Genomic DNA, 55,410 nt, shown 5'->3' with positions numbered 1-55,410 from the left:
GTGGCCTGCGCGAGCGCGGTCAACCGCTCCTCGGCGAATCGGCTCACCCGGGTCGCCAGGTGCGCCCTGACCGTGGCCGATCGCAGCAGCGCGACGTAGGACTCGAGCACGTAGCGCTGCACGGTCTCATGGCTGAAGGTCCCCGAGAACCGTGCGCTGAGCTCATCGGCGAGCCCCTGCAGATACCGCTTCGGATAGGCCAGGCCGGGCAGCCCTCGACGCTCGGAGAGGTCGAGCACGCCGTCGAGCCCGTTCATCGTCAGACCGCCGGGAGGATCTCGGCGAGCAGCTTCTCGACCCGGGCCTTGATCTCGTCGCGCACGCGGCGCACGACGACGATGTCTTTGCCGGCCGGGTCTTCGAGCTCCCAGTCCTCGTAGCGCTTGCCGGGGAAGACCGGGCAGGTGTCGCCGCATCCCATCGTGATGACGACATCCGAATCCTTGACGGCCTCGGTCGTCAGGATCTTGGGTACGTTGCCGGCGATGTCGATGCCCTCCTCGGCCATCGCCTGGATCGCGATCGGGTTGATCTGGTCTTTCGGCTCGGACCCCGCCGAGAGCACCTCGACCCGGCCGTGGGCGAGCTGCTGCAGGAATCCGGCGGCCATCTGGGAACGCCCGGCGTTGTGCACGCAGACGAACAGGACGGTGGGCTGGTCGGTCATGCTCAAAGCATAGACCCAGATCTATGGGTTGGGGGAGGTCGACCCGGGTTCGGTCACCCGATGTTCACCTCGAGCGTGGCGAGCAGTCCGCGCACCTGCGCCTCGATCTCGTCGCGGATCTCGCGCACCCGCGGCAGGGGCAGTCCGACCGGGTCGTCGAGCGCCCAGTCGAGGTAGCGGCGGCCCGGGTAGATCGGGCAGGCGTCGCCGCATCCCATCGTCACGACGACATCGGCGGCCCGGACCACCTCGTCGGTGAGGGGCTTGGGGTACTCGGCACCGAGCGGCACGCCGATCTCGTCGAGGGCGCTGATCACGACCGAGCGGACGGCGCTCGCGGGCGCCGACCCGGCGGTGCGAACCCGAACCCGGTCTCCGGCCAGCTGGCGCAGGATCGCGGCGGCGATCTGGGAGCGCCCGGCGTTCTGCACGCAGACGAACAGCACCTCGGGAACCCCGTCGCGCTCCCCCGTCGCGCGCGAGAGGGCCGTGAGCCGCTCGGTTGCGAAGCGCGCCGTGAGCGAGGGCAGGTAGCGCGAGATGCGGGCCCGCTCGGCGAGCAGGCGGTAGCTCTCGTGCACGTAGCGGTCGACGGTCGGCCGGTTGAAGGTGCCCGCGAACCGCACGGACAGATCCGTCACGATGCGCTCGAGCACCCCCTGGGCGAGGTCCGGCTCGCCGGCCGGACGCAGCAGCTCCGAGACCTCGTCGACGCGATCGGGGGCGAGCGAATACCAGACCCGACGGCCGGCCGGTTCGCGGCGCAGCAGCCCCTCGTCGAGCAGCACCTTGGCGTGATGCGACACGGTGGGCTGACGCAGTTCGAGCAGCTCGGCGAGCCGGGTGACCGTCGTGCGACCCTCGTCGCTGTCGAGGATGAGCGTGGCGATCCGCGCGCGGGTCGGATCGGCGAGCGCCTTGAGGTCGCCGAGCGAGGTCGAGCCCGCGACGGGCTCGGACCGATCGACGGCTTTCATAGATGAGAGTCTATGCGACCCCGGATTCTGGCTAGGCTGAGCGCATGCCGGAAGTCGCGCCGTGATCGCATCCCCCGGGCGCCGCATCCTCGCCGAGTTCCTGGGCGGTGCGCTGCTCACCGCGGTCGTGGTCGGCTCCGGGATCGCCGCCCAGCACCTCTCCCCCGCCGACATCGGCCTGCAGCTGCTCGAGAACGCGCTCGCCACCGCCCTCGGGCTCGTCGTGCTGATCCTCGTCTTCGGGCCGGTGAGCGGGGCGCACCTCAACCCCGTCGTGTCGCTCGTCGACGCCCTGCTCGGGCACCGTCCCTGGGGCGACCTGATCGGCTACCTCCCCGCCCAGATCGTCGGATGCAGCGCGGGCGCCGTGCTCGCCAATCTCATGTTCGGCGAGCCGGCCGTGGGGTTGAGCACGACGGACCGCGCCAGCTGGCCGCACCTGCTCGCCGAGGTCGTCGCGACCGCGGGACTCGTGCTGGTGATCTTCGGTCTGGCGCGCACAGGGCGTGGGGCGCTGGCCGCGCCCGCGGTCGGCGCCTACATCGGCGCCGCGTACTTCTTCACCAGCTCGACCAGTTTCGCCAACCCGGCGATCGCGATCGGCCGCATGTTCAGCGACACCTTCGCCGGGATCGCGCCATCGTCGGTCGCGCCCTACATCGCCGCCGAACTCGTCGGGGGCGCGCTCGGCTGGCTCGTCGTGCGCGTGCTGTTCCCGGTGACCGCGGGACCAAAGCCCTGATCCGCGGCCCCGCGCCTGCACTTTGCTGGTGGGGGAGGTCATCCATGTCCGAATCCGCGCCCGCCGCCCGGGCATCCCGAGCACCCTGGCTCTTCCCCGTCGTCTTGATCGTCACCGGGGCGATCGGCTGGTTCGCGTCGTTCCGGCTGACGCTCGACAAGATCCAGCTGCTCGAGCACCCGGCCCAGCAGGTCGACTGCAACTTCAGCGTGCTCGTGCAGTGCGAACGCAACATCGAGTCGTGGCAGGGCGCCGTGTTCGGCTTCCCGAACCCCCTGATCGGGCTCAGCGCCTTCATCGCCCCGATCGCGGTCGGGGTCGCGCTGCTCGCCGGCGCGCGGTTCGCCCGCTGGTTCTGGATCGCCTTCAACGCGGGCGTCGCCGGGGCCATGGCCTTCGTCATCTGGTTGATGGCGCAGAGCATCTTCGTGCTCGGCACACTGTGCCCGTACTGCATGCTGACCTGGTCGATCGTCATCCCGATGTTCTTCGCCGTGACGACCCGCAACGCCCGCGAGGGGGTGTTCGGCACCGGCCTCATGCGCCCCGGAGCCCGGTTCACGCGCTGGCTCATCACGGCGGATGTCGTCTGCTACGTCATCGTCGGCACGATCGCGCAGCTGCGCCTGAGCTGGATCCAGTCCGTCTTCTCGTGACGACGGGCCCGGCTCAACCGGCCGCGGGCTCCGGCACGACGCAGACCGGCGTCGTCGAGTTGCGCAGCAGCTCCTGAGCCGTCGACCCCAGGAGGAATCCGATCACGACGCCGTGCCGATGCGTGCCGAGCACGACGAGGTCGGCGTCGCCGGCGCGGGCGGCCAATGCCGCCGAGGGCAGGCCCTCGCGGACGAGTCCGGCGATGTGCCTGGTCGGGTGCGCCGCCTTCGCGCGCTCGACCACCGCGTCCAGCTGCTCCTGGTTGTCGACGCGAAGGGCGTGCTCGGTGTCGGCGATCCAGACCAGCGGGTCGAAGGCGGGCAGGGGCGCCGTCCACGCGCGCACGAGCTCGAGCCGGGCTCCCGTCGCCTCGGCCTCGCGCGCCGCGAGCTCGACCGCTCCGTCGCTCGAGTCGTCGTCGACGCCGACCAGGATCAGGCCCTTCGGTGCGGGCGACCACGCCTCGGGGACGATGACGGTCGCGCACCGCGACTGCCCCGCGAGCCGAAGGGCCGTTGCTCCGGTGAGGCTCGCCAGGTGCTCCCGGCGACGGGAGCCGATGACGAGCAGCTCGGCCTCGCGCGTCGCCTCGGCGATCGCGTCGGCCGCCGGGGCGTCGACCGAGCCGAGGTGCACGATCGACTCCGGCGATGCGGCACGGATCGTGCGGCCCACCCGTTCCAACGCGCGGTCGACCTCGTTCCAGTCCGTGACATCCCAGTCGAACGCCGACACCAGGGTCACCTCGGCGGGCCGGGTGCGCAGCCGATCGACCACCCACTCGACGGCCGTCTCGCTCGCGGTGTCGCTGACGCCGACGACGAGTTTCTGCAGGGGGCGATCGTTGCGCATGGCTCCACGATCGCCCCGCGAGCACGCGCCCGGCAGGGTCGGAGGTCCCGCCGGGGGACGTTCGGCCCTGGTCGGCGTGGCGTCGGCATCCGATGCTCGATCTCATGGACCGCACCGATATCGAAGAACTCGACGCCGCAGAATGCTGGCGTCTGCTCGCGACCGCCACCATGGGGCGGCTGGCGACCGCCACCGATCGCGGTGTGCGGATCTGGCCCGTCAACTACCGGGTCCGCGAGCAGACCCTGATCTTCCGCAGCGATCCAGGCAGCAAGGTCTGGGACATCGCGGCGCACCCGCAGGTCTCGTTCGAGATCGACGGCCTCGAGGAGGGCCGGCATTGGAGCGTCGTGGTCGTCGGCCGCGCCGAGGTGATCGACGAAGACGAGCCGGGTCCGCGGTCGCCGCACGAGGAGCTCGTTCTGGTCAATCCGGGCCCGAAGCGGTTGCTGCTGCGCATCACCCCCGAGCAGGTCACCGGGCGGCGGTTCGTCTCGGCGGTCGAGCGCAGCCCGCTCTGGAACGCGCGGCCGATGGGGTGGCGCGTTCCGAGCTAAGCTCGACCGCGCCGGGCCGCGCGGAATAGACTCACGTCATCTCGTGTCGTCTCGTCTGGGAGGAGCGCGACATGGCGACGTCGGATCCGATCGCGTTCCCCGATGCCGCGCGCTCGGAGTTCGAGACCACCATCGAGCAACTCGTCACGCAGGCGCAGCGGGTGCTGCAGACGCAGGGACGGCTGCGCGCGCTGCTGCGGGCGAACCGACTCGTCGTCGAGGAGCTCGAGCTCAAAGAAGTCCTGCGGCGGATCGTCGAGGCGGCGCTCGACCTCGTCGATGCCCGCTACGGGGCGCTCGGGGTCATCGGGCCGGACGGACGCCTCGAGCAGTTCATCCACGTGGGCATCTCGCCGGACGACGCCGAGGCGATCGGGCACCTGCCCCACGGCGACGGCCTGCTCGGCGCCGTGATCGACGAGGCGACGGCGATCCGGCTCGAGAACATCCACTCCGACCCCCGGTCGGTGGGATTCCCCGAGCACCATCCGCCGATGGAGGCCTTCCTCGGGGTGCCCATCCGCGTGCGCGACGAGGTCTACGGCAACCTCTATCTGACCAACCCGGTGTCGGGCTCGTTCAGCGCAGAAGACGAGGAGCTGGTCGGCGTGCTCGCGGCGACCGCGGGGATCGCGATCGAGAACGCCCGCCTGTTCGACTCGGCGCGGCGCCGCGAGCGCTGGAGCTCGGCGCTGGCCGACGTGAGCGCGGCCCTCCTCTCGGGCGACTCGGATGCGCTCGCCGTCGTCGTCGAACACGTGGCGGCCCTCATCGAAGCCGACCTCGTCCAGGTCGTCATCGAGGGCGAGGCACCCGGAACCGTCGAGGTCGCGGCCGCCCGCGGGGAGGGCTCGGACGCGCTCAAGGGGGCGAGCTACCCCGCCGAGGGCACGCTCGCCGGGCGCGTGCTCGCCTCCGGCGAAGCCGCTCTCTTCGACGAGGTGAAGTCGGTCGACGGAGTGGGAGTGGGAGAAGGGTTCGGCCCCACCTTCGTCGTCCCGCTCGAGGCCTTCGGGCACTCGATCGGCGTCCTCTCGGTGTCGCGGCTCCCCGACGCACCGCGGTTCTCGACGAGCGACCTGGCCATGGCGACCGAGTTCGGGGCCCAGGCGAGCGTCGCCCTCGAGCTGGCGCGTGGCCGGCTCGATCGCGAGCAGCTGGAACTGCTCGACGACCGCTCGCGGATCGCCCGCGACCTGCACGACCACGTCATCCAGCGCCTGTTCGGGGCGGGGCTGTCGCTGCAGAGCCTCGCCGCGCGCGCCTCGGGAGGCGTACGAGACGGGATCCTGGGGCAGGTCGACGCCATCGACGCGGCGATCTCCGAGATCCGCACCGTCATCTTCGCCCTGTCGACGCCGACGCGCGGAGCCGAGGATTCGGTGCGGCACCGGCTTCTCGATCTCGTCACCGAGGCCGGCGAGGTGCTGGATGCCACTCCGCGGATCTCGTTCTCGGGTCCGGTCGATCTGCTGATCCGCGACGTCCTCGCCGAAGACGTGACCGCCGTCGTGCGCGAGGCCCTGAGCAATGTCGCCCGGCACGCCCAGGCGTCCCAGGTGGAGGTCGACGTCTCGGTCGACGGCGCGGAGCTGCGCGTGCGCATCGACGACGACGGGGTGGGGTTCGAGCCGAACGGCAGGGCCAGCGGCACCCACAACCTCGCCGTGCGGGCCCGGCAGCTCGGGGGCGACTGCACGATCGCGACGCGGGCCGAGGGCGGCACGCGGGTACTCTGGCGGGTACCGGTCACCGAGAATGGAGTCGCATGATCCGAGTGTTCCTGGTCGACGATCACGAGATCGTGCGTCGCGGCATCGCGGAGCTGATCGACGCCGAGCGGGACCTCGAGGTGGTGGGCGAGTCGTCGACCGTTGCGCGCACGCTCGGCCGCATCCAGGCGACGGCGCCCGATGTCGTCGTGCTCGACGTGCGGCTTCCCGATGGCAACGGCATCGACCTCTGCCGCGAGGTGCGCTCGGCCAACCCCGAGGTGCGCTGCATCATCCTGACCGCGTACGACGACGACGAGGCCAGTCGCGCCGCCGTCTTAGCCGGGGCGAGCGGGTACGTGCTCAAGGACATCCGCGGGCAGAAGCTGATCGAGTCGATCCGCCGCATCGGCGCGGGCGAGACCCTGCTGCGGCAGGACGTCACGCGGCAGGTCGTGGCGGAACTGACCCAGGTGAACGCCCCCGCGGTCCCCGAGCTGTCGTTGCGCGAGCGTCAGGTGCTCGACCTGATCGCCGACGGCCTCACCAACCGGCAGATCGGCGAGCGGCTCGACCTGGCCGAGAAGACCGTGAAGAACTACGTGTCGGGGTTGCTCGCCAAGCTCGGCATGGAGCGCCGCACCCAGGCCGCCGTGTTCGGGGCCTCGGTCAAGCCGTCCAAGCCCTGAGCCGACCCGCCCAGGCGCACGACGCGGTCGCCGTCTCGACGGTCGTCCGCCCGGTGCGACACGAGCACCACGAGCCGGTCGCCGGTGGCCGAGCGGATGTCGTCCATCATCGCGCGCGCCGTCGGCCCGTCGAGGTGCGCGGTCGGCTCGTCGAGCAGCAGCACCTCGGCCTCGCCGAGCAGCGCGCGTGCCACCGCGAGTCGTTGCCGCTCGCCGCCTGACAGGGCGCGCCCGCCGCCGCCCACCCGCGCACCGAGACCGTCCGGCAGCTCGTCGAGCAGCGGGCCGAGACCGACCCGGCGCAGGACGTGGAGCATCTCAGCGTCGTCGATCGGGTCCGTGCGCGGTCGGGCGATCAGCAGGTTCCCGCGGATGCTCGAGTCGAACACGTGCGCCTCCTGCGGGCACCAGGCGATGCGGCGCCGCCAGGCCACGGGGTCCATGTCGGCCAGGTCGCCGCCGTCCAGCAGAATGCGGCCTTCGCTGACGTCGATCGCTCCCATGAGGGCCGTCAGCAGGGTGGTCTTGCCGGAGCCGGAGGGGCCCTCGATCACGAGCCAGTCCGGTCGCGTCGCGCGAGAGTTCAGGTGCGAGAACACCGGCGCGGGCTCGCCGGGCCAGACGATGCCGACGTCGTCGAAGCGGACGCTGCGGATGGCCGCAGGCACGGCGCCCGTCCCGGCGACTCGGCGCGGCGTCGACGAGAACAGCTCGTCGAGGGGAGCGATGACCCAGAGCAGCCCGGGCAGTCGCTGGGCGGCACTCGCGGCCCCCGCGATCGCCTCGAGGGCGGCCAGGGCGAGCAGCGCGACGACGGCGACCGTTTCGGCAGAGGCGTGCGCCAGGCCGTCGGTCAGCGCCGGCGCGGTCACGGCCAGCAGGCCGGTTCCCGCCGACGCGATCGCGAGGGCGAGCCCCGCGGTCCAGGCCGAGCGTCGTTCGGCCGCGGCGCGGCGCTGCCCGCTTCGCGCGATCCGGGCGGCGGCGCGGTCGGCGACACCGTTGGCGCGGAGCTCGTCGGCGCTGCGCACGAGGGCGGTGACGTCGCGGGTCAGGGCGGATCCTTCGTCGACCCGGTCCCGTTCGGCACGACGCCCGGCGAGCAGCGCCGCGCCCGCGGCGGCCAGCAGGGTGAGCAGCAGGATCGCGCCGACGACGGTCGCGGCGGGCGGCGCGATCAGGGCGACGGTGACCGTGATGCCGACGACCGTGAGAGCGCCGACGGAGAGGGGGGTGATGATCCGGGGCAGTGCGTCACGCAGCTCGGCGGTGGCCGTCACGAGCAGGTCGAGGGCGGTGCCACCGTCTTGGAGGCGCCGGGATCCGGCGGCCCGGGCCGCGATCGCCGCCCACAGACGCAGCCGGAGCGCGTCGATCGAGTTCAGCACGGCGTCGTGGCTGACCAGCCGCTCGGCATAGCGCGCCACGGCGCGTCCGATGCCGAAGAACCGCACGCCGACGATCGCGACGAGCAGGTACATGATCTCGGGCTGCTCCGAGGCGCGCACGATGAGCCAGCCGGACACGGCGGTGAGGGCGAGGGCCATGCCGGCGGCGAGGGTTCCGAGGGCGGTCGCCCCGATCCACCGGCCGGCTCCGGGGCGCAGCAGCTCGAGGAGCCGGCGCGCGGCGCGGCGTTCCGAATGCGGCGGCGTCGGGCGGGCGTGGTCGTGGATGTCCTCTTCGCGGGGGGCGGATCCGGGCTCCCCGAGCGTGTGCGAGTCAGCCGCGATGGCGGCGAGAGGGGCAGCCGCGCGCGCGTCGGCCGGAGCTGACTCCGGGCGGCTCCGGCCGACCGGAAGCAGGTGGTCGGCGAGGGCGAGGGTCGCGGGCTCGTGGCTGGCCAGCAGAACGACGACGGCCTTGCGGCGGCGGCGGACGGCGGCGCGAACGAGTTCGGCGCTGCCCTCGTCGAGGTGTGCGGTCGGTTCGTCGAGCAGCAGCACGCGGGCTCCGGCGTCCACCCGGGCGAGGGCGCGGGCGACGGCCAGGCGTCGCGCCTCCCCAGGACTCAACTGGGCCGGCGAGGCGTCGGCGAGGCCCGAGATGCCCAGCTCGGCGAGCAGACGCTCGACGTCGTCCCGGCCGGCGTAGAGAGCCAGCTCTGCACGGACCGAGTCGGCGACGAAGCTGGGCGCCTGCGGCGCGTAGCCGATCAGGCCGGGGGCGATCCCGACGATCGTGCCGTGCAGTTCGGTGCCGGGCGGCAGGACGCCGGCCAGGGCGGCGAGAAGCGTGGACTTGCCCGCGCCGCTGGCTCCCGTGACCGCGACGATCTCTCCCGGGAGCAGGTGCGCGTCGACCGGGGCGAGCGCGGGCGTCGCGCGATCCGGGTACCGCACGTCGACGCCGTCGATCGTCACGGTGCCGTCGATGCTCCGGGTGTCGTGGCGGGGGACGCGGGCACCGGTCAGCCGGGTGCGGATCCGGCCGAGGGCACCCAGCCCGTCCTGCGCCGAATGGTACGCGCCGCCGACCTCTCGCAGAGCGCCGAAGCACTCGGGGGCAAGCAGGAGCACGGCGATCGCGACCGCGAGCGGCACCCCGCCCGACAGCAGGCGGATGCCGAGCGTCACTGCGACGACCGCGACCGACAGCGTGGCGATGAGCTCGAGTGCGAGGGCCGAGAGCAGGGCGACCCGCAGGGTGCGCCGGACCCGCACCCGGTACTCGCGCTGCACGGCGTCCAGGGCGGCGGACTGCTCGTCGACGCGCCCGAGTCCGACGAGCACCGGGAGGCCGCGGGCGAGCTCGACCAGGTGGTCGGCGAGGCGGGCGAGGGCGCCGGCCGCGGCATCCGCCTTCTGCCGGGTGTGCAGGCCGATCAGGACCATGAAGACCGGGATGAGCGGCAGGGTCACGCCGACGATGACCGCGCTCAACCAGTCGAGCGAGAGGATCCGCAAGCCCAGCACGAGGGGGATGACGACGGCTGAGACGGCGGCCGGCAGCACCGTCGCGTAGTAGGCGTCGAGGTCGTCGAGCCCGCGGGTGGCCAGGACCGCCGTGTCGCCGTCGCCCCCGTCGTCGTCGCCCTCGAGCACCCGGGCGGTCAGCAGTCCGCGCCACTGCAGCTTGGCCGCGGCCGAAGCCCGGGCCGACACCACGGCCGTCGTCCACGCGCCCGCCGCGCGCAGCAGCACCCCGACGACGCCGAGCAGAAGGGACGGGAGCAGATCGGTGCCGCCGGAGGCGACGACCCCGATCCCGTCGGCGATCGACCCGGCGATGAGCACGAGGCCCACCGCCTTGACTCCCGCGAGCAGAGTCAGCGCCGCCAGATTCTGCGCCCCGCGCGGACCCAGTCCCGCTTCGGTGAACGGACCGCGCCTCACGAGCGCACGGCGGCGACGACGTCGTGCTGCTCGGGCACGTGGTGCGGGGCGATCCGGCGGCGGAACACCCAGTAGCTCCAGGCCTGGTAGGCGAGCACGACGGGGAGCGCGCAGGCGGTCACGATCGACATGACGCCCAGCGTGTAGTCGCCGCTCGCGGCGTTGCTGACCGTGAGGTCGTAGGCGTGATTGATCGTCGACGGCAGCACGACCGGGAAGACCGCTTCGAAGATCGAGCCCGCGCCGAACACCAGGAAGGCCCCGAAGCCCAGGAAGGCCCAGCCCTCGCGCCGTCCGCGCGCGGCGATCCAGCCGAAGACGACCGCGATGACCGCGAGCACGACGAGCACCCACGACGCCAGGTCACCCGATTGGAACTGCACGAGCAGCACCCAGCCGACGATCGGCAGCAGGGCGATCGGGGCGAAGCGCACGGTGTCGCGGCCGGCGCGCTCGCGCACCGGACCGTCCGTCTTGAGCGCCAGGAAGTTGGCCCCGTGCACGAGGCAGAAGCCCACGACCGCGAGGCCGCCGAGCACGGCGACCGGCGTGATCCAGATGAACGGTCCTCCCACCCGGTCGCCGTTCGCGTCGATCGGCAGGCCGGTCGTGGTGAGCGCGAGGCCCGCGCCGAGCCCGAAGGCCGAGAGGAACGAGCCGAGGCCGATCGCCCAGTCCCAGGCGCGCGTCCACCGAACGGTCTTGCCCTTGCCGCGGTACTCGATCGCGACGGCCCGGAAGATCAGGCCGAGCAGCACGAGCACGAGCGGCAGGTAGAGGGTCGAGAACAACGAGGCGTACCAGAGCGGGAAGGCGGCGAAGGTCGCGGCGCCGGCGGTCAGCAGCCACACTTCGTTGCCGTCCCAGACCGGGCCGATGCTGTTGAGCATGACGCGGCGGTCGTTCTCGCTGCGGGCGCGCACCAGCATGTGCATGCCGACGCCGAGGTCGAAGCCCTCGAGCAGGAGATAGCCGATCCAGAGGATCGCGATCGCGATGAACCAGACGATTTGCAGGGTAGTCATGATGATCTCTCCGGTCGGATCTCAGTAGGCGAACGCGAGCACGTCGTCGCGGGTTCCGGGCTCGTCAGGCTTCTCGGGAGCACCGAGCTCGGGCATCGCACCCGCCACTCCGGCGCGCACGTAGCGCACGAGCAACCCGACCTCGACGACGAGCAGGGCACCGTAGACCAGCCCGAGGCTGATCAGCGAGAACAGCAACTCGCCGCTCGTGACCCCCGGTGAGACGGCGGCCGCGGTGAACATGTACACCCCGTCGATACCTCCGGGCGTGGGGTTGGGGGCGACCACGAAGGGCTGACGCCCCAGCTCGGTGAACACCCAGCCGGCCGCGCTCGCCGCGAAGGGCGACAGGATGCCGAGGAGCGCCAGCCGCGCCAGCCACTTCGACCGCGGAACCGTGCCCTTGCGGGTCAGCCAGAGCGCGACGAGGGCCGCGAAGGCCGCGAGGGCGCCGAACAGGATCATGAGGCGGAACGACCAGTAGGTGACGGCCATGATCGGCACGTACTGGATGGTCTTGCCGGCCTGGGACCCGTAGATCGGGTCGTTCGGGATCGTCGTGCCGTACTTCTCCTGATACTGCGGCAGCAGGTCGTCGACGCCGGTGACGGTCGTGGTGAAGTCGCCCTTGGCGAGGAACGAGAGCAGCCCGGGGATCTCGATGACGCCCACAACGTCTTTGCAGCTCTTCGCCCCGACGTCGCCGATCGACAGCACCGAGAAGCTCGTGCCGGTCTGGCAGGCGGCCTCGGCGGCGGCCATCTTCATGGGCTGCTGCTGGAACATCAGCTTGCCCTGCAGGTCGCCGGTGATGGCGACCCCGACGAAGCCGATGACCGCGACCACCGCGCCGATCCGCAGCGAGGTGAGCCAGACCTTGTGGTCGGTCTTGTCGCGTCCGCGCAGTTCCGGGGCCTCACCGACGACGACCCGGCCCGAGGCGTCGACCGTGTCGATGCCGTCGTGACGCCGGCGCCACAGGTGGTACCAGGCGATTCCGAGCAGGAACGCGCCGCCGACCGCGAGCGAGCCGGTGAGGGTGTGGCTGTAGGCCGCGAGGGCGGTGTTGTTGGTCAGCACGGCCCAGATGTCGACGAGGCGCGGGCGGCCGTGGACCAGCTGGACGCCGACCGGATGCTGCATCCACGAGTTCGCGACGATGATGAAGAAGGCCGAGAGCCACGATCCGATGACCGCGAGCCACAGGGTCGCGAGGTGCACCCTCTTGGGGAGGCGGCCCCAGCCGAAGATCCACAGCCCGAGGAAGGTCGACTCGACGAAGAAGGCGAGCAGGCCCTCCATGGCCAGCGGAGCGCCGAAGACGTCGCCGACGAAGCGCGAGTAGGAGCTCCAGGCCATGCCGAACTGGAACTCCTGCACGATGCCGGTCGCGACCCCGAGGATGAAGTTGACCAGGAAGAGCTTGCCCCAGAACTTGGTCATGCGCAGATAGCGCTCGTTGCCGGTGCGCACGTACATCGTGTGGAACACGACGACGACGGGACCGAGTCCCAGGGTCAGCGGAACCAGCAGGAAGTGGTAAACGGTCGTGATGCCGAACTGCCACCGTGCGATATCGAGGGGGTCCACTGCGGGCGTCCTAACTCTTGTGCGAATGCATCGAACTTGTCGAGCAGTTGCCAGGTTTCCGGGTGCGGGGCGTGGGGCACAGGGTCCAAGGTCCCGCCGCGGGCTTCGCGACTTCTACTTAGTGTAGAAGTGCTTCTACGTCTCGTACAAGAACTTCGACGAGGCGTAGAATCGGATCGCGGAAGGAGCGGCGATGGCGGGACTCGGGCATCTCGAACGTGCGGTCATGGAGTTGCTCTGGGCCGAGACCCGGCCGCAGACCGCGTACGAGCTGCGCGACCGGCTCGCCGCCGCATCCGGAGACCGGGAGCTCGCCGCGACCACCGTGCTGACCGTGCTGTCGCGCCTCGAGAAGAAGGCCTTCGTGCGGGCGGATCGGGGATCTCGGCCGCACCGCTACACGGCCGTCGCCAGCCGGGCCGATCACATCGCCGAACTCATGCACGAGGCCCTGGGCGACGCCGGCGATCGCCGCGCCGTGCTCGAGCGCTTCGTCGGAGGGGTCAGCTCGAGCGACGCCGCGGTGCTGCGCCAGCTGCTGGACGGCCCGAGATGATCGACGGCGCCCGATGATCGCGACGGCGGGGGTGCTCGCCCTCCTCGCCCTGGCGCTCGCCGGGCCCGTGCCGATCCTGCTCGCCCGGGCCGGCTGGACACGGCGCTCGCCGGCCAGCGCGCTGTTGCTCTGGCAGTCCGTCGCCGTCGCCGGCGGGCTGTCGATGATCGGGGCGCCGCTCGCTCTCGGGCTCGCGCCCTTCGGCACCGACTTCGGCAGTGCGAGCCGGGGCGCGGTCGCGGCTCTGGCCCGCGAGGGGGTCGGCGCGCTGTCGGCGTGGTCGTGGGCCGGGATCGTCACGGCCGGTGCCCTGGCGGCGTACCTGCTGGCGCATCTGGCCCTGACCGTCGTGCAGGTGCAGCGCCATCGCCGGCGTCACCTGGCCCTGCTCGAGCTGCTCAGCGGTCCCGCCCCGCAGGCCGGAGCTCGACTGCTCGAGGACGCCGCCCCCGTCGCCTACTGCCTGCCGCGCGCGCGTCGCCCGCTGACCGTGGTGTCACGCGGACTGCTCGAGCTGCTCGACGAGCGCGAGCTCGATGCGGAGATCGCGCACGAGCGCGCCCACGCCGAGCAGCGGCACGACGTGCTGCTCGTGGCATTCCGCGCCTGGCGATCGGCGCTGCCCGGATTCCCGTCGGCGGCCCTCGCCGAGCGGCAGGTCGCGCAACTCGTCGAGATGCTCGCCGACGACCGCGCCCGCCGGGCGACCGACGAACGGGTGCTGGCGCGGGCGATCGTGCTGGCGGCGCCGCACCCGGGCGCCCGGCTCGCCGGCCCGGTCACCGGCACCCTCGCCGGCTCGGCCGCCGACGGCGCGCGGGTCGGCCGGCTGCTCGACGGCACGCTGCCCCTGCCGATCCCGATGCGGTTCGGGGCGGTGGCGCTCGCGGTGGCGCTCGTCGGCGTCCCGACCCTGTGGCTCCTACTCGACGCGGTGCTGCTGTGAACCCGACGGACCTTCGGCCCCCGCTCACCCGGCCGATCCGCGTAGCGTGATCGCGTGGCATCGACGATCTATGTGACCTCCGCCGAGGGCGGATCCGGCAAGTCGACCATCGCCGTCGGGATGCTCGAAGCGCTCAAGGGGACCGTCGAGCGCGTCGGCGTCTTCCGGCCGGTCGCGCGCTCGCAGCACGAGCCCGACTACGTGCTCGAGCTGTTGATCGAGCACTCGACCGCGGGGCTCCCTGCCGGGGACTGCACCGGCACCGACTACGCCGAGCTGCACACCGCCCCCGATGCCGCCTTCGCCCGCATCGTCGACCGCTTCGGTCAGATGGAGCGCAGCTGCGACGCCGTGCTGATCCTCGGCTCCGACTACACCGACGTCGGGTCGCCGACCGAGTTCGCGACCAACGCCCGCATCGCCGCCGACCTCGCGGCGCCCGTGCTGCTCGTTCTCAGCGGCAGGACCCCGGCCGGCGACGCCCCGCGCGACGCCGCAGAGGTCTCGGCCGTTGCGCGCCTTGCGATCGCCGAACTGCACGCCGAGCATGCGGATGCCGTCGCCATCGTCGTGAACCGCGTCGATTCCTCCGCCTCGGCCGCGATCGTCGAGGCGGTGCGTCGCGACACGGGGCTTCCCACCTGGGCGATCCCCGAGGACGCCGACCTCACGGCGCCCCTGCTCCGCTCGGTGCTGGCGTCGGTCGGGGCCGAGCTGCTGTTCGGCGACCCCGCCCTGCTCGACCGACCGGTGCGCGGGACCGTCGTGGCGGCCATGACCCTCGAGAACGTGCTTCCCAGACTGCTCGAGGGCAGCGTCGTCGTGGTGCCGGGCGACCGCAGCGACGTGCTGGTCGGCACGGTGGTCGCGCACCTCTCGCAGACCTTCCCCGCTCTGGCGGGCGTCGTGCTGAACGGCGGATTCCCGGTCGCGCCCGCGATCACGCGCGTTCTCGAGGGGCTGGGGGCCACGCTGCCGATCGCGCGCTGCGAGACGGGGACCTTCGACACGGCGGTGCGGATCATGGCCACGCGCAGCAGGCTGGCCGCCGACTCGCCGCAGAAGTACGCGACCGCCCTCGGCCTGTTCGAGCGCAGCGTCGATGCGGGCGAGCTGATCCGCCTGCTGCAGCTCAACCCCAGCACCGTCATGACGCCCGTGCGGTTCGAGCACGTGCTCGTCGAGCGCGCCCGGGCCCAGCCGAAACGGATCGTGCTGCCGGAGAGCGAGGACGACCGCATCCTGCAGGCGGCCGGCGCCGTACTGCAGCGAGGGATCGCCGAACTGACGATCCTCGGCGAGGAGCACGTGGTGCGGGCGCGCGCATCGGAACTGGGGCTCGACCTGGCGCGGGCGCAGGTGATCTCGCCGCGCGATCCCGTGCTGCACGAGCGCTTCGCCGACGAGTACTTCCGTCTACGCGAGCACAAGGGCATGACGCGCGAGGTCGCGGCCGAGCGCGTCGCGGATGTCGCGTACTTCGGCACGATGCTCGTGCACGACGGCCTGGCCGACGGCATGGTGTCGGGAGCCGCGCACACCACGGCGCACACGATCCGGCCGGCGTTCGAGATCGTCAAGACCGCGCCCGGCTTCTCGGTGGTGTCGAGCGTGTTCCTGATGGCCCTGTCCGATCGCGTGCTCGTCTATGGCGACTGCGCCGTCATCCCCGACCCGACGAGCGAGCAGCTCGCCGACATCGCGATCGCCTCGGCGGCGACGGCGCGGCAGTTCGGCATCGAGCCGCGCGTCGCCATGCTGAGCTACTCGACGGGCGAGTCGGGCACCGGGTCGGACGTCGACAAGGTACGCGCCGCGACCGAGCTGGTGCGCTCGCGCGCCCCCGAGCTGCCGATCGCCGGCCCGATCCAGTACGACGCGGCCGCCGACCCCGCCGTGGGCGCCTCGAAGATGCCGGGTTCGGAGGTCGCCGGCCACGCGACGGTCTTCGTCTTCCCCGATCTCAACACGGGCAACAACACCTACAAGGCCGTGCAGCGCAGTGCCGGGGCCGTCGCGATCGGCCCGGTGCTGCAGGGTCTCGCCAAACCCATCAACGACCTGTCGCGCGGGGCGCTGGTGCGCGACATCGTCAACACGATTGCGATCACGGCGATTCAGGCGCAGGCGAACTCGTGAGCGACATCCGCTCGGTGTTCGTGTTGAACACCGGCTCGTCGTCGGTCAAGTACCGGGTCGTCGACGTCGAGACGGCCGAGGTCGCCGCCACGGGCGTGATCGACCGGATCGGCGAACCCGGATCCGAGGCGCGTGACCACCGCAGCGCCATCGCGCAGATCCTGAACCGGTTCGCCGGGCTGCGCATCGACGCCGTCGGCCATCGGATCGTGCACGGCGGCGAGCGATTCGTGACCGCGACCGTCATCGACGACGAGGTCGAGCGCGGCATCGAGGCCCTCGCGCCGCTGGCCCCGCTGCACAACCCGCCGGGGTTGCTCGGCATCCGCGCGGCTCGTGCCGCCCTCCCGGAACTTGCGCAGGTCGCCGTGTTCGACACCGCGTTCCACGCCGCACTGCCCGAAGCGGCCCGCCGCTACGCGATCGACACGGAGCTCGCCGACCGGCACGGCATCCGCCGCTACGGCTTCCACGGCACCTCGTACCGCATCGTCTCGGAGCGCGCCGCGGCCTTCCTGGATCGGCCCCTCGGCGAGCTCAGGATGATCGTGCTGCACCTCGGCAACGGGGCGTCGGCGGCCGCGATCGCCGGCGGTCGCTCGATCGACACCTCGATGGGGATGACGCCCCTCGAGGGTCTCGTGATGGGCACCCGATCGGGCGACATCGATCCGGCCGTGCTGCTCTACCTGCAGCGCAACGCCGGACTCGACACCGACCAGCTCGACGTGCTGCTCAACCGGCACAGCGGCATCCTGGGGCTCTCGGGTCACATCGACATGCGCGGCCTGACCGACGCGATCGACGCGGGTGAGGAGTCGGCGCGGCGAGCCCTCGACATCTACCTGCACCGCCTGCGCCACTACATCGGCGCCTACGCGGCGGTGCTCGGCGGTCTCGACGCGCTGGTCTTCACGGCGGGTGTCGGCGAGAACAGCCGCGAGGTGCGCAGCGGGGCGGTCGAGGGCCTCGAGTTCCTGGGGCTGCGCATCGACGAGACGGCGAACGCCGAGCGGAGCGGGGTCGCCCGCCGCATCTCGGCGAGCGACGCGCCGGTCGCGATCCTGGTGGTGCCCACCGACGAGGAGTTGCAGATCGCGCGCGAGACGGCGGCGGTGCTCGCGGCCCGATAGGACCTTCGGCACTCAACGTGCGGGGCGCGTCGCGCGAGGCTGAAAGCATCCCGCCGCACAAGGAGCAGCCGCATGTCGATCCAGACCGTGACCGAACCGACCCAGCTCGACGGCTCGGGCACCGAGCGCATCCTGATCGCGAGCGACGGCGGCGCGGCGGGCCTTGCCGCGCTGCGGTGGGCGATCGCGCACGCCGGAGCGCGCGCCGTCGACATCGAGTTGGTGCACGTCGTGTCGCCGCGCAGCTCGTCGGAGGAACAGGAGGCGGCGCGCGAGGCCTTGCACCGGGCCGAGGCCGTCCTGCGTCTCGTGCTGCCGGCGGCCGAGGTGACCGTGGCGACGCAGTCCGGCGACCCCGCCGAGGTGCTCGCGCGGGCCTCGGCGTTCAACGACGTGCTCGTGATCGGAACCCACCATGGACACCGGGGCAGCAGGCTGTTCCGCGGGCTCCCGCAGCGCTTGGCGGCGATCGCGCACTGCACCGTCGTCGTCGTGCCCTCGGAGTGGATCGCGGCGCCCGGGCCGGTCGTGCTCGGCGTCGCCGCCGACCCGGTCGCGGGGGCGGCCCTCGGCTTCGCCCAGCGGGAGGCGGAGCGCACCGGCCGACCGCTGACGCTCGCCCACGCCTGGGATCTCCCCGGCGTCGGCGCCGTGCCGGCGGACGAGGATCCCGAGGTCGAATCGATCCCCGACCGGCAGCGGCGTGCACTCGATCGGCTCGACGCCCTCGTGCGCCGTCGTGCGCCCGGGCTTCAGATCGGCACCGAGCTGCGCGTGGGCGCGGCCGTGCCGACTCTGCTGGCGGCGGCGCGGAACGCCTCGCTGCTCGTGGTCGGGCGCCCCGCGCGCTCCTCGGTCTCGCGGGCCCTGCTCGGGTCGGTCGGCCGCGGAGTGCTCGCGGCCCCGCCCTGCCCGGTGGCCGTCATCCCCTGAGCCGCGTCGGCCCCTCAGGCGAGGACGCTCCCTCAGTCGAGGAGGTTCCTGTTCCTCAGGCGACGACGTTCACATCGGCCGAGGCGCGCGCCACCACGACGGGTGCGTTGACGTTGAGCAGTACGTCGTGCAGCACCGAGCCGATCGGCGAGCGCTCCGGCTTGTTCGAGCCCGGCCCGAGCACGAGCAGGGCCTTGTCGCGGGCCGAGTCCAGAAGCGCCTCGGCGGGCGGACGGGTCGAGATGCGCGAGCGGATGACGAGGCCCGGCTGCGCGTCGCGTGCCGCGACCATCGCGACCGCGAGCGGCGCCCGGTCCTGCACGGGAGCCCCCGCGGGAACGGCTTGAACCAGCGTCAGCTCGTCGCCGCGCGCGGCCGCCTCGGCCGCGGCGGTGCGGGCGACGGCATCCGCGGTCTCGGCGCGGTCGATGCCGGCGACGACCCCGCTGCGGAACCGCAGGTCGGTCTCGGGCACGACCGCCACGTTGCAGCGGGCGACCGCGGCGATCTGCACGCTCCGCGAGCCGAGCACCCGGCCATGCAGGAACCCGGTCTTGTGCGTTCCCACCACCAGCAGGTCGTGCGGGGCGACCGTGCGGGCCAGCTCCCAGGGCACGCTGCCCTCGAGGGCGAGACCCTCGACATCGAGATCGGGGTCCGAGTGCCGCAGCGCGTCGATCCGACGGGACAGCAGCGCCGCGCCTTCGCGCATGTCGGCGTCTTCGAAAGCGCGACCCATGGCGCCCGAGTCGCCTTCGGCGACGTGGACGAGCACGATGGGACCGGGCTCGTGCCGGACGCGCCGGATCACCCAGGCCAGGGCGGCCTCGCTCGGGCTCGAGCCATCGAAGCCGATGATGTAACGGACGGACATGGTGCACTCCCCTGCTGCTCGAATCCAGGCTGAGGGAACCGGCCCGATCGAGGCAGAGTCGAAGGTCCCGCTGGAGGCGGAGGACCTTCGACCCGCGCCGGTCGGGCCGGATGCGGGCAGGATGATTCGGAGGACCCCGAAGGAGACCCATGACGCCCACTGCGCCCCCGGCGACCACCTGGCCGCTCGGCCGCACCGAGACGCTCGGCGCCGACGAGATCGACCGCATCGACGCCTGGTGGCGGGCGGCGAACTACCTCAGCATCGGCCAGATCTACCTGCTCGACAACCCGCTTCTGCGCGAGCCGCTGCGGGTCGAGCACGTCAAGCAGCGGTTGCTCGGCCACTGGGGCACGACGCCGGGTCTCAACTTCCTTTACGCGCACCTGAATCGCACCATCCGCGAGCGTGACCTCGACACCCTGTTCATCACCGGGCCGGGGCACGGCGGCCCGGGGATGGTCGCCAACGGCTTCCTCGACGGGACGTACTCCGAGATCTACTCCGAGATCGACCAGAGCGACGACGGCATCCGGCGCATGTTCCGTCGGTTCTCGTTCCCGGGCGGCATCCCGAGCCACGCCTCGCCCGATACCCCCGGGTCGATCCACGAAGGCGGGGAGCTCGGCTACTCCCTCAGTCACGCCTACGGGGCCGCCTTCGACAATCCCGGCCTGTTGGTGGCCTGCGTGATCGGGGACGGCGAGGCCGAGACCGGCCCGCTGGCGACCAGCTGGCACTCGAACAAGTTCGTCAATCCGGTGCAGGACGGAGTGGTGCTGCCCATCCTGCATCTCAACGGCTACAAGATCGCGAACCCGACGGTGCTCGCGCGCATCCCCGAGCACGAGCTGCTCGAGCTGATGCGCGGGTACGGGCACGAGCCGTACCTCGTCTCGGGCGGCTTCGACGGCGAGGACCCGCGCGAGGTGCACGAGCGATTCGCCGCCGTGCTCGACGTCGTGCTCGACCGCATCGCGACGATCAAGGCGGATGCCGCGGCGGGAACCCTGAGCGAGCGGCCGCGCTGGCCCATGATCATCCTGCGCACGCCGAAGGGCTGGACCTGCCCGAAGATCATCGACGGCCTCGAGGTCGAGGGCACCTTCCGCGCTCACCAGGTGCCGCTCGCGAACGCGCGCGACACCCCGGAGCATCTGCGCATCCTCGAGGACTGGATGCGCTCCTACCGTCCCGACGAGCTGTTCGATGCGTCGGGAGCGCCGCGGGCCGAGATCCGGGCCCTCGCCCCCGAGGGCGACCGCCGGATGAGCGCCAACCCGGTCGCGAACGGCGGCCTGCTGCGCACCCCGCTGCGGCTGCCCGACTTCCGCGACTACGCGGTCGAGGTCCCGGCGCCGGGAGCCGTCGACGGCCAGGCCACGGCGGTGCTCGGCCACTGGCTGGCCGACGTCATCCGGATGAACCCGCACAACTTCCGCATCTTCGGTCCGGACGAGACCGCCTCGAACCGACTCGCCCCCGCCGTCTACGCGGCGACCGCCAAGCAGTGGAACGGCGAGTACCACGACAACGACGTCGACCTCGCGCGCGCGGGCCGCGTGATGGAGATGCTCAGCGAGCATCAGTGCGAGGGCTGGCTCGAGGGCTACCTGCTGACCGGCCGTCACGGCCTGTTCGACTGCTACGAGGCCTTCCTGCACATCGTCGACTCGATGTTCAACCAGCACGCCAAGTGGCTCGAAGCCGCCAAGGGCATCCCGTGGCGGGCACCCGTCGCGAGCCTCAACTACCTGCTGTCGAGCCACGTCTGGCGGCAGGATCACAACGGCTTCAGCCATCAGGACCCCGGCTTTCTCGACGTCGCGGTCAACAAGAGCGCCGAGGTCGTACGGGTCTACCTGCCCTTCGACGCCAACACGCTGCTCAGCACCTACGACCACTGTCTGCGCTCGGTCGACTACGTCAACGTCGTCGTCGCGGGCAAGCAGCCGGCGCCGCAGTGGCTGACCATGGAGGAAGCGGTCGAGCACTGCACGCGCGGGCTCGGCATCCTGCCGTGGGCGGGCACCGAACGCGATGGCGAGGAGCCGGATGTCGTGCTCGCCGCCGCCGGCGACGTGCCGACCCTCGAGGTGCTCGCCGCGGCCTCGATCCTGCGGGAGCGGATGCCCGAGCTCGCCGTGCGCGTCGTCAACGTCGTCGATCTCATGCGGCTGCAATCGGCGGGGGAGCATCCGCACGGACTGCCGGACGCCGACTTCGACGCGATCTTCACGACCGACAAGCCGGTGATCTTCGCGTACCACGGCTACCCCTGGATGATCCACCGGCTCACCTACCGGCGGCACGGGCACCACAACATCCACGCTCGCGGTTTCAAGGAGCGCGGCACGACGACGACCCCGTTCGACATGGTCATGCTGAACGATCTCGACCGCTACCGCCTGGTGATGGATGTGATCGACCGCGTTCCCGGGTTGGCGGCCAAGCACGCCGGGCTCCGACAGGAGCTGGAGGACGCGCGGCTGCGAGCCCGCGACTACACCCGGGAGGTCGGCGACGACCTGCCCGAGGTGCGCGACTGGCGCTGGCCGGACTGATCCGGCGGCCGGGAGGCGTCATGGAACACGTCATGGTGGCCATCCGGCCGGGGCAGGGTCCCGGGGCGCTCGCCTGGGCGCTCGACTACGCGCGCGCAACGCCCTCCGCCCTCGAGGTGATCGCCTCGGGGCTGGAGTCGAGGGATCCGCGGGCGCTCCTGCTCGTCGCGGGAGAGCAGCTGCGCGCCGCCCACGCCGCGGTTCCCTGCGCGATGCGTCCCGTCAGCTCCTCGCTCGCGCAGGCGCTCGCGGAGTCGCGATCGATCGACCTGTTCGTGGTCGGCTCGAGCGGTGCGGCGGCGAAGGGCGGCCGCCTCCCCCGGGCCGAGGCGTTCGCGCTGCTGCGCGCCGCGGCCGCGGCCCCGTGCCCCACCGTCATCGTGCCCGGGTCGTGGACCCCGGCTGACGATCGTGCGCATGTCGTGCCCTGGACGCCCGGGGAACGAGGCGAGACACGGGAGCTGCTCGACGAGGTGCGCCGCGGAGCTCACCCGATCCGCGTCGTGCCGACCTCGTTCGCTCCGCCCGCGCTCAGGGGACTTTCGGCCCTGGGCGCGCGCAATGGACGCCGCGACGATGGGCCCATGACCGCACACGAAGACCGGGCTCTCGAGCTCCGTATCCGCAGCGCCCTCGACGAGTCCGTGGATCTCGACGCCCTGGCCGTCGAAGTCGAGGCCTCCGACGGTTCGATCCGCCTCAGCGGCGAGGTCGGCAGCTTCGCGGAGCGGCTCGAAGCGGTCGAGCTCGCCGCGGGCGTGGTCGGCCCCGACCAGATCAAGAACGACATCACGGTGCGCGCGACGGGCGAGGGGTGGCGGATCCCCGATCACGAGGTCGCCGAAAAGGTCCGCAACGCGGTCGCCTCGGCGATCGGCGACGACGGCGAGGTGGAGGTGGAGGTGGAGGGGCACGTCGTCCGCCTCCACGGTCATGTGCCGTCCCCCACCGTCCGCGCCCAGGCCCGGCACGCCGCCGCCTCGGTCGCGGGTGTGGATTTCGTCGAGATCGACGTCAACATCGGCGACGTGGCGACGTGACCGTCTCCGAGGATGGCGCGGTCGAACTCGCCCCGAGCGAGTGCCGCACACTGATCGCGGGCGGCGACTTCGGGCGCCTCGCCATACGCAGCTCCGACGGGGTCGACATCTTCCCGGTCAACTTCGTGATGCACGACGACGCGTTGTACTTCCGGAGCGGCCCCGGATCGAAGATGGTCGACCTGACCAGTGATCCGCGGGTGGCGTTCGAGGTCGACGAGCGATCCGACACGAGCGCCTGGAGCGTCGTCGTGCACGGACACGCGATGCGTCTGAACTCGGATGCCGATATCGAGGCCTCGACGGTCCTCGCGCTGCGCGCCTGGGATCCCAGCGACAAGTTCAACTACGTGCGCCTCGAGATCGACACGATCACGGGTCGCCGCGTCCGGCTGCCGGAGCGGAAGGTCGATCGTGTCAGCTGACGAGCGCACCCGACCGGGCCTTGCCCCCCTCAGCGACGAGCAGGCCCACCGGTTGTTGCGCAGCCACGAGCTCGGCCGACTGGCGGTCCGGTCGGAATCCGGGGTGGACGTCTTCCCCGTCAACTACCTGATGCACGGCAACGCGCTCTACTTCCGCACGACGCCGGGCTCCAAGCTCGAGAGCATCACCCGGCATCCGGAGGTCGCCTTCGAGATCGACGGCGGCTGGGGCCGCCGCGTCTGGAGTGTCGTCGTGCGGGGGGAGGCGGCGCGCGTGTTCGACGACGACGAGGTGGTGCGCTCGGGGATCGCCTGGTTCCGTCCCCGGCTGCAGGGGGAGCGCTACGAGTTCGTGCGCATCACCCCGCACAGCCTGAGCGGTCGGCGGTCGGTCGCGATCCCCCGGGTCTGGACTACCGGGTCGATCCTGCTCGCCGGGCTGCTCGTGGCCGTCGCGGTCGGGGTCACGGCCCTGGTCTTCGAGCTCTGGCACTGAGGCCGGCGCCCCGCGCTCAGCGGGCGAACGGTCCGATCGCCCGGCGGAGTCTGCCCAACCGCGGATGCGGCGGCTTGCGGCGGCCTTCCTCCCGGAAGAACAGGAACTTGGCGAGGTCGGCGATCACCAGGTAGGCGACGACCACGCCGGCGATGGCCAGCAGCAGTCCGGCATCCGGGGTCTCGAACCCGAGAACGGGGCCGAGCGGCGAGTACGGCAAGGCGATCGCGATCGCGACGACCGCGAGCAGGGCGGCGAGCAGGGCGATGCCCGGGCGGCTGCGGACGAAGGGGTAGCGCCGAGTGCGGATGACGAGCACCACGAGGGTCTGGCTCACGAGCGACTCGATGAACCATCCGGTGCGGAACTGGGTCGCGCCGGCGTGGAACGCCCCGGTCAGCAGCGCGAAGGTCGCGAGGTCGAAGATCGAGCTGAGCGGGCCGAAGACCAGCATGAAGCGTCCGATCGCGCCGATGTCCCAATGGGCGGGCGCCCGCACCGCCGTCGAGTCGACGCGGTCGGACGAGATGGTGAGCTGGCTCGCGTCGTAGAGCAGATTGCCGAGCAGGATCTGACCCGGCAGCATCGGCAGGAAGGGCAGGAACGCCGAGGCCACCGCGGCACTGATCATGTTGCCGAAGTTGCCGGAGGCAGCCATGAACACGTACTTGAGCGTGTTGGCGAAGATCCGGCGGCCCTCGGCGACGCCGTCGGCGATCACGTCGAGGCTCTTCTCGAGCAGCACGATGTCGGCGGCATCCTTGGCCACGTCCGTCGCGGTGTCGACCGAGATGCCGACGTCGGCACTGTGCAGGGCGAGGCTGTCGTTGACGCCGTCCCCCAGGAAGCCGGTGGTCTGACCGGCCGCCCGCAGCACGCTCACGACGCGCTCCTTCTGCTCGGGGCTGACCCGGGCCACGATGCTGCTGTCGTCCAGGGCGGCGGCGAGCTGCCGGTCATCCAGCGCGTCGATCTGCTCCCCCGTGAGGGGTGTGCCGACCTCCATCCCGAGCGAGCGGGCGACCTCGGACGCGACGGCGGGGTGGTCGCCGGTGGCGATCACGAGCCGGATGCCGAGTTCCGACAGCCGCTGCAACGATGCCCGGGCCTCGGCGCGCGGCGGGTCGTTGAACACGAGGAAGCCGCGCAGCCGCAGGCCGGACTCGTCGCCCGACTCGAGCGCCGTCGCGCCTGGCATCGCCTTGCTCGCCACCGCGATGAGTCGCCCCCCGCGGTCGAGCTCGCGCTGGGCGACCGCGGCCGCCGCCGACGGGACGTCGACGCAGCGTGCGAGCACGCTCTCGGGGGCGCCCTTGGTGATCAGCGTGGGGCCGTCCGACAGCGCGACGAGGGCGCTTGCCATCCGGCGCTCGTGATCGAAGGGCAGATCGGCGAGCACCGAGCTGGGCGTGCCGGGCGCGGCGCCGGTCACTGGGCCGGCCGCCGCCACGAGCGCCGCGTCGAGCGCGTCGGTGGTGCCGCTTCCCGCGCCGGCATCCGTCACGGTCCGGGCGGCGAGACCCACCAGCTCGGGGGCATCGGCTCCCGCCGGGTCGAGGCCGTGCTCGAACGTCATCGAGCCGATCGTGAGCGTGCCGGTCTTGTCGGTGATGAGCACCTGGATGTTGCCGAGGTCTTCGATGCAGACCAGGCGCTTCACGAGCACCTTGTGCTTGGCGAGCCGGCGCGCGCCCGCCGCCAGCGAGGTGTTGACGACCGCCGGCAGCAGCTGCGGCGTCACGCCGACGGCGATCGCCAGCGCGAAGAGCACCGACTCGATGAACGGGCGCCCGAGCAGCACCCCCGTGAACAGCACGATCGCGACGAGGGCGACCGCGACCCAGACCAGCAGCAGCGAGAACCGCCGCAGCCCGAGCTGGAACGAGGTCTCGGGCATCCGGCGGTCGAGGCCGGCGGCGAGCCGCCCGATCTCCGTGGCTTCGCCGGTCGCGACGGCGACTCCGGTGGCCGACCCGGCGCGCACGATCGTGCCCATGAAGGCCATGCTGTCCAGGTCCGACACGGCGGTGCCGGTGACCGGGGCGATGGACTTGTCGCTCGGCAGCGACTCCCCGCTCAGCATGCTCTCGTCGCAGCTGAGCCCGCTCACGGTGAGAAGGCGCAGGTCGGCCGGGACGCGGCATCCGAGAGAGAGCTCGACGATGTCGCCCGGCACCACGTCGGTCACGGGAACCGACACCGACGTCCCGTCGCGCACCACGACGGCCGAATGGGTCAGGGAGTCCTGCAGCCGGGCCGTCGCCCGCTCCGCGGCGTATTCGTTGGCGAAGCCCAGCACGATGCTGGCGAGCAGGATCACGCTGATGATGACCGCGTCGGTGAGGTCGCCCAGGAGGCCGGCCACGATCGCCGTGCCGAGCAGGAGCAGCAGCACCGTGTTGCGGAACTGCCGGCCCAGCACGGCGAGCGCGTTGGCCCGGTGCGGTGGGATCGCGTTCGCGCCCGCCGACGCCCGATGGGCGGTGACCTCGTCGCCGGTCAACCCGGTCGAGCGCGTCCCCAGCTGCGCGACCGCGTCGGAGCCCGTCCTCGCCGCCCAGGCCGCCGATGCCGTGGCAGCGGCAGGCGGCGCCTCCGCCGAGCGCTCGGCGGTGTGCCTGGTCGTCGGGGAGGGGGCTGCCACGAGACGGCGGCTAGACCGCGGCGCGGGTGCGACGCGCCAGCGCCCCGCGGATCGACAGCCAGATCGTGATGCCGAAGACGACGAAGGCGAGCGGCACGTGCACGCCGATCCAGCCATCCTGCTTGCCCTCCGTGATGAGGTGGCCGATCGCGATCTGCACGACCAGCAGCACGAACAGCACCACGCTCGCCCAGGCGGCGGCAGCCTCGGTGCGGCGCACCGCGACGAGGCCGACGATGGCGGTCGCGAGGGCGACGAGCAGGGTCGCGTTGGCGACGATGTTGTGCACGTCGATCCAGCCGCCGCGGTGCTCCTGCGAGACGAACTCGCCCGCGGTGATCGCCTGCAGGAAGATCCCCAGCGTCGTCACGCCGACGAGGGCCGAGAAGACGCGCTGACCCGTGGACCGCTGGGGCGTGGTGTTCGGAACGGACTCGGTGGTGCTCATCGATACCTCAATCTGTGTTCGGCGGCGCAATCCGCGCTGCGGGCGCGCCCCACCGATCGGGCTTCTCCCGACCCCACCATTCTGCGATCATTCTGGCGTCTGCCGCGGAAGGCGAGCGGGACCATGGTCCCGGGCCGCCGAGTTCCCCGGTGCTACCGTCGCGCTCATGCAGATCGACAAGAAGGTCTTCGTGGTCACGGGTGGCGGCAACGGCATGGGTCGGGAGGTCGTGTTGGGCCTGCTTCAGCGCGGGGCCCGCGTCGCAGCGGTCGACCTCAACGAGGACGGCCTCGATGAGACGGTGCGCCTGGCCGGTGCTCCCGCGGGGCGCCTGACGACGCATCCGGTCAATGTGACCGAGCGTCGGCACGTGCTCGCGCTGCCCGAGAAGATCATCGAGGCGCACGGACAGGTCGACGGCCTGCTCAACGTCGCCGGAATCATCCAGCCGTTCGTGAAGATCCAGGACCTCGGCTTCGACGACATCGAGCGGGTGATGAACGTGAACTTCTGGGGCGTGGTGAACATGACCAAGGCCTTCCTGCCCACGCTTCTCACCCGGCCTTCGGCGGCCGTGCTCAACGTGTCGAGCATGGGCGGATTCCTGCCGGTCCCCGGCCAGGCCGCCTACGGAGCGAGCAAGGCGGCGGTCAAGCTGTTCACCGAGGCGCTCTACGCCGAGCTGAGGGGAACCGGCGTCGCGGTCACCGTCGTCTTCCCGGGCGGCGTCTCGACCAACATCACTCAGAACTCGGGGGTCACCGTTCCCAACATGGCGGCCCTGAGCGCGGGCAAGGCGCCCAAGACGACGACCCCGGCCGAAGCGGGCCGCGAGATCATCGGCGCGCTCGAGAAGGGCAGCTTCCGGTTGCGCATCGGTGGCGATGCGAAGTTCATGGACCGGATGTCGCGGCTCGCCCCGCGCCGCGCCACCGAGCTGATCGCGAACCAGATGAAGGCCCTGCTCGGCGTGTAGCACGCGGCGTGCTGGGTGCGTGGAGTCGTCGTTCTCGGGGTGTTCTAGGCTGGCTGCAGCATTCGACCCTCGAGAAGGCGCCGCATGGACAAGAGCTACGACACCGCCGTCGAGGCGGTCGCCGACATCCCCGACGGGGCCACCCTGACCGTCGGCGGCTTCGGTCTGGTCGGCGTGCCGATCGTGCTGATCCGCGCGCTTCTGCAGCAGGGCGCCCGCGAGCTCGAGGTGGTGTCGAACAACTGCGGCGTCGACGACTGGGGGCTCGGTGAGCTGCTGGCCGGGGGCCGCATCCGACGGATCATCGCGTCGTACATCGGCGAGAACAAGGAGTTCGCGCGGCAGTATCTGGGCGGCGAGGTCGAGGTCGAATTGACGCCGCAGGGCACGCTCGCCGAGCGGATGCGCGCGGGCGGCGCGGGCATCCCGGCGTTCTTCACGCCCGCCGGCGTCGGCACCGTGGTCTCGGAAGGCGGGATGCCGTGGCGCTACGCCGCGGACGGCTCGGTGTCGGTGGTCTCGCCGCCGAAAGAGACGAAGGTGTTCGACTCTCTCGGTGCCCCCCGCGAGTACGTGCTCGAGCGGGCGATCCGGGCCGACTTCGGGCTGGTGCGGGCGGCGCGGGGCGACCGGCACGGCAATCTGGTGTTCGAGCAGTCGGCCCGCAACTTCAACCCGCTCGCCGCGATGGCGGGCCGGGTCACGATCGCCGAGGTCGACGAGCTGGTCGACGCGGGCGAGCTCGACCCGGATGAGGTGCATCTGCCCGGCATCTACGTGGATCGCATCGTGCAGCTCACGCCGGAGCAGTCGGCCGAGCGCCCCATCGAGAAGACGACCGTGCGCATCCGACCGGAGGCGAACTGATGGCGTTGACCCGGGACGAGCTCGCGGCGCGGGCGGCACGCGAGTTGAAGGACGGCAGCTACGTCAACCTCGGGATCGGCCTGCCGACCCTGATCCCCAACCACCTGCCCGACGACATCACGGTCGTGCTGCACTCCGAGAACGGCGTGCTCGGCGTCGGACCGTATCCCTGGCAGGGTGAAGAGGATCCGACCCTCATCAACGCGGGCAAGGAGACGGTGACGGTGCTCAAGGGCGCCTCGTTCTTCGACTCCGCGACGAGTTTCGGGATGATCCGCGGCGGCCGCATCGCGACGGCGGTGCTCGGCGCGATGCAGGTCTCGGAGCACGGCGACATCGCCAACTGGGCCGTCCCGGGCAAGCTCATCAAGGGCATGGGCGGTGCCATGGACCTCGTCTCGGGCGCCGACCGGGTCATCGTCGTCATGGAGCACGTCGCCAAGGACGGCACGGCCAAGGTCGTCACCGACTGCACCCTCCCCCTCACGGGCCGGGCCTGCGTCGACCGGATCATCACCGACCTCTGCGTCATCGACGTCACCCCCGACGGCCTCGTGCTCGTCGAGCTCGCCCCCGGCGTCACGACCGAGGAGGTCATCGCGGTGAGCGATGCGCCGTTGACCGTTCGGCTGAGCTGAGCGGCGAAGCACCGCGGGCGAAGGCGGTTCCGGCGGGCGACCCCGCCAAGATCGACACCTGGGGGTACGCGCTCTCCGATGTCGAGCAGATGCTACAACCGGGGCGTCCGCGGCGGCGGGGTGCGCCGTGGGCGGAGCGCCTCGAAGGCCGCGCCCAGCGCAAGCAGCGCCGAGTCGTCGTAGGCGCGCCCCGCGAAGGTGAGCCCGACCGGCATCCCGATGTCGGCCATCGTCCCGAGCGGCACGGTGACGGTCGGGATGCCGAGGTGCCGGGGCACCAGGTTGCCGTTGGCGACCCAGACACCGTTCGCCCACGCCTTGACGGCCGACTGCTCGTTCACGTCCGCATCGGCCGGGCCGACATCCGCCACCGCCGGGAAGACGACCGCGTCGAGCCCGCGCTCGTCCATCCACGCCTCGAGGTCGATGCGACGGGTCTGCTCGAGCCCGCGCACTCCGTCCTCGAGCTCGGGGATGTCGGTGAGCTTCCCGAAGCCGTGCTCGCGGATGAATCCCGGATACGCGTCGATGTCGATCTCGCCGGGCACGTCGTACCGATCCTCGAGCGCACCCGGCGGCTGCGGGAAGATCGTCGCGCCATCGACGCCCGCGAGGGTCGGCAGCGCGGGGTCTCCGTTCGCTCGGAGGAAGTCCTCCCACGCCCACGCCGACAGGTCGAGCAGCTCGCGGTCGAGGAACTCCCGCGACACGAGCCCGCGGGTCGCCACGGTCGGTGCTCCTGCACGGTCGCCCTCGTAGTTGCTCACCGCCGGGAACTCGGTGTCGACCACCTCGCATCCGGCGGCCTCGAGGTCACGCCGTGCGGCCTCCCACAACGCCAGGATCGAGACGCGTGTCACGATCGGGGTTCCCATCGCGCCGCCCATGCCGCGCGTGCCGGTCCGGGCTTCGGGGTCGGCATTGATGTACATGCGCGGGATGCCGACCCGCTTCCCGGACAGCGTCGCACCGTCGGCGAGCCCCGGGTACGAGGCGGGTCGCACCGCCGAGGCGGCGGGCACCGACACCCACGGCTGCACCCGCCAGAAGTCGCCGCGTGCCTCGGTGTCGTCCGCGACGATCACGTCGAGCAGTTCCAGCAGGTCGGCCACGGTGCGCGTGTGCGGCACCACGACATCCATCGTCGGGACCAGCGGCCAGTTGCCCCGCGTCGAGATCACCCCGCGCGAGGGCGTGTAGGCGCACAGCCCGTTGTTCGATGCCGGGCCGCGGCCCGACGACCAGGTCTCCTCGCCGAGCCCGAACACCGCGTAGCTCGCCGCCGTCGCCGTTCCCGAGCCGTTCGACGAGCCGGACGCGAACGGAGCCGTCAGGTACCCCGCGTCGTACGGGCTCTCCGCCCGCCCGTAGAGCCCGCGCTGCATGCCGCCGTTCGCCATGGGCGGCATGTTCGTCAGCCCGAGGCAGATCGCCCCCGCCGCCCGCAGGCGCTCGATCGTGAACGCGTCGCGCCGGGCGATCAGCGTCGCGAACGCCGGGCTCCCGGCCGCCGCGGTCAGCCCGCGATACAGGTAACTGTCTTTGGCGGTGTACGGGATGCCGTCCAGCGGCCCGAGCGTCCGTCCGGCCGCGCGCCGCTCATCGGAGGCGCGTGCTTCGTCGAGGGCGTCCGGGTTGGACACGACGACCGCGTTGAGGTCGCCGTCGTACGCCGCGATCCGGGCGAGCGACTGCGTCACGATCTCGACGCTGGTCGTGGTGCCGGCCTCCATCGCGGAACGCAGGCCGGAGATGGTGGCCTCCACGACATCCACTGTCATGGGAACACCGCAGGCTGCTGCTGGGTGATGCAATGGACGCCGCCGCCCCGCGCGAAGAGCGGGCGCGCGTCGACGGTGACGACTTCGCGCCCCGGGTACACGGCCGAGAGGATGTCGCGCGCCCGTGCGTCGGCGATGTCCTCGCCGAAGCCGCAGGCGATCACGCCGCCGTTGACGACGAGGTGGTTGACGTAGCTCCAGTCGACGAGGCCGTCTTTGTCGTGGGTGGTCGCCGGTGCCGGCAAGTCGATGACCTCGAAGTCGGTCAGCAGCTCGCGCAGCTGTGCTGTGACCGCGTGGTCGGGGTGGCCGGAGTCGTTCTGCGTGTGCAGCAGGATCGTCCCCGGCGACGGGAACGTCGCGACGATGTCGATGTGGCCACTGGTGCCGAAGTCCTCGTAGTCGCGGGTGAGTCCACGGGGCAGCCAGACGGCACGGGTGGTGCCGATGGTGCGGGCGAGCTCGGCTTCGACCCGCTCCCGCGAGGCGTACCTGTTGCGTCGCGGGTCGAGCTGCACCGTCTCGGTGAGGAGCACGGTTCCCTCACCGTCGACGTGGATGCCGCCGCCTTCGTTGACCAGCAGCGACGTGACGACCTCGGCCCCGGCGGCCTCGCCGACGATGCGACCGTGCTTCGCCGACAGCGTCCAGTCGGCCCACTCGTGGTCACCCCAGCCGTTGAAGATCCACTGCACGGCACCGAGCACGCCGGGTCGTTCGTCGTCGAGCACGAAGGTGGGGCCGTGGTCGCGCATCCAGAACTCGTCGACCTGTGCCTCGAGGGTGTCGATGCCGGTGCCGAGCATGTTCGCGGCGCGGACCTTCTCGGTCGGGTCGACCACCATGGTCACCGGCTCGAACCTCGCGACCGCGTGGGCGACCGCAGTCCAGGCCGCGTAGCACTCCTCGCGCTCGGATTCCGTCGACCCGAGGGTCTCTCCCTCGCGTGGGAATGCCATCCAGGTGCGCTCGTGGGGTGCGGTCTCCGCCGGCATCCGCCAGGCCATGGGGTCCTCCCTGCTATTGATCTGGTGATCAATACGCGCGAGACTATCGACGGGAGGATGGCCATGTCAACGACGTCGCGCACGCGACTCGACCCATCGGAGCGCCGCGCCGCCCTCCTCTCGGCAGCCCGTGAGCTCGCCGTCTCGCAGGGTCTCGCGGCCGTCACGATGCGCGCGGTCGCCGCGCGCGCCGGCGTCACCCCCGGACTCGTGCTGCACTACGCCGGCACCATGGACGACCTGGTCGCTGACGTCTTCGGTGGCATCGTCCGCGACGAACTGGATGAGCTGGAGTCTCTCGTCGGCGGGGTGACGTCCCCAGACGCGCGCCTCGATCTGCTGCTCGACGCCCTGCTCGATGCGAGCCGCGCGACCGTCACCGCGGTGTGGGTGCAGTCCTGGGCGCTGGGCGAGTCGAACCCGTCGCTCGCCGCTCGCGTGCGATCCGAGATGGATGCGTGGCACGCTTTCATCCGCGATCTCGTCGCCGCCGTCTCGACGGTCGACGCCGACGCGGCCGCCGCCCAGATCCTCGGCATGATCGACGGCATCAACGCGCACGCGCTCGTGCGCTGGAGATCACGCGAGGAGCGGCGGCAGCTCCTGGTGCGCGCTGTTGCCGCGATGTTGAGTCCACCTTCAGACCATCAAGGGCCTTGATCGTCGGGAGGATCCCCATCGCTCAGATCGGGGTCTGTTCCAAAACCTCGCGATCGCTGCAGATGTCGGCGCGGCGTGGGCGACAACTCAGTTGCAGGGAACGGCTCCGACTGGCGTCGATCCCGTGACCTCACGATCGTCGGTCGATACTCGAGCCGGACCCTCCACAGTCGGACTTGTGACTCGCCAGTAGTAGCCGTCAGGGTCACATAGCCTGAAATCTCTTAGTCCCCAAGGCTGTCGAACTAGCGTTGTCTCAAGTTGCCACTCGCTCGCCATCCGTCGGTGCTCAACGATCACGAGTTCAACACCCACCAGGGGCCGACGGGATGCCGGATCGACGTCGTGCGGGCCAGCCGCGGCTCCCAAACGAATCTCCCCTCGCTCGAACGCGACGTAAGACGTCCCCGCGCTTCTGTCATCTCGGATGCAACGGAACGCCATCACTCGCTCGTAGAAGTCCACGGTCTTGTTCAGATCCGCGGAAAAGATTTCACAACGTAGGCGTCCGGTCACATGTCTCCTTGGGGGCCCTCGCCCACAGAGTAAACGCTCTCAATCCAGCGGGCATTTCGGTACTCAGTAGTAGCCGACGGTCTCGACGAGGCGAAGGGCCTGCGGCCGATTGTCGACGACCATGCCACGGCGATCGAGCTGGGAAAGCTGCTGCTCGAGAGTCAGGTGCGGCGTGTTGCAGTCCACCGGCGAACTTCACACATATTCGGTGGCTCCGACGGGCGTCGATCCCGTGACCTCACGATTTTCAGTCGAAGCCGGGTGCGTGACAAGACGTGCGATTGAGTGACGAGGCCCAGAAATCAAGGCGTCTTGTCACCCAATGTCACTGATGTGATCACTTGGGCACCACTGCGATTGTGGGCAAAGTGTGGGCAGAGGCCTGAAGTCGAGATGGCATGTGATGTATCAGGACATGGGTGACAGTTCTGCATCAGGACATCGGTGACACTTCCTGCATCAGGACATCGGTGACACTCGGTCTTGGCCCGTCGCGTCGTTCAGGACTGCTCAGCGCGGGATCAACGCTACGAACTCGTCGAAATGGCTAACCCAAACTGAATGAAGTGCTCCAGGCAGGTCATGCACGATCACTCCGTTCGAGCGCATGACCGCGGCGGCTTCGTCGGAGACATAATCGCTCGGCATAGCCCGAATAACGATCGTGCCGGCGGGCGGGGGCCAGGATCCGCCGGTCGCTGAAGCCGATGCGGCTGCGGTGTCAGGATCAAACGACTGAGCAGCGTCAGCCTCGATGCGGGCATCCTGCTCGTTGTAGTGCGGGTGGGTTCGGAGCAATCCATCGAACGTCCGCGCCCGCCGGTCTTGCTCATATTCTGCGCGCACTTCGTCGCGATCCCATCCACCGCGGCTCGATGTTGGCGCGTCGACGAGAACTGCATGTTCCGGTCGGAGATCCGGAAGCGCGGCGGCCAGGACGAGTCCACCAAACGAGTGGCCGATAGCAAGGGCGGGAGCCGAGCCGCCGTGCGCGGCTGCGGTCGTAACGACGGCGGCGGCCGCTCGTTCTATGGTCAGATCTGGGTCTCGGGGGGAGTGTCCGTGCCCGGGGAGGTCCATGCCCAGAACTCGGTAGCCGCGATCGACGAGCGATGGTGTCACACGCCACCAGCTGTCCGACGAGCCCATCATGCCGTGCAGCAGAACGGCAACGCGGTTACCCTGCCCCCACTCACGAACGTGCAACTCCACGAATTCACTCTCGCAGATGTCCCCCGCCGTGGCTCACAGAATGAGGGGAAGTGTCACCACCAACTGATGCGGAATGGTCACCGATCTCCTGATGCAGAACTGTCACCCATGTCTTGATACATAACAGAAGTCGAGATGGCAGGTTCTGATGGCGGTATGCCCTTTCCCCCGCCACCTAAACTGCGTTCTGTGTTCGATCGCGCCCGGCGCCTTGCCCCAAAGCTCTCGATGCAGTTCGAAGTGGGCCAGGAAGAGCCTCACCAGGTTCGCATCGATTTTGACCAGTGGGACAACCGCCTCAAGGTCCAGATCGACGGGGTGGAGGTTCTCGACAAGTACTTCGCCGCGGGGCTCCGCTTGTCCCGCGCGGTCGAGCTCAGCGTTGGTGGCCGGCACTCATTGAGGATCGAGAAGACACGGCAGCTCATCCGCGGATCATTTCGGCCGCAGTCGTTCACAATCAGCGTCGACGGTCTGGTGGTGGCACGGCAGGATTCGGCGTCCGGGAGTCTGCATCGCTGATACCGGGATCGGGGCCGGGTGGGTCAGGAGGATGGGCGGCCCGCTCTCGCCACTGTCGAGGTTGGGCGGCCTCGGTCGGGCACATCATGTCGACGGGATGCACCGCCTTGACGCCGCGTTTGCAAAAGGTCTGGTTAAGGACCGCGCTAGCCTGAGGCATGCAGATCACTTCTGATGGCGCTGCTCGTCGGGGTGTTGTCACGCTGGCGCATCTTCTCGACGCCGCCGCGGTCGAGAACCTTGCCGACGTTGTGATTGTTAGGCACACGTTTGGGCCTAAGGGTCTCTCCTCTCCCAGCTCGCTTGCCGACCCGAACTACGTGCTCGCGTACACCCGTGAACAAGGTTTTGGATCTGGGCACAAGCTGGGGATCGATCCCCCCGGCACATGGCTCATCTTCACCGCGGACAGTGGGCGTCGTGCCCGCTTCTACACCGCCTACGAAAACCGCGGCGAGGTTGCTGCCGAGCGGACGGACCTTCGCCGCTTCTTTGACCTGCACGAGACGGATCTGCTCGAAACGTTGAGAGGGCGCTTGGTGATCGAGTGGGGCAACGATCCCGTCAACTGGGCCAAGAGCGGTGCGACCGCTTCTCAATATCGGGTAGTCGAGATCGCCGACCCTGAATCGGTGCCCTTCCCAGGTTATGACCGCCTTCTGATCGACTACGACACGTTGCGCGCGGTCAGCGAAGACTCACGCTACGCAAAATGGAGAACTGCACTCGAATCTGTCAAGGGCATCTACCTCATCGCAGATTCAACTGGGCCGGGCCGCCTATATGTCGGGCAAGCGTCAGGCGAGGACGGGGTTCTCGGACGATGGAACGAGTATGCACGGAACGGGCACGGTGGCAACGTTGCACTCGGCGACGGCACGATTTTTGACCCGAGAACAGCTCACTACAGCCTCCTTCGGGTCTTCGGGCCTGCAACTCCCCTTGCCGAAATCCTTGAAGCAGAAGAACACTACAAGCTGGCCCTCCTAAGCCGAAAGCACGGCCTCAACCGGAACTAGTGGGCTGGCTGGACAACAATCGAGAGTGGCCCACTGCCTATGGCGCTTCCGCAGGGGGACCCCGGCCAGCGAGGTGGGCCCGACTAATATGCGGGAGGCATGGATGCAGCGTTAGGTTTCTCTCTATGAGCCAGACGGCGAGCCCTGTTCAGCCGGAAAGCGACGGGTGGATTGTTCCCCCTACGGCGACCACCGTCGCCCCGTCTGATCCATTTCTCGGCCTCGATGGCACCACTGTCGTTGACTTCTGGCAGTTCGCGTTGGGTGACCTGCGGATGAACAACGCTCGTGGCTATTTGGCCGAGTTCATCGTCACTCGCGCGCTCGGCGTCGCTGCGCAGCGTGTCGAGTGGGCGGAGTACGACGTTCTCTTCGACGGGATCAAGATCGAGGTCAAGAGCTCTGCCTATCTGCAATCGTGGGAACAGCCTCGACTCAGCCGGATTACTTTCACCGGCCTGAAAGGAACTCGCTACACCCCGCGCGGCGGATACGACCTGGCGGGAAAGCAGTTCAACGCCGACGTCTACGTCTTCGGCGTCCAGACCGCCCAGAACCATGCGAGCTACAACGTCCTCGACCTGACGCAATGGGCCTTCTACGTCGTCCCGCGAGCTGCGCTTGAGTCGCGCGGCTATGAATCAATCTCGCTGCCAGCGTTGGCAGAACTGACCCCGAGCGTCCAGTTAGGTGGCCTTCTCGCCGCGGTCCTCGCGGCAGCGCCAAGTGAAGCGCCAGGCGATTCGAACATCTGAACTGCTGCCCACACGCCGGGCGATGCTGCGGCTTGATCTGTGTGTCCGCGTGAGCGCCGTAGCTACGATCACCGTATGACGGTTGAGCAGGCGGATCCTCTTGCAGATCTGCTCGCTGCAGAATCAGCTCCTGTTCTGCGGTCGCGCTATCAATACGTCCTGCTGCTGGTGGGCGGTCTAGTCACCCTTGCAATGGGGGTGGTCCTGCTCCTCGTTGTGGTCCCGTGGGTCGGGAACCTCATCGCGACCCTGCTACAGAAAGCTCCCTTGCTCACAACCCCGAAGTAGGGCGCCCGTCGAGCCGTGCTGAAGCTCGCCTCGAGAAAGAACTCTTGAAGATTGGAGCGGGGATGCCGCTGACTGCCGCTGTAAAGGAAGCAGCCGCGCAGATTCTCCGCCGTGCAGGCTCCCTCATCTGTCACGAAAGTACGTCGGTACCCACCCGACCCCTTGTCGCTGACCGGGTTCAAGAGATGGTGCGCTGATGCAGAGCTATTGGTCCCGATTCGCCGGCGGTCTCGTGGTCTTTGGCGCGTTGCTGGGACTGCAGATCGTTCGCGTCACGACGAGCGGAGAGACGCCCCTTGGCGCTGTGCTCGACTTTGGGTTCGGGATCGGGGCGGTTGCCTTAGTGCTCGGATTGATTGTGCTGACCTATTGGGTGCGGTCCCGCGACTCGCGGGCCCGGCGTCGGGAGCTGATCGTCAACAGGGACCTGGTTTGGATTGGAGATGTCGAGTTAGAAGGAGGGGTCCTCCAAACTCTCGGTGGGAACGTGGCGTCGGATCGACCCAGGACTTACGGTCTTGTGGGAGCGCAAGACGGGTTCGAGCTGTGGCAGGCCGCCGGCGGTGGGGCGCCCGTCGCGACAATTCCCTTCGCTCGTATCGAGGCTGTCACGGCGCCGCTGAGCGGATCCGCGGTCGGTGCGGGGCAGTTCGAGGTGTCTTTGACGGATCCTGGGGCCGACGTGGGATTCAAGCTGACGAGCCCTGTCTTGTGGGGCCTCTATCCCGCCACCCCAAAACAAGTCGATCGAGTGGTCGGTCTCATGATCGAGCTCGTCAGTTCAGTGTCAGCCAAGCAGGAATAGGTACCTGCCCCCCGGGGTGCCGGTGTCGCGGAGACTGGTCGCCGGGTGGCTGGCCGGATGCGCGGCAATGCGCGAGACTGGGCCGTCGACTTAGAGGAGTGTCGTGCCCGCTCGTGTCTCGCTTCGTGCCGCGTCTGCGGCCGTGGCGCTCTGCGCCTTGGTCGGTCTAGTCGGTTGCGCGAGCGCAACGCCAAGCCAGGTGGAATCGCCGCGCGCGCTCGACACCAGGGCCGTGAAGGTCTGTACAGTCAGTGGATCAACGCCCCTCCCCCTTAAAGGGTCGGAGCGCGTGGTGGGAGCCCAAGACTCCAGCATTGCGTCTGCGGCGAAGATCGTTGGCTCCGAATACCGCGACGAGTTCAATCAACTCGTGACGGGTTTGGACCCCAAGACATATGTGGCCTTGTGTTTCGATCAGATTGACCCTAAGGGAGTGCCTGCCAACGGACGCCTCGTCGTAGCGCAGTTCGAAAATGCGGGTGGGAGCACCTTCGTCGGTACGTGGTGACTGGCTCCTCATGCGAGAGCGCCGGGCCGCGAAGCGGCCCTCTAGTGACCTGTCTCGAGGTTTCGCTGCGATCCGTTCGGCCCGGACGACGACGGGTAAGAGCGTAGCGCCCCTCGTTCAGTACGCCTACGATCATCGGCATGGCCCCCGTCGAAGTCAGAGCCGCGCGGTTCCTGTGGCGGCACCGCACAGTCGTTGCCGGGCTCGCTGCCTTGTGGAACGTCGCCTTCATCTGGGTCGGCCCACTGACGATTCCGGATGCGTTCTCGCCGGTCTTTCCCCGCGTGGTCGCAATCGTGGGTGCTCTCATCTTCGCAACCCTCTGCGTCATTTCCTTCGTTTACGACCGCCGCAAGGGGGCGTCCTCCCCACGAGCTTGATACTCCAGGCGTGACCGCTCGAGTCACTCTCCTTTGGTAAGTACGTCGTTCACCCCGTCGTTCGGAGCGACGGGGTGAACGACGGGGTAAGGCCCCGTTTGCCCAGTATTTGTGCGCCTGCCGGACTGGGTCCGCGTTCCAACCCCTCACACTCACCGCTGGTTCATGGGAGGGGTTGGAGCGTTCGCAGGCGCACAAATACTGGGCAAACGGGAAGAGCTGTTTTCGAGTGTCGGTGGAGGTCGATTGGGGCTGAAGTCGTCGGTCCGGCGTAGCTTTCGTTTCGAGTGGAGGCGGGGACCATGGCAACAGTCGAACCGTACGAAACCGCGGCGGGACGCCGCTACCGGGTGCGCTATCGCACGCCCGACCGAAGGCAGACCGACAAGCGCGGCTTCAAGACCAAGCGCGAGGCCGAGGATTTCCTGGCCACCGTCGAGGTATCGAAGCTTCGGGGAGACTTCGTCGACCCTGGCCGTTCTCGCATCACGGTCGCCGAGTGGGCGCCACGCTGGTACGACTCCCAACTGCAGCTGAAGGTGACCACCCTCGCCGGCTATCGCCAATCGCTCGACAAGCATGTGCTTCCTCGATGGGGTCGCTACCGCCTCACCGAGATCGGGCATTCCGACGTTCAAGCCTGGGTCAGTGGGCTCACGAAAGAGCTCGCTCCGTCGACCGTGCGACAGATATTTCTCGTGCTCAGCGGTCTCATGAAGTTCGCGATCCGCGACGGGCGGCTCGCGCGAAACCCCTGCGACAACGTCCACCTTCCCCGCGTCACGCGCAAGAGTCGTGGCTACCTCACGCACGAGCAGGTGCGAGAGCTGGCGAAGGGCTGCGGGCCTGAGTATGCGGACGTCGTGCTCTTCCTTGCCTACACTGGCGTCCGCTGGGGCGAGATGGCGGCGCTCAAGATCGGCCGCGTCGACATGCTGCGGCGACGTCTGTCGATCAGCGAGGGCGTCTCCGCCCCGCGGGGGCAGCTCGTATGGAGCACGCCCAAGTCGCATGCCAGCCGCTCTGTTCCGTTCCCGGCGTTCCTCTCGACCGCGATCGCCAAACGCTGCGAGAGGCGCGCCCGAGACGAGCTGGTGTTCATCGGCCCCGATGGTGGCGTGCTCCGCAGCAACAACTTTCGCCGCCGTCAGTTCGCCGCCTCGGTCGCCGCCTGCCGCGAGCAGGATCCCGAGTTCCCCGAGCTGACGATCCACGACCTCCGGCACACGGCGGCCAGCCTCGCGATCTCGGCTGGGGCCAACGTGAAAGCGGTCCAGCGGATGCTCGGTCACGCCTCCGCCGCGATGACACTCGATGTCTACGCTGACCTCTTCGACGACGACCTGGAATCAGTCGCGGCGGCCCTGGATCAACGAGCGACCGCCGCAGGTGTGGGCAAAGTGTGGGCAGGCTAGCCCACTCTCAGGTTCCCAAACCCCTGATCAACGCAAAAAGCCCCGGGAATCCGGGGCTTTTTCGGTGGCTCCGACGGGCGTCGATCCCGTGACCTCACGATTTTCAGTCGTGCGCTCTACCAACTGAGCTACAGAGCCTCGAGGGCCGCTCTTGGGAGAGCAGACCCCTGATGGTGAAAGAGCCCTTCCTCGCGGAAGGGCTCTGACATCCGCGACCCTGACGGGACTTGAACCCGCGACCTCCGCCGTGACAGGGCGGCACGCTAACCAACTGCGCTACAGGGCCATGCTTGTTGAGTTGTGCGGTTTTTCATCTTGCCTGGCGGTGGTGACCCCAACGGGATTCGAACCCGTGCTGCCGCCGTGAAAGGGCGGTGTCCTAGGCCACTAAACGATGGGGCCGTGACGGATTACCGCAGAGCAACCGAGGGTCAAGCATACGGGCGCCGGGGCCGAAACGCCAATCCCGGCGGTTGTGCCGAAACGGCCGAATGAACCGGGTGCGGGCGACGGCGCAGGTTAGGTTCAACTCGATGTCGAAGGTTGGCGCCTGCGGGCGCGGTGGCCGTCGTCGACGCGGGCCCTGGTCGAATCCCAGGCCTGTTGCTAGTGTGAACAGTGTTATCTGTGTGACTCGTGTGGTTTCGGCCGTGCCGTCGCAGATTGCGGGGAGATCATGACCGTTCGGTGGGGGCGCGCGTCGGCGCGCGCGACGACGAGGCTGCGCGCCCGGATGACGCGAACCCGCGTCGTCGCGACGGTCGTCGCCTTGGGCATGCTGCCGGTCTCGGTACTGGCGGGCGCGATCACTGCGCCGAGCTACGCGGCGACGAGCACCGACGCGAACGGCGATGTCACCTGGGAGGACGTCGCTGCGGCGCAGGCCAGCGTCGATGCGACCCAGGCCCTCGTCAACCAGATCAAGGGCAAGCTCGCGCAGCTCCAGGCCGACGTTGCACGCACGCAGGCCGACGCCACGGCCAAGGGCGATGCCTATGGCAAGGCGCAGGACGCCTTCGACCAGAAGCAGGTCGTCGTACAGGCTCTGCAGGCGCAGGCCGACGCCGCGAAGAAGAAGGCCGACGCGGCGATCAAGCAGGCGGGGCAGCTGATCGCCCAGATGAGCAAGACCGGCGGCGCCAGTGACTTCACCGCCGTGCTGCTCGGCAACTCCGGCAAGGCGGCGTCGCTGCTCGACCGGATGAGCACCGCGGGCCAGATCACCGACCGCTCGGCTCAGATCTACGCCAACGCCCTGCAGGCGCAGAAGAGCGCGCAATCGCTGACCGACGCGGCCGACCGGGCCAAGGTCATCCTCGCGCAGCTCAAGGACGCCGCGCAGGCCGCCTTCGCGACCGCGCAGACGGCCGCCGAAGCCGCCGCCACGGCGTTGCAGCAGCAGCAGGATCAGCAGGCGCAGCTGCAGGCCAAGCTCACCGTGCTCCAGGAGAAGCGCGCGGCGACCCTGGCCGACTACAACGCCCAGATGCTCGCCAAGTGGGGTCCGGGCGCCGCGGGCGTCGTCAGCGCCTCCGGCTGGGCCAACCCGGCCAACGGCTACCTGGGCGACCGTTTCGGCATGCGATTCCACCCGATCTACCACTACTGGAAGCTGCACTCGGGGCAGGACATCTCGGGCACCGGCTGCGGGGCGAACATCTACGCCGCGCATTCGGGGACCGTGATCTACGCCGGCCCGAACGGCGACCTCGGCAACTTCATCGAGCTCGACAACGGCGGCGGAATCACGACGGGCTATGGACATATCGTCAACGGCGGTATTCTGGTCAGGGTCGGGCAGCACGTGGGGCCTGGCCAGAACATCGCGAAGGTGGGGTCGACCGGGGGGTCGACCGGGTGTCACCTTCACTTCATGGTTCGGATCAACGGTGCACTCACCGATCCGCTGCCGTTCATGCGTGATCGGGGGGTCACTCTTGGCTAGTCAATTCGTGAGCGAGTCGTTCCGCTGATGTTCGATCGCAGACGCCCCAGGGGGGCGGCGGCTGCTGTCGCGTCCGCAGGAATCGCCATCGTGACCGCTCTCGGCCTCGTGGCCGGGTCGCCGACGCTCGCCTTCGCGGCGAAGACCGACTACCCCAGCTGGCAGGATGTGCAGGCCGCGAAGGCCAACCAGGCGGCCAAGCAGGCCGAGATCACCAAGATCCAGGGCATCCTGAACGGGCTCGAGGCCCAGGCCGCCGCGCTTGGCAAAGTCGCCCTCGAGAAGGGCGAGCTGTACAACCAGGCCCGCGATGCGCTCGACGCCGCGACCAAGAAGACCGACAGGCTGAAGAGCCAGGCGGATGCCGCCCAGGCCAAAGCCGACAAGTCGGCCAGGCGCGCCTCGGCCCTCATCGCCCAGCTCGCGCAGACCGGAGGCGGCAACATCACGCTCGGCGTGCTGTTCGGCTCCGCCAGCCAGGCCGACCAGCTGCTCGCCAACCTCGGCACGGCCAGCCGATTGAGCGAGACCTCGGTGCAGCTGCTCAAGAAGGCCCAGTTCGACAAGAACACCGCGTCGTCGCTCGTCGCGAGTGCGAAGGTCGCTGAGAAGCAGCGCGTCGCGCTCGCCGGGGACGCCCAGACCGCGCTCGATGCGGCGCAGAAGGCGTCCGACGCCGCGCAGTCGCAGCTCGCGCAGCAGCAGGCGGCGCAGTCGACCATGTACGCGCAGCTCGCGAGCTTGAAGAACACCACGGCCAGCATCGAGCAGCAGTACGAGGCCGGCGTGGCGTGGGAGGCCGCGCAGAACGCGAAGTCGACGCCGCCCTCGGCGCCTGTGATCAACCCGAACCCCTCGGCGCCGGTCGCCGGAGCCGTGGCGGGGGCCATCGCATTCGCCAAGGCCCAGCTCGGCAAACCGTACGTGCTCGGGGGCGCCGGGCCGAGCACCTGGGACTGCTCGGGTTTGACCCTGGTCAGCTACCAGGTCGTCGGGGTCTACATCGGAACGCACTCGGCCACCAACCAGTACAACTACATGGCCTCGCACGGCAGGCTGGTGAACATCAACCAGCTGCAGGCGGGCGACCTGTTGTACTACTCCGACGGCGGCTCGACCACCGCGTCGAAGTACCACACGACCATCTACATCGGCGGGGGTCAGATGATCGAGGCCCCGTACCCGGGCGTGACGGTGCGGATCAAGCCGGTGCGCTACGGCGACCTCGTGCCGTACGCGGGGCGTCCGACGGGCTGAGCGCACGGGCCTCAGCCGGCGTGCGGGTCGCGTCGTCAGCCGAGCGCGCGTGCCGCCTCGACGCCGGCGGCGAACAACCAGCGGCCGGGATCGTCCATTGCGGCGTCGGGAGATCCGGCGAGGTCGCTCAGGCTCGCCGACCAGACCCGGCGCCCCGCGGGGGTCACCGGGTCGGCGTCGAGCATCCCGGCGATGACGGCGGCGCGGGCGTCGCCCACGTCCGCGAGCGCCAGGGCGTTGCCGACGACCTTGCCGGTGCTGGAGGTGGCGTCGAAGCGGCCCTCGCCGGTGATCACGACATCCGCGGATGCCGCTGCCGCGGCGAACCCGGTCAGCCGCGCGATGGCCGCCGACCCGGCTTCGATCCCGGCTCCCCAGGCCGCGAGAAGCCCGTAGCCCGTTCCGCCGGCCGCCCCCGCCCCCTCGGCGCCCGCCCAGGGCGACGCGCCGCCGTCCACCCCGAGGGCGAACTGCAGCAGGGCCGCGTAGCGGGCCAGCGCGGCGTCGAGTTGGGCCACCTGCTCGGGACTCGCCCCCTTCTGCGGTCCGAAGACCGCGGCGGCCCCGGTGGAGCCGAGCAACGGTGCGGTGACGTCGCTGAGCAGCCGCACCCCGCCGGGTGGGGGAGTCCGAAGGCGCGAGGCGTCGATCGAGACGACCCGGGCGAGGCCGCCTCCGCCGTCGGGCACCGGTGCCCCGTCGGCGTCGAGCAGCTCGAGTCCGAGCGCGCGGAGCGCCCCCGCACCGCCGTCGGTCGATGCGGAGCCGCCCAGACCGATGACGAGAGCAGAGGCGCCGGCGTCGAGCGCCGCCGCGATCACCTCGCCGAGGCCGCGAGTCGTGGCGCCCATCGGGTCGAGGGCATCCATCAGGGGGAGGCCCGCCATCTGGGCGAGCTCGACGACCGCCGTGCCGTCCGGCAGCTCCAGCCAATGGCCCTCGGTGGGACGACCGTCCGGACCGGTGACCGGCCCGGCGTCGCGCAGCAGGCTTCCCGGCACGGCGGTGGCGATCGCGTCGAGGGTGCCCTCACCGCCATCCGCCTGCGGAAGCAGGATCAGTTCGTCCTCGGGGCGCCGGGCACGCCATCCGCTCCCGATCGCCTCGGCGGCCGCCGACGCGTCGAAGCTGCCCTTGAACGAGTCGGGGGCGATCACCACGCGGAGGGTCACGGTCAGAAGACTAGGCTTCCTCGCCGACCGCCGCACATGGGCGGTGCCGAATCGAGCGGATCGTGATCGGAAGCCCTACTGCTACCGCCCTTGCCGCTTCGCGGGCAGAAGATCTCCTTGATTCGGCACGGTGCCGGGTGATCTCGGAGACCGACGGGCCCCTGGGGCTAGTGCCCCGCGGGGGGAACGTAGGCCTCGAGGCCGGCGGCGATCACGGCTTCCGCCTCGGCGACGTCGCCCCAGCCCTCGGTCTTGACCCACTTGCCGGGCTCGAGGTCCTTGTAGTGCTCGAAGAAGTGCTCGATCTCTTTGCGGGTGTACTCCGGGATGTCGGTGACGTCCTGGATGTGCGCCCACCGCGGGTCCTTCGCCGGCACCGCGATGATCTTCGCGTCGCTGCCGCCGTCGTCGGTCATGTTGAACACGCCGACCGGGCGCACCGTCACGCCCACGCCCGGGAACAGCGGGTAGTCGAGCAGCACGAGCACGTCGACCGGGTCGCCGTCGAGACCGAGGGTGTGCTCGAAGAAGCCGTAGTCGGTCGGGTAGACGAAGCTCGTGTAGAGCACGCGATCCAGAAAGACCCGGCCCGTCTCGTGGTCGACCTCGTACTTGTTGCGGCTGCCCTTGGGGATCTCGATGATCGCGGCGTAGTCGGCCATGGCTGGGGGTTCTCCTCGGGGCTTTCCGGCGGGGTCGGATGACGCAATAACGTTAGCCGATGCCTGATCGCCCCCGACTGACCCCCGCGATCGCCGAGCTGCGGCGGGCCACCCGCGCGGCCCTCGACGGTCTCTCGCCGGACGCGCTCGTGCTCGTCGCCCTGAGCGGCGGCTCCGATTCGCTCGCGCTCGCCGCCGCACTCGCCTTCGAGGCGCCGCGAGGCGGCTGGCGCGGCGGCGCCCTGATCGTCGACCACGGGCTGCAGAACGGCTCGGCGGATGTCGCGGCGCGAGCCGCGCAGCAGGCCACCGCCCTCGGACTCGCGCCCGTCCGGGTCGAGCGCGTGTGGGTCGGCGGCGGGCACGTCGGCAGTGGACACGGCGGCAGCGGACACGGCGGCCCCGAGGCCGCGGCCCGCCTCGCCCGCTACGCCGCGCTGGAGCGGGCGGCATCCGACCTCGAGGCGTCCGTTGTCCTGCTGGCCCACACGCTCGACGACCAGGCCGAGACCGTGCTGCTCGGGCTCGCCCGGGGCAGCGGCGCCGCGAGCCTGCAGGGGATGCCGGCCGAGCGGCCCATGGCCACCGGCGGGAGCTTCCGTCGGCCGCTGCTCGGCGTCCGGCGCGCGACGACCGTGCAGGCGTGCGCCGACGCCGGGCTCGAGCCGTGGCTCGACCCCCACAACGCCGATCCCGGATTCACCCGGGTGCGTGTGCGGCAGACCGTGCTGCCGGTGCTCGAGGCCGAGCTCGGGCCCGGCGTCGCGGAGGCCCTCGCCCGTACCGCCGAGCAGCTGCGCGAAGACGCGGCGGCACTCGACACCTTCGCGGCCGAGGTCGCCGAAGACCTGGCCGAGCACTCCGAGGCGGGCCTCGCGCTGCCTGTCGACGCTCTGGCCGCCAACCCGCCGGCACTGCGTCAGCGGATCATCCGCCTGGTGGTCTCGGCCGAGTTCGGAGTGGCGCTCAGCCGGGCGCAGACCCTCGACGTGGCCCGACTGGTCACCGACTGGCACGGTCAGACCGGGCTGGATCTGCCCGGCGTTAGGGTGGTGCGGCGGGGCGGGAAGCTCCGCTTCGAGGCGAGAGGCGCAGATGGAACCGCATGACGTCGACGGAGATCTCGAGGAGATCCTCTACACCGAGGCGCAGCTGCAGGCGCGGATCGCCGAGCTCTCGCGGCAGATCGAGATCGACTACGCCGGTCGCGATCTGCTGCTCGTCGGCGTGCTCCGCGGTGCCGTCATGGTCATGGCCGACCTGGCTCGCGAGCTCCGGCGCGACGTCGAGATGGACTGGATGGCGGTGAGCTCCTACGGCAGCAGCACCGAGTCGAGTGGTGTCGTCCGCATCATCAAAGACCTCGACACCGAGCTGCAGGGCCGGCACGTGCTCATCGTCGAGGACATCGTCGACTCGGGCCTGACCCTCTCGTGGCTGAAGGCCAACCTCGAGAGCCGCAACCCGGCATCCCTCGAGATCTGCGCCCTGCTGCGCAAACCCGAGGCCGAGAAGGTGCACATCGACGCGAAATACGTCGGCTACGACATTCCGAACGCCTTCGTCGTGGGCTACGGCCTCGACTACGCCGAGCGCTACCGCAACCTGCGCGCGGTGGCCGTCCTGGCCCCCCACGTCTACAGCTGAAACCAGCCGATATGCCGGAGGCGAACATCCAGACGCCGCCAAGGACACGCACGATAGCCTGGCAGTCACGTTTCTGAGGGAGGATCGGGCGAGACGCCCGAGCGACTATGGACTTCAAGCGCATACTTCGCGGGCCACTGGTGTACATCGTTCTGGGTGCGCTCGCGCTCTGGATCGGCTTCAGCCTGATCAGCAGTGCCGGGTCGCGCCAGATCACCACCGAGGAGGGATTCTCCCTGCTCGACGGCAACACCGTGAAGTCCGTCACGATCAACGACAGCGAGCAGCGCGTCGACCTCTCCCTCAAGTCGGCGTACACCGACGCGAGCGGCCAGAACCTCGGCCAGTCGGTGCAGTTCAACTACGTCGCGGCCCGGGCGACCGATGTCGTCAAGGCCGTGGACACCTCCAAGGCCAAGTACAACGACGTTCCCCCGACGAACAACTGGTTCCTGAGCCTGATCAGCATCCTCGGGCCGGTGCTGCTGATCGGCGTCTTCGCCTGGTTCCTGCTCTCGAGCATGCAGGGCGGCGGCAACCGCGTGATGCAGTTCGGCAAGTCGAAGGCGAAACTCGTCTCGAAGGAGAGCCCCAAGGTGACTTTCGCGGATGTCGCGGGCGCCGACGAGGCCGTCGAAGAGCTGGAAGAGATCAAGGACTTTTTGAAGGACCCGGCGCGATTCCAGGCGGTCGGGGCCCGCATCCCGAAGGGCGTACTGCTCTACGGCCCTCCCGGAACGGGCAAGACGCTGCTCGCGCGCGCCGTGGCCGGCGAGGCGGGCGTGCCGTTCTACTCCATCTCGGGGTCGGACTTCGTCGAGATGTTCGTCGGCGTCGGCGCGAGCCGTGTGCGTGACCTCTTCGAGCAAGCCAAGCAGAACGCGCCCGCCATCATCTTCGTCGACGAGATCGACGCCGTCGGCCGGCACCGCGGTGCGGGTCTGGGCGGCGGCCACGACGAGCGCGAGCAGACCCTCAACCAGCTGCTGGTCGAGATGGACGGCTTCGACGTCAAGACCAACGTGATCCTGATCGCGGCGACCAACCGCCCCGACATCCTCGACCCGGCTCTGCTGCGGCCCGGCCGCTTCGACCGCCAGGTCGGCGTGGACGCGCCCGACCTGAAGGGGCGCGAGAAGATCCTGACGGTGCACGCCAAGGGCAAGCCCATGGCCAAGGGCGTCGACCTCGAGGTGCTTGCCCGCAAGACGCCCGGCTTCACGGGTGCCGACCTGGCGAACGTGCTCAACGAGGCCGCGTTGCTCACGGCACGCAGCAACGCGCAACTGATCGACAACCGCGCCCTCGACGAGGCCGTCGACCGCGTCATGGCCGGCCCGCAGCGCCGCACCCGCCTGATGAACGAGAAGGAGAAGCTCATCACGGCGTACCACGAGGGCGGCCACGCGCTCGCGGCGGCCTCGATGCGGCACACCGACCCGGTCACCAAGGTCACGATCCTGCCGCGCGGCCGCGCCCTCGGTTACACGATGGTGCTGCCGCTGGAAGACAAGTACTCGGTGACGCGCAACGAGCTGCTCGATCAGCTGGCCTACGCGATGGGCGGCCGCGTCGCCGAGGAGCTCGTGTTCCACGACCCGACGACCGGGGCATCCAACGACATCGAGAAGGCGACCAGCATCGCCCGCAAGATGGTGACCGAGTACGGCATGAGCGCCGCGATCGGCTCGGTCAAGCTGGGCCAGTCGCAGGGCGAGGTCTTCCTCGGTCGCGACATGGGTCACCAGCGCGACTACTCCGAAGAGATCGCCGAGAAGGTCGACAACGAGGTGCGGCTGCTCATCGAGCAGGCCCACGACGAGGCGTTCCAGGTGCTCAACGAGAACCGCGACATCCTCGACGAGCTGGCCAGGCAGCTCATCGAGAAGGAGACGCTCGACCACAATCAGCTCGCCGTGATCTTCAGCGACGTGAAGCGGCTGCCCGAGCGTCCGCAGTGGTTGTCGAGCGATCGGCGTCCGATCAGCGACGTGCCGCCCATCAAGATCGCCGCGAAGGCGGCGGTCGACGAGGGTGCCGTGGATGGCGGGATCGATTCGGCGCCGCCGTCGCGGCCCAAGCGCACCCCGCGCCCGCGCAAGACCCCAGGTATCGCGACCGCCTAGGAGGGCCGTGATCGACTCCGGACGCATCGAGGCGGCCGTGGCCGAGCTCCTCGCCGCGATCGGCGAGGATGTCTCGCGGCCCGGCCTGGTGGCGACCCCCGGGCGGGTCGCCGAGGCCTACGCGGAGTTCTTCTCCGGGCTCGACCGCGACCCCCTGGCGCCGCTGCTCGACGCGAGCGAGTTCCTCGCCGCGCCGGGTCAACTCGGCGAACTGGTGCTCGTGCGCGACATCGCCTTCCGCTCGATCTGCGAGCATCACCTGCTGCCGTTCACGGGGGTCGCGCACGTCGCGTACCTGCCGGGATCCCGCATCGTCGGCCTCGGACGGCTCGCCCAGGTGGTTGAGATCCTCGCTGCCCGCCCGCAGCTGCAGGAGCGGCTCGGCGAGGAGGTCGCGTCGACTCTCGAGAGCGGCCTCGATCCACGCGGCGTCCTCGTCGTGCTCGATGCCCGCCACGGCTGCGTGACGGCCCGCGGAACGCGGCAGGTCGACAGCACGACGGTCACGGTCGCAAGCCGCGGGGCGCTCGCCGATCCGATCGCGCGCGCCGAGGCGATGAGCCTGATCGGCACGGGCGCGGCGGCTCGCCCGGAGGGGGTCGCCTCATGACCGCCCGTCCGGTCGCGCCCCAGATCATGGGCGTGCTCAACGTCACCCCCGACTCGTTCAGCGATGGCGGGCGGTACGCCGACGTCGACGCGGCCGTCGCCCACGCGGTCGCCCTCGTCGAGCAGGGCGCGAGCATCGTCGACGTGGGGGGCGAGTCCACCCGCCCGGGCGCGACTCCGGTCGAGCCGAAGGCCGAGAAGCGCCGTGTGATCCCGGTGGTCCGGGAACTGGTGAGCCGCGGCATCCCGGTGAGCATCGACACCAAGCACGCCTCGACCGCCCTCGCCGCCGTCGACGCCGGCGCGCAGATCATCAACGACGTCTCGGGCGGCCTCGCCGACGGGGCCATGGCGCGGGCGGTCGCCGACACCGGGGTGCACTACGTCGTCATGCACTGGCGCGAGGGCGGCGCCGACGCCAAGCCGGAGTACCGGAACGTCGTCGCCGAGGTGCGCCGCGAACTCAAGAGCCGCATCGCGCGCCTCGTCGTCGAGGGCGTGCGACCCGAGCAGATCGTCGTCGACCCGGGCCTCGGCTTCGGCAAGACCGCCGAGCAGAACTGGCGCCTGCTGGGTCACCTCGAGCAGCTGTCGTCGCTGGGTCACGGCGTGCTGATCGGGGCGTCGCGCAAGCGGTTCCTCGCCGAACTGCTGCCCGACGGGGCGCCGACGAGCGATCGGGATGCTCCCACCGCCGTGATCAGCGCGCTCGCCGCCGCATCCGGAGCCTGGGCGGTTCGGGTGCACGACGTCGCGTCAACCCGCCTGGCGCTCGACGTGTGGACGCGCTGGCAGTCCGGAGCGCGCCCGTGAGCGCCCTCGACCGCATCACCCTCACCGGCGTGCGGGCCACCGGCTTCCACGGCGTGCTCGAGCACGAGCGCGTCGAGGGGCAGCCGTTCGTGATCGACGTGGTCGTGCACCTCTCGCTCGCCGACGCCGGTGCAGGTGACGACCTCGCAGCCACCGTGCACTACGGGGTGCTGGCCGAGGCGATCGTCGCCGCCGTCGAGCGCGATCCGGTCGACCTCATCGAGACCCTGGCCGAGCGCATCGCCGCGATCGTGCTCGAGCATCGGCGGGTGCACTCGGTGGAGGTCACCGTGCACAAGCCGAACGCGCCCATCACGGTGCCGTTCGAAGATGTCAGTGTCACGATCGTCAGGGAGCGGCAGCCATGAGTGTGACCAAACGCCTCATCGCGTCCCCGGCCGTGATCGCGCTCGGAGCGAATCTCGGCGACCGTCGCGCGACCCTGCTCGCAGCGACGCGCGAGCTCGCCGACGCGCCCGGAGTCGAGCTCACCGCGATCTCGAGCGTCGTCGAGACCCCGGCCGTGCGGCCGGGCGGGGTCGACCACGACGCCCCCGCCTACCTCAACGCGGTCGCGCTCGTCACCACCACGCTCACCCCGGATGCCCTGCTCGACCTCCTCGGCACGATCGAACAGGCGCATGGCCGCGTCCGTGCCGAGCGCTGGGGTGACCGCACCCTCGACCTCGACATCGTGGACTTCGCCGGGATGGTCAGCAGCACCGAGCGGCTGACGCTGCCGCATCCGCGCGCCGCGGAGCGCGACTTCGTGCTGAAGCCGTGGCTCGAGGTGGACCCGGATGCCGTGCTGCCCGGCCACGGCCGCGTCGCCGACCTCGTGGAGGCCCTGCCGTGAAGCACACCCGTCCGGGCCCGCTCGTCGCTCTCGGGGTCATCGGCACGGTGCTCGGGTTCCTCTCCCAGCTCGCGCTGGCCGCCGCGGGCCTGCCGAAGGTGCGGCCCGAATACAGCTTCGCGATCACCCTGGCGGCGATCGCGGTGCTGATCGTCGTCCTGGCCGTTCCGGTGTACCGCGCCACCCACGGACCGGTGCGACGGCGGATCGACGCCTTCTACGCCATGCGGGTCGTCGTGCTGGCCAAGGCGTCGAGCCTGACCGGCGCCCTGCTCTCGGGGGTGGGTCTCGGCTTCACGATCGACCTGCTCATCCGGTCGAACTCCACGACGGCCGACTTCGTGCTGCGCATCCTGGCCTCGTTCGGGGCCGCGATCCTGCTGCTCGTCGCGGGCCTCGTCGCCGAGTTCCTCTGCCGGGTACCGCCGCAGAACGACGAGGATCACGCCGACCACGACCCGGCGCACGCGCAGCCATGAGCGGTTCCGCGCCCGGCCCCACGGCCGCGCCGTCGCCGAGCCCGGGTACCGTTGAGGTCGTGAGCGACACTCCGGCCATGCCCGCAACGCCGCGCGGCGCACTCGACCCCGTTCCCGGGCAGTGGCGGCGGGTCTCGCCCCGTTTCGTCTGGGTCGACCTGGTCGGCTCGATCCTCGGCACCCTCGCGCTCACCGCGGCCGCCGCCGTCCCGTTCTGGATCGCACAGCTACCGGCCCTGCTCGCCTTGCCCGGCGTCGTGCTCGCGATCGGGATCGTGGTCATCGCCTTCACCCCGCGCCGGGTGCGCGCGATCGGGTATCTGCTGCGCGACGACGACTTCCTGGTGCGGCGCGGGATCATGTTCCAGCGATTCGCTGCTGTTCCCTACGGCCGCATGCAGCTCGTCGACATCAACCGCGGGCCCCTCGATCGCGCCATGGGGCTCGCCGAGCTGAAGCTCGTCACGGCCGCATCGGCGAGCAACGTGGCAGTCCCGGGTCTACCGATGGCCGACGCCGAAGAGCTTCGCGACCGGCTCGTCGACCTGGCTGAGAGCCGCCGGGCCGGCCTATGAGGCGTCGATGACGATCGCGAGCGTCGCCGAGGACCTCGCCGACGGCGAGTGGCATCGGCTGCACCCGGCTACGCCTCTGCTGCGCGGCGGGTTCGCCTTCGTCGCGATCGCGGGATTCGTGCTGGCGAACCTGCGCGAGCGCATCTTCGAGTTCTTCGTCGGGGGCGGTCCGCAGTACGGCGGCGACCCGATCGACATCATCGTGCGCCGCGGGCTCATCCCGATCGCGCTGCTGGTCGTGCTGGGCGTGCTCGTCGTGATCATCGTCATGTTCTGGCTGTCGTGGCGGGTGCACAGCTTCCGCATCACCGACGAGCTCGTCGAGGTGCGCAGCGGCATCCTGTTCCGCACCAATCGGCGCGGGCGACTCGACCGCATCCAGGGCATCAACGTCGGTCGGCCGCTCTTCGCCCGGCTCTTCGGTGCCGCGCGGCTCGACATCAACGTGGCCGGTCACGACGCCAACGTGCAACTGGCCTACCTCAGCGGGCGCAACGCCGACGCGCTGCGCCAGGTGATCCTGCAGCTCGCCTCGGGCACGGCCGCATCGGATGGCGCGGCCACCGCCCCCGAACACGACGGCACCCTCGCCGGCATCGTCGGCCAGCGGGCGAAGGAGTTCATCGCCCCCGAGCGGAACCCCGACCTCGCGCCGCCCGGCGCCGTCGTGACGATGCACCTCGGACGGCTGCTCGGCTCGACCGTGCTGCACGATCGCACGGTGATCTTCGTGCTGCTCGTGGTCGCCGGAGCGGTGCTGGCCAGCGTCGCGCACGTCTTCGTCGTGCTGTTCGTCGTCATCCCGGCCCTGTTCGGCATCGGCTCGCAGATCGTGCGCCGCTTCTCGCGCTCGCTGCGCTATTCGATCGCCGCGACGCCCGACGGCGTGCGCGTGGGCTACGGCCTGCTCTCGATGAACAACGAGACGCTGCCGCCCGGCCGTATCCACTCGGTCGAGATCAGTCAGCCGCTGCTCTGGCGTCCCGCGGACTGGTGGGAGGTGCGCATCAACCTCGCCGCGCACTCCGATCGCGCCGAGGGCGGGCGTCGCACCTCGACGATCCTGCCGGTCGGCAGCCGTGCCGAGGTCTTCCAGGTGCTCGAGCTCGTGCTGCCCGACCTCGTCGACGACGGGGCTGCGGCGCTGATCGAAGCGGGCCTGGCCCGATCCCGCCGCGACGACGGCTACCGGACCTCACCGCGTCGGGCCGCCGTGCTGCGCTGGTTCTCGTGGCGCCGCAACGGCTTCGCCCTCGAGCCGCAGGCCGTGCTGCTGCGCCGGGGGGCGATCTGGCGCTCGCTCGTCGTGGTGCCGACCGCGCGCATGCAGAGCGTCTCGGTGCACCAGGGGCCGCTGCTGCGGCTGCTGCGGCTCGCCGACGTGCACGTGCACACCGTGGCCGGGCCGATTCGCGCGACGCTCGGAGCCCTCGACGCCCAGGATGCCGCGCGCTTCTTCCGCGAGGTCGCGGCGAGCGGGATCGCGGCAGCCGCGGCCGACCGCAGTCACCGCTGGCGGGCATCCGGCGCCACGACGACGCCGCGACGCGCGCGCCCGAATCCGGCCGAGCTTCGACCGGGCGCGCTCGAGGCCGGCGCGTGAGCGACGCGCTCAACGACGCCCGCGCCGCGCGCCGCGACGGACGCCTCGGAATCGGCGTGGTCGGCGCGGGCCGGGTCGGGGCCGTCCTGGGGGCCGCGCTCGGCGGCGCGGGGCACGCGATCGTCGGCATCTCGACCCTCTCGGAGGCGGGGCGCGACCGTGCCGATGCGCTGCTGCCAGGGGTGCCGATCCTGTCGGTGCCCGAGCTGGTGGAACGCAGCGAACTCGTGCTGCTCGCGGTACCCGAGCCGGAGCTCGCCGCCCTCGTGGCGGGCCTCGCCGCGACCGGAGCGTGGCAGCCGGGCCAGCTCGTGGTGCACACGGCCCCGGGCGTGGGCATCTCGGTGCTGGCGCCGGCTCTCGCCGCGGGCGCGATCCCGCTGGCGATCCATCCCGCCATGGACTTCACGGGCACGAGCGTCGACCTGGTCCGCCTGCGTGAGAGCTGGTGCGTCGTGACGGCGCCGGCTCCCGTGCTGCCGATCGCGCAGGCGCTCGTCGTCGAGATGGGGGCGGAGCCGATCGTGGTCGCCGAGTCGGATCGCGCCGCCTACTCCGAGGCGATCGCGACGGCACGTGGCTTCTCGGCGGCGATCGTGGCGCAGGCGGCCGGGATGCTGCGCGACATCGGGGTGGAGCATCCGGGCCGCCTGCTCGGCCCCCTGGTGCGCTCGGCCGTCGAGAACGCGCTGAGCGCCGCCGAGTCCGGGCCGGCTCTCGACACGGGGATCGGACCCGACCTCGACGGCGCCCCAGGAGTCCGCCCGACTCCCGCCTGACCCCCGCGCTGCCCCTGCCCGCCCCCCCCCCGCGCTCCGCGCGCCCCGCTCCCGCCCCCCGCGCGCTCCGCGCGCCCCGCTCCCGCCCCTGCGAAACTCCCCAAATCGACGCTGCGGGGCGCCTCGAGGGTCGATTTGGGAAGTTTGGGTGGCGTTGGGGCAGGTCGCGGCGGGGCGGCGCGACCAGGGATGCTCCCGCCCGACGTCCTGAGGGTCGATTCGGGGAGTCTCGGCGGCACGGCGAGCTTGTCGCGGCCCGGTGTGGTGCGGCTCGGCCCTCGCGGCGCGCGGCCCGGTGCGGCGCGGCCCCCGCGGCGGGCGCGGCGCGCCCCGGCCCCGCGACGTGCGGGGGCGCAGCACGCCTCGCGCTCGCCCGCCTCGGCGCCGGCCGCGCACCCACCCGAGCCGCCCGCCGACGGCGCCCGCCGAGCCGCACCCCCGCCCGCCGACGGCGCCCGCCGAGCCGCACCGCCCCCGCACCTTGCGCGCGCCGCGACGCCCCCCCCCCCCGCCCCCGCGTCCGCCGAGCCGCCCGCC

55 protein-coding genes and 3 tRNA genes (1 of these 58 only partly in view) are annotated in these 55,410 nt (G+C 70.4%); 38 read left to right on the top strand and 20 right to left on the bottom strand.

From position 1 onward, the window contains the following. The 3 genes in view from ACFPJ4_RS07810 to ACFPJ4_RS07800 are tightly spaced (at most 53 nt apart) and all read right to left on the bottom strand, a layout consistent with a single transcriptional unit that may run on beyond the window. Positions 1-257: the 5' portion of an arsenate reductase/protein-tyrosine-phosphatase family protein gene (locus ACFPJ4_RS07810; protein ID WP_386739843.1), read on the bottom strand. The gene continues 412 nt to the left of window position 1, outside the view; the window shows 257 of its 669 coding nt (coding positions 1-257); it begins with the start codon at positions 255-257; the stop codon falls past the left edge of the window. Between the two features lie 2 nt (positions 258-259). After that, positions 260-667 (bottom strand): arsenate reductase ArsC, encoded by a 408-nt coding sequence (locus tag ACFPJ4_RS07805; protein ID WP_386739842.1) that lies wholly within the window; start codon positions 665-667, stop codon positions 260-262. Between the two features lie 53 nt (positions 668-720). Further along, positions 721-1,644, bottom strand: a complete 924-nt coding sequence (locus tag ACFPJ4_RS07800; RefSeq protein ID WP_386739841.1) for a metalloregulator ArsR/SmtB family transcription factor — start codon at positions 1,642-1,644, stop codon at positions 721-723. Between the two features lie 61 nt (positions 1,645-1,705). Here ACFPJ4_RS07800 and ACFPJ4_RS07795 point away from each other — a divergent pair, with 61 nt between their 5' ends. Beyond that, complete coding sequence (locus ACFPJ4_RS07795; RefSeq protein ID WP_386739840.1) at positions 1,706-2,386, top strand: MIP/aquaporin family protein; 681 nt, start codon at positions 1,706-1,708, stop codon at positions 2,384-2,386. Positions 2,387-2,430: 44 nt separating this feature from the next. After that, the gene (locus tag ACFPJ4_RS07790) at positions 2,431-3,042 is read left to right on the top strand and encodes a vitamin K epoxide reductase family protein (protein WP_386739839.1); all 612 of its coding nucleotides are present in this window, start codon (positions 2,431-2,433) and stop codon (positions 3,040-3,042) included. A gap of 13 nt (positions 3,043-3,055) precedes the next feature. On the opposite strand, the gene ACFPJ4_RS07785 is transcribed toward ACFPJ4_RS07790, so the two are convergent. Further along, the gene (locus ACFPJ4_RS07785; RefSeq protein WP_386739838.1) at positions 3,056-3,895 is read right to left on the bottom strand and encodes a universal stress protein; all 840 of its coding nucleotides are present in this window, start codon (positions 3,893-3,895) and stop codon (positions 3,056-3,058) included. Between the two features lie 104 nt (positions 3,896-3,999). Here ACFPJ4_RS07785 and ACFPJ4_RS07780 point away from each other — a divergent pair, with 104 nt between their 5' ends. From ACFPJ4_RS07780 to ACFPJ4_RS07770, 3 genes are all read left to right on the top strand, one after another. Further along, positions 4,000-4,452, top strand: a complete 453-nt coding sequence (locus ACFPJ4_RS07780; RefSeq protein ID WP_386739837.1) for a pyridoxamine 5'-phosphate oxidase family protein — start codon at positions 4,000-4,002, stop codon at positions 4,450-4,452. Between the two features lie 71 nt (positions 4,453-4,523). Then, positions 4,524-6,224 carry a sensor histidine kinase gene (locus ACFPJ4_RS07775; RefSeq protein WP_386739836.1) on the top strand — a complete coding sequence of 567 codons (1,701 nt, stop codon included), beginning with the start codon at positions 4,524-4,526 and terminating at the stop codon, positions 6,222-6,224. Next, complete coding sequence (locus ACFPJ4_RS07770) at positions 6,221-6,853, top strand: response regulator (RefSeq protein WP_386739835.1); 633 nt, start codon at positions 6,221-6,223, stop codon at positions 6,851-6,853. The genes ACFPJ4_RS07775 and ACFPJ4_RS07770 overlap by 4 nt, the downstream gene beginning before the upstream one ends. Here the strand turns inward: ACFPJ4_RS07770 and cydC are convergent. Genes cydC through ACFPJ4_RS07755 form a run of 3 tightly spaced genes read right to left on the bottom strand, consistent with a single transcriptional unit; the run spans position 6,763 to position 12,803 of the window. Further along, complete coding sequence (gene cydC / locus ACFPJ4_RS07765; protein WP_386739834.1) at positions 6,763-10,188, bottom strand: thiol reductant ABC exporter subunit CydC; 3,426 nt, start codon at positions 10,186-10,188, stop codon at positions 6,763-6,765. The genes ACFPJ4_RS07770 and cydC overlap by 91 nt on opposite strands. After that, complete coding sequence (gene cydB, locus ACFPJ4_RS07760; protein ID WP_386739833.1) at positions 10,185-11,213, bottom strand: cytochrome d ubiquinol oxidase subunit II; 1,029 nt, start codon at positions 11,211-11,213, stop codon at positions 10,185-10,187. Before cydB ends, cydC begins: the two co-directional genes overlap by 4 nt. 21 nt (positions 11,214-11,234) lie before the next feature. Next, positions 11,235-12,803, bottom strand: a complete 1,569-nt coding sequence (locus tag ACFPJ4_RS07755) for a cytochrome ubiquinol oxidase subunit I (RefSeq protein WP_386739832.1) — start codon at positions 12,801-12,803, stop codon at positions 11,235-11,237. Between the two features lie 193 nt (positions 12,804-12,996). Here ACFPJ4_RS07755 and ACFPJ4_RS07750 point away from each other — a divergent pair, with 193 nt between their 5' ends. From ACFPJ4_RS07750 to ACFPJ4_RS07730, 5 genes are all read left to right on the top strand, one after another. After that, on the top strand, positions 12,997-13,359 hold the full coding sequence (locus ACFPJ4_RS07750) for a BlaI/MecI/CopY family transcriptional regulator (RefSeq protein ID WP_386739831.1): 363 nt from the start codon (positions 12,997-12,999) through the stop codon (positions 13,357-13,359). 13 nt (positions 13,360-13,372) lie between these two features. Continuing rightward, positions 13,373-14,305, top strand: coding sequence for a M56 family metallopeptidase (locus ACFPJ4_RS07745; RefSeq protein ID WP_386739830.1), 933 nt, complete (start codon positions 13,373-13,375; stop codon positions 14,303-14,305). Between the two features lie 54 nt (positions 14,306-14,359). Further along, positions 14,360-16,444, top strand: a complete 2,085-nt coding sequence (gene pta / locus ACFPJ4_RS07740) for a phosphate acetyltransferase (protein ID WP_386739829.1) — start codon at positions 14,360-14,362, stop codon at positions 16,442-16,444. Positions 16,445-16,449: 5 nt separating this feature from the next. After that, a complete protein-coding gene (locus ACFPJ4_RS07735) occupies positions 16,450-17,577 on the top strand; it encodes an acetate/propionate family kinase (protein WP_386740613.1) in 1,128 nt (375 codons plus the stop codon). Positions 17,578-17,649: 72 nt separating this feature from the next. After that, the gene (locus ACFPJ4_RS07730; RefSeq protein WP_386739828.1) at positions 17,650-18,510 is read left to right on the top strand and encodes a universal stress protein; all 861 of its coding nucleotides are present in this window, start codon (positions 17,650-17,652) and stop codon (positions 18,508-18,510) included. 55 nt (positions 18,511-18,565) lie between these two features. Here ACFPJ4_RS07730 and ACFPJ4_RS07725 read toward each other — a convergent pair whose 3' ends face one another. Next, positions 18,566-19,384 (bottom strand): universal stress protein, encoded by an 819-nt coding sequence (locus tag ACFPJ4_RS07725; RefSeq protein WP_386739827.1) that lies wholly within the window; start codon positions 19,382-19,384, stop codon positions 18,566-18,568. Positions 19,385-19,533: 149 nt separating this feature from the next. Here ACFPJ4_RS07725 and ACFPJ4_RS07720 point away from each other — a divergent pair, with 149 nt between their 5' ends. The 4 genes from ACFPJ4_RS07720 to ACFPJ4_RS07705 are packed head-to-tail and all read left to right on the top strand — an operon-like array spanning position 19,534 to position 23,909. After that, a complete protein-coding gene (locus ACFPJ4_RS07720; protein ID WP_386739826.1) occupies positions 19,534-21,948 on the top strand; it encodes a phosphoketolase family protein in 2,415 nt (804 codons plus the stop codon). A 20-nt stretch (positions 21,949-21,968) separates the two neighbouring features. Next, positions 21,969-22,988, top strand: a complete 1,020-nt coding sequence (locus ACFPJ4_RS07715; protein ID WP_386739825.1) for a BON domain-containing protein — start codon at positions 21,969-21,971, stop codon at positions 22,986-22,988. Continuing rightward, on the top strand, positions 22,985-23,413 hold the full coding sequence (locus tag ACFPJ4_RS07710) for a pyridoxamine 5'-phosphate oxidase family protein (protein ID WP_386739824.1): 429 nt from the start codon (positions 22,985-22,987) through the stop codon (positions 23,411-23,413). Before ACFPJ4_RS07715 ends, ACFPJ4_RS07710 begins: the two co-directional genes overlap by 4 nt. After that, on the top strand, positions 23,403-23,909 hold the full coding sequence (locus tag ACFPJ4_RS07705) for a pyridoxamine 5'-phosphate oxidase family protein (protein ID WP_386739823.1): 507 nt from the start codon (positions 23,403-23,405) through the stop codon (positions 23,907-23,909). The genes ACFPJ4_RS07710 and ACFPJ4_RS07705 overlap by 11 nt, the downstream gene beginning before the upstream one ends. A 16-nt stretch (positions 23,910-23,925) precedes the next feature. Here ACFPJ4_RS07705 and mgtA read toward each other — a convergent pair whose 3' ends face one another. Continuing rightward, complete coding sequence (gene mgtA, locus ACFPJ4_RS07700) at positions 23,926-26,553, bottom strand: magnesium-translocating P-type ATPase (protein ID WP_386739822.1); 2,628 nt, start codon at positions 26,551-26,553, stop codon at positions 23,926-23,928. A gap of 10 nt (positions 26,554-26,563) precedes the next feature. Further along, positions 26,564-27,001: a hypothetical protein gene (locus ACFPJ4_RS07695; RefSeq protein WP_386739821.1), complete on the bottom strand. Its 438-nt coding sequence runs from the start codon at positions 26,999-27,001 to the stop codon at positions 26,564-26,566. 166 nt (positions 27,002-27,167) lie between these two features. Here ACFPJ4_RS07695 and ACFPJ4_RS07690 point away from each other — a divergent pair, with 166 nt between their 5' ends. The 3 genes from ACFPJ4_RS07690 (at position 27,168) to ACFPJ4_RS07680 (ending at position 29,482) form a co-directional block, all read left to right on the top strand. Then, positions 27,168-27,977, top strand: a complete 810-nt coding sequence (locus ACFPJ4_RS07690) for an SDR family NAD(P)-dependent oxidoreductase (RefSeq protein ID WP_386739820.1) — start codon at positions 27,168-27,170, stop codon at positions 27,975-27,977. An 84-nt stretch (positions 27,978-28,061) separates the two neighbouring features. Then, positions 28,062-28,844, top strand: a complete 783-nt coding sequence (locus ACFPJ4_RS07685; RefSeq protein WP_386739819.1) for a CoA transferase subunit A — start codon at positions 28,062-28,064, stop codon at positions 28,842-28,844. Continuing rightward, positions 28,844-29,482 carry a CoA transferase subunit B gene (locus ACFPJ4_RS07680; protein WP_386739818.1) on the top strand — a complete coding sequence of 213 codons (639 nt, stop codon included), beginning with the start codon at positions 28,844-28,846 and terminating at the stop codon, positions 29,480-29,482. The genes ACFPJ4_RS07685 and ACFPJ4_RS07680 overlap by 1 nt, the downstream gene beginning before the upstream one ends. A 92-nt stretch (positions 29,483-29,574) precedes the next feature. Here ACFPJ4_RS07680 and ACFPJ4_RS07675 read toward each other — a convergent pair whose 3' ends face one another. Beyond that, positions 29,575-31,263, bottom strand: a complete 1,689-nt coding sequence (locus ACFPJ4_RS07675; protein WP_386739817.1) for an amidase — start codon at positions 31,261-31,263, stop codon at positions 29,575-29,577. Further along, positions 31,260-32,270 (bottom strand): agmatine deiminase family protein, encoded by a 1,011-nt coding sequence (locus ACFPJ4_RS07670; RefSeq protein WP_386739816.1) that lies wholly within the window; start codon positions 32,268-32,270, stop codon positions 31,260-31,262. Before ACFPJ4_RS07670 ends, ACFPJ4_RS07675 begins: the two co-directional genes overlap by 4 nt. A gap of 63 nt (positions 32,271-32,333) precedes the next feature. Between ACFPJ4_RS07670 and ACFPJ4_RS07665 the strand changes: the two genes are divergently transcribed. After that, on the top strand, positions 32,334-32,930 hold the full coding sequence (locus ACFPJ4_RS07665) for a TetR/AcrR family transcriptional regulator (protein WP_386739815.1): 597 nt from the start codon (positions 32,334-32,336) through the stop codon (positions 32,928-32,930). An 87-nt stretch (positions 32,931-33,017) separates the two neighbouring features. On the opposite strand, the gene ACFPJ4_RS07660 is transcribed toward ACFPJ4_RS07665, so the two are convergent. The 3 genes from ACFPJ4_RS07660 to ACFPJ4_RS07650 form a co-directional block, all read right to left on the bottom strand. Next, the gene (locus tag ACFPJ4_RS07660; protein ID WP_386739814.1) at positions 33,018-33,446 is read right to left on the bottom strand and encodes a VOC family protein; all 429 of its coding nucleotides are present in this window, start codon (positions 33,444-33,446) and stop codon (positions 33,018-33,020) included. Positions 33,447-33,509: 63 nt separating this feature from the next. Further along, complete coding sequence (locus ACFPJ4_RS07655) at positions 33,510-33,632, bottom strand: hypothetical protein (RefSeq protein ID WP_386739813.1); 123 nt, start codon at positions 33,630-33,632, stop codon at positions 33,510-33,512. A gap of 324 nt (positions 33,633-33,956) precedes the next feature. Then, the gene (locus tag ACFPJ4_RS07650; RefSeq protein ID WP_386739812.1) at positions 33,957-34,658 is read right to left on the bottom strand and encodes an alpha/beta fold hydrolase; all 702 of its coding nucleotides are present in this window, start codon (positions 34,656-34,658) and stop codon (positions 33,957-33,959) included. A 189-nt stretch (positions 34,659-34,847) separates the two neighbouring features. Between ACFPJ4_RS07650 and ACFPJ4_RS07645 the strand changes: the two genes are divergently transcribed. From ACFPJ4_RS07645 to ACFPJ4_RS07615, 7 genes are all read left to right on the top strand, one after another. Continuing rightward, positions 34,848-35,180 carry a hypothetical protein gene (locus tag ACFPJ4_RS07645; protein ID WP_386739811.1) on the top strand — a complete coding sequence of 111 codons (333 nt, stop codon included), beginning with the start codon at positions 34,848-34,850 and terminating at the stop codon, positions 35,178-35,180. A 158-nt stretch (positions 35,181-35,338) separates the two neighbouring features. Then, the gene (locus tag ACFPJ4_RS07640) at positions 35,339-36,199 is read left to right on the top strand and encodes a GIY-YIG nuclease family protein (RefSeq protein ID WP_386739810.1); all 861 of its coding nucleotides are present in this window, start codon (positions 35,339-35,341) and stop codon (positions 36,197-36,199) included. Positions 36,200-36,324: 125 nt separating this feature from the next. Then, complete coding sequence (locus ACFPJ4_RS07635) at positions 36,325-36,954, top strand: hypothetical protein (protein ID WP_386739809.1); 630 nt, start codon at positions 36,325-36,327, stop codon at positions 36,952-36,954. A 75-nt stretch (positions 36,955-37,029) separates the two neighbouring features. Then, positions 37,030-37,242: a hypothetical protein gene (locus ACFPJ4_RS07630; RefSeq protein WP_386739808.1), complete on the top strand. Its 213-nt coding sequence runs from the start codon at positions 37,030-37,032 to the stop codon at positions 37,240-37,242. 196 nt (positions 37,243-37,438) lie between these two features. Further along, the gene (locus ACFPJ4_RS07625) at positions 37,439-38,047 is read left to right on the top strand and encodes a hypothetical protein (protein WP_386739807.1); all 609 of its coding nucleotides are present in this window, start codon (positions 37,439-37,441) and stop codon (positions 38,045-38,047) included. A gap of 648 nt (positions 38,048-38,695) precedes the next feature. Continuing rightward, positions 38,696-38,935: a hypothetical protein gene (locus tag ACFPJ4_RS07620; protein WP_386739806.1), complete on the top strand. Its 240-nt coding sequence runs from the start codon at positions 38,696-38,698 to the stop codon at positions 38,933-38,935. 302 nt (positions 38,936-39,237) lie between these two features. Next, positions 39,238-40,350, top strand: a complete 1,113-nt coding sequence (locus ACFPJ4_RS07615; RefSeq protein WP_386739805.1) for a tyrosine-type recombinase/integrase — start codon at positions 39,238-39,240, stop codon at positions 40,348-40,350. Positions 40,351-40,415: 65 nt separating this feature from the next. On the opposite strand, the gene ACFPJ4_RS07610 is transcribed toward ACFPJ4_RS07615, so the two are convergent. From ACFPJ4_RS07610 to ACFPJ4_RS07600, 3 genes are all read right to left on the bottom strand, one after another. Next, a tRNA-Phe gene (locus ACFPJ4_RS07610) sits at positions 40,416-40,488 on the bottom strand. 74 nt (positions 40,489-40,562) lie between these two features. Further along, positions 40,563-40,636: transfer RNA gene (locus ACFPJ4_RS07605), tRNA-Asp, on the bottom strand. A gap of 40 nt (positions 40,637-40,676) precedes the next feature. Beyond that, positions 40,677-40,752 (bottom strand) — tRNA-Glu (locus tag ACFPJ4_RS07600). 331 nt (positions 40,753-41,083) lie between these two features. Here ACFPJ4_RS07600 and ACFPJ4_RS07595 point away from each other — a divergent pair. Together ACFPJ4_RS07595 and ACFPJ4_RS07590 are read left to right on the top strand one after the other, a co-directional pair. Beyond that, positions 41,084-42,295, top strand: a complete 1,212-nt coding sequence (locus ACFPJ4_RS07595) for a M23 family metallopeptidase (protein WP_386739804.1) — start codon at positions 41,084-41,086, stop codon at positions 42,293-42,295. 90 nt (positions 42,296-42,385) lie between these two features. Then, on the top strand, positions 42,386-43,552 hold the full coding sequence (locus ACFPJ4_RS07590) for a C40 family peptidase (protein ID WP_386739803.1): 1,167 nt from the start codon (positions 42,386-42,388) through the stop codon (positions 43,550-43,552). Positions 43,553-43,587: 35 nt separating this feature from the next. Here ACFPJ4_RS07590 and ACFPJ4_RS07585 read toward each other — a convergent pair whose 3' ends face one another. Beyond that, positions 43,588-44,724, bottom strand: a complete 1,137-nt coding sequence (locus tag ACFPJ4_RS07585; RefSeq protein ID WP_386739802.1) for a glycerate kinase — start codon at positions 44,722-44,724, stop codon at positions 43,588-43,590. 167 nt (positions 44,725-44,891) lie between these two features. Beyond that, on the bottom strand, positions 44,892-45,386 hold the full coding sequence (gene ppa / locus ACFPJ4_RS07580) for an inorganic diphosphatase (RefSeq protein WP_386739801.1): 495 nt from the start codon (positions 45,384-45,386) through the stop codon (positions 44,892-44,894). 59 nt (positions 45,387-45,445) lie between these two features. Here ppa and tilS point away from each other — a divergent pair, with 59 nt between their 5' ends. From tilS to ACFPJ4_RS07525, 11 genes are all read left to right on the top strand, one after another. Continuing rightward, entirely contained in the window at positions 45,446-46,495 is a 1,050-nt protein-coding gene (tilS, locus tag ACFPJ4_RS07575; protein WP_386739800.1) for a tRNA lysidine(34) synthetase TilS, read from the top strand. Next, positions 46,482-47,033, top strand: coding sequence for a hypoxanthine phosphoribosyltransferase (hpt, locus tag ACFPJ4_RS07570; RefSeq protein WP_386739799.1), 552 nt, complete (start codon positions 46,482-46,484; stop codon positions 47,031-47,033). Before tilS ends, hpt begins: the two co-directional genes overlap by 14 nt. Positions 47,034-47,140: 107 nt before the next feature. Continuing rightward, positions 47,141-49,159, top strand: coding sequence for an ATP-dependent zinc metalloprotease FtsH (ftsH, locus tag ACFPJ4_RS07565; protein ID WP_386739798.1), 2,019 nt, complete (start codon positions 47,141-47,143; stop codon positions 49,157-49,159). A gap of 10 nt (positions 49,160-49,169) precedes the next feature. Next, positions 49,170-49,769, top strand: a complete 600-nt coding sequence (gene folE / locus ACFPJ4_RS07560) for a GTP cyclohydrolase I (RefSeq protein ID WP_386740612.1) — start codon at positions 49,170-49,172, stop codon at positions 49,767-49,769. Next, positions 49,766-50,581 (top strand): dihydropteroate synthase, encoded by an 816-nt coding sequence (gene folP, locus ACFPJ4_RS07555; RefSeq protein WP_386739797.1) that lies wholly within the window; start codon positions 49,766-49,768, stop codon positions 50,579-50,581. The genes folE and folP overlap by 4 nt, the downstream gene beginning before the upstream one ends. Further along, complete coding sequence (gene folB / locus ACFPJ4_RS07550) at positions 50,578-50,949, top strand: dihydroneopterin aldolase (RefSeq protein ID WP_386739796.1); 372 nt, start codon at positions 50,578-50,580, stop codon at positions 50,947-50,949. Before folP ends, folB begins: the two co-directional genes overlap by 4 nt. Further along, entirely contained in the window at positions 50,946-51,437 is a 492-nt protein-coding gene (gene folK, locus ACFPJ4_RS07545) for a 2-amino-4-hydroxy-6-hydroxymethyldihydropteridine diphosphokinase (protein ID WP_386739795.1), read from the top strand. The genes folB and folK overlap by 4 nt, the downstream gene beginning before the upstream one ends. Further along, positions 51,434-51,916: a DUF3180 domain-containing protein gene (locus tag ACFPJ4_RS07540; RefSeq protein ID WP_386739794.1), complete on the top strand. Its 483-nt coding sequence runs from the start codon at positions 51,434-51,436 to the stop codon at positions 51,914-51,916. The genes folK and ACFPJ4_RS07540 overlap by 4 nt, the downstream gene beginning before the upstream one ends. Positions 51,917-51,993: 77 nt before the next feature. Beyond that, positions 51,994-52,491 carry a PH domain-containing protein gene (locus ACFPJ4_RS07535; protein WP_386740611.1) on the top strand — a complete coding sequence of 166 codons (498 nt, stop codon included), beginning with the start codon at positions 51,994-51,996 and terminating at the stop codon, positions 52,489-52,491. Between the two features lie 7 nt (positions 52,492-52,498). Next, positions 52,499-54,094 (top strand): PH domain-containing protein, encoded by a 1,596-nt coding sequence (locus ACFPJ4_RS07530; RefSeq protein ID WP_386739793.1) that lies wholly within the window; start codon positions 52,499-52,501, stop codon positions 54,092-54,094. Beyond that, positions 54,091-54,873 (top strand): DUF2520 domain-containing protein, encoded by a 783-nt coding sequence (locus tag ACFPJ4_RS07525; RefSeq protein WP_386739792.1) that lies wholly within the window; start codon positions 54,091-54,093, stop codon positions 54,871-54,873. The genes ACFPJ4_RS07530 and ACFPJ4_RS07525 overlap by 4 nt, the downstream gene beginning before the upstream one ends. Positions 54,874-55,410 lie beyond the last annotated feature (537 nt).

Source organism: Lysinimonas soli, assembly GCF_042655435.1.
GTDB lineage: Bacteria > Actinomycetota > Actinomycetes > Actinomycetales > Microbacteriaceae > Lysinimonas > Lysinimonas soli.
Note: the sequence above shows the minus strand (reverse complement) of the source record. Positions and strands in the feature narration are given on the sequence as shown.

Excerpts from the sequence above, each read along its gene's own strand:
- ACFPJ4_RS07530 (WP_386739793.1), top strand. The coding sequence starts at position 52,499 with ATGACGATCGCGAGCGTCGCCGAGGACCTCGCCGACGGCGAGTGGCAT.
- ACFPJ4_RS07785 (WP_386739838.1), bottom strand. The coding sequence starts at position 3,895 with ATGCGCAACGATCGCCCCCTGCAGAAACTCGTCGTCGGCGTCAGCGAC.
- ACFPJ4_RS07805 (WP_386739842.1), bottom strand. The coding sequence starts at position 667 with ATGACCGACCAGCCCACCGTCCTGTTCGTCTGCGTGCACAACGCCGGG.
- ACFPJ4_RS07630 (WP_386739808.1), top strand. The coding sequence starts at position 37,030 with ATGACGGTTGAGCAGGCGGATCCTCTTGCAGATCTGCTCGCTGCAGAA.
- ACFPJ4_RS07715 (WP_386739825.1), top strand. The coding sequence starts at position 21,969 with ATGGAACACGTCATGGTGGCCATCCGGCCGGGGCAGGGTCCCGGGGCG.
- ACFPJ4_RS07665 (WP_386739815.1), top strand. The coding sequence starts at position 32,334 with ATGTCAACGACGTCGCGCACGCGACTCGACCCATCGGAGCGCCGCGCC.
- ACFPJ4_RS07535 (WP_386740611.1), top strand. The coding sequence starts at position 51,994 with ATGCCCGCAACGCCGCGCGGCGCACTCGACCCCGTTCCCGGGCAGTGG.
- cydB (WP_386739833.1), bottom strand. The coding sequence starts at position 11,213 with ATGACTACCCTGCAAATCGTCTGGTTCATCGCGATCGCGATCCTCTGG.
- ACFPJ4_RS07675 (WP_386739817.1), bottom strand. The coding sequence starts at position 31,263 with ATGACAGTGGATGTCGTGGAGGCCACCATCTCCGGCCTGCGTTCCGCG.
- ACFPJ4_RS07680 (WP_386739818.1), top strand. The coding sequence starts at position 28,844 with ATGGCGTTGACCCGGGACGAGCTCGCGGCGCGGGCGGCACGCGAGTTG.
- ACFPJ4_RS07730 (WP_386739828.1), top strand. The coding sequence starts at position 17,650 with ATGTCGATCCAGACCGTGACCGAACCGACCCAGCTCGACGGCTCGGGC.
- ACFPJ4_RS07790 (WP_386739839.1), top strand. The coding sequence starts at position 2,431 with ATGTCCGAATCCGCGCCCGCCGCCCGGGCATCCCGAGCACCCTGGCTC.
- ACFPJ4_RS07745 (WP_386739830.1), top strand. The coding sequence starts at position 13,373 with ATGATCGCGACGGCGGGGGTGCTCGCCCTCCTCGCCCTGGCGCTCGCC.
- ACFPJ4_RS07770 (WP_386739835.1), top strand. The coding sequence starts at position 6,221 with ATGATCCGAGTGTTCCTGGTCGACGATCACGAGATCGTGCGTCGCGGC.
- ACFPJ4_RS07595 (WP_386739804.1), top strand. The coding sequence starts at position 41,084 with ATGACGCGAACCCGCGTCGTCGCGACGGTCGTCGCCTTGGGCATGCTG.
- tilS (WP_386739800.1), top strand. The coding sequence starts at position 45,446 with ATGCCTGATCGCCCCCGACTGACCCCCGCGATCGCCGAGCTGCGGCGG.
- ACFPJ4_RS07625 (WP_386739807.1), top strand. The coding sequence starts at position 37,439 with ATGCAGAGCTATTGGTCCCGATTCGCCGGCGGTCTCGTGGTCTTTGGC.
- ACFPJ4_RS07620 (WP_386739806.1), top strand. The coding sequence starts at position 38,696 with ATGGCCCCCGTCGAAGTCAGAGCCGCGCGGTTCCTGTGGCGGCACCGC.
- ACFPJ4_RS07670 (WP_386739816.1), bottom strand. The coding sequence starts at position 32,270 with ATGGCCTGGCGGATGCCGGCGGAGACCGCACCCCACGAGCGCACCTGG.
- ACFPJ4_RS07800 (WP_386739841.1), bottom strand. The coding sequence starts at position 1,644 with ATGAAAGCCGTCGATCGGTCCGAGCCCGTCGCGGGCTCGACCTCGCTC.
- ACFPJ4_RS07780 (WP_386739837.1), top strand. The coding sequence starts at position 4,000 with ATGGACCGCACCGATATCGAAGAACTCGACGCCGCAGAATGCTGGCGT.
- hpt (WP_386739799.1), top strand. The coding sequence starts at position 46,482 with ATGGAACCGCATGACGTCGACGGAGATCTCGAGGAGATCCTCTACACC.
- ACFPJ4_RS07690 (WP_386739820.1), top strand. The coding sequence starts at position 27,168 with ATGCAGATCGACAAGAAGGTCTTCGTGGTCACGGGTGGCGGCAACGGC.
- ftsH (WP_386739798.1), top strand. The coding sequence starts at position 47,141 with ATGGACTTCAAGCGCATACTTCGCGGGCCACTGGTGTACATCGTTCTG.
- folP (WP_386739797.1), top strand. The coding sequence starts at position 49,766 with ATGACCGCCCGTCCGGTCGCGCCCCAGATCATGGGCGTGCTCAACGTC.
- ACFPJ4_RS07775 (WP_386739836.1), top strand. The coding sequence starts at position 4,524 with ATGGCGACGTCGGATCCGATCGCGTTCCCCGATGCCGCGCGCTCGGAG.
- ACFPJ4_RS07640 (WP_386739810.1), top strand. The coding sequence starts at position 35,339 with ATGCAGATCACTTCTGATGGCGCTGCTCGTCGGGGTGTTGTCACGCTG.
- ACFPJ4_RS07635 (WP_386739809.1), top strand. The coding sequence starts at position 36,325 with ATGAGCCAGACGGCGAGCCCTGTTCAGCCGGAAAGCGACGGGTGGATT.
- ACFPJ4_RS07615 (WP_386739805.1), top strand. The coding sequence starts at position 39,238 with ATGGCAACAGTCGAACCGTACGAAACCGCGGCGGGACGCCGCTACCGG.
- ACFPJ4_RS07750 (WP_386739831.1), top strand. The coding sequence starts at position 12,997 with ATGGCGGGACTCGGGCATCTCGAACGTGCGGTCATGGAGTTGCTCTGG.
- ACFPJ4_RS07720 (WP_386739826.1), top strand. The coding sequence starts at position 19,534 with ATGACGCCCACTGCGCCCCCGGCGACCACCTGGCCGCTCGGCCGCACC.
- folK (WP_386739795.1), top strand. The coding sequence starts at position 50,946 with ATGAGTGTGACCAAACGCCTCATCGCGTCCCCGGCCGTGATCGCGCTC.
- ACFPJ4_RS07725 (WP_386739827.1), bottom strand. The coding sequence starts at position 19,384 with ATGTCCGTCCGTTACATCATCGGCTTCGATGGCTCGAGCCCGAGCGAG.
- ACFPJ4_RS07685 (WP_386739819.1), top strand. The coding sequence starts at position 28,062 with ATGGACAAGAGCTACGACACCGCCGTCGAGGCGGTCGCCGACATCCCC.
- ppa (WP_386739801.1), bottom strand. The coding sequence starts at position 45,386 with ATGGCCGACTACGCCGCGATCATCGAGATCCCCAAGGGCAGCCGCAAC.
- ACFPJ4_RS07695 (WP_386739821.1), bottom strand. The coding sequence starts at position 27,001 with ATGAGCACCACCGAGTCCGTTCCGAACACCACGCCCCAGCGGTCCACG.